A 57,671-nucleotide genomic window follows, 5' to 3' on the forward strand; every position below is an offset into this window, starting at 1 on the left:
TTCTGTTCCTTTTTCGTTTTCGTTTTCGTTTTCTTTTCCTTTTTCGTTTTCTTTTCCGTGTTCTTTTTCGTTTTCTGTTCCGTTTTCGTTTTCTTTTCCGTGTTCTTTTTCGTGTTCTTTTTCGTTTTCTGTTCCGTTTTCGTTTCCGTTGTATTAACGAGAGAATATAATCTTTGTTGCTCAATAATTTGTTTATTGACATCAAATTTTTCTTCAATGACTTTCCGTGCTCTTTCCGTATAGGCGTTCCAAATCTCTGGATGATCTATAAAGAATTGTATGCCTTTCGCTAACTCAATATCATTTTTTTCTGGAGCTAGGTATCCTGTTCTCAGGTGTTCAATTAATTCAGGGATTCCCGCATGTTGAGTGGAAACGACAGGTAAACCGCTAGCCATTGCTTCTTTTAAGGCATTAGGAATGCCTTCGATATCACCAGTTTTAGCAGTCTGACTTGCAAGGCAAAAGATATGAGCTTTTTTCAATTCGTCCGAAACTTGTTTTGAATCCATAGCTCCTCTAAGAATCACAGCATCTTTAAGGTTAAATTCTGTAATGACCGATTTAATTTTATCCTCATCTTCACCTGCTCCAATAATATGCAGTCTAGCCCTTGGATATTGTGTATAAATCCGTTTAAATGCTTTTATAAGAGTAATAAATCCTTTTTTGTCTACAAGTCTACCTACAGATAAAACTCTTATTTCGCCTTCTTTAGGTAGAGTGGGGGTAGAATAGGTGAAAAGATCCAATTCGATACCACCATATAACACATGAATTTTATCGTCCGGAATTCCTAAACTTCTTAATCCTTGTGCAAGATATTGGCAAACAGGAAAAAAGTGTGCACCCTGTTTAATTAATGATGAATATCGCTGAGCATTTTTTTCGAAAATTTCTGGTCTGTCAGAACCATCGCGCCCTCTAATGCTAACAATCAATGGGATATTATATTTTTCACATACAGGCAAAATTTCTTGTCCATGTTTTCCGTGATGAGCATGAATGGCTATGATTTCTTGTTCTTTGAAGAAATTTTCTAGATCTTTAATCTTGTTTAAATTATAGTAGTTTTCAAAGGGGAATTCTGTATGGTTGGTATCGTCGAATGGGCCGATTACGATTGAGCGATAGCTACTTATTTTTACGATTTGATTATATATAAAACGTTGGTGTACTTTAATGTTTTCACTTACAAAATAAGCAATAGTTTTCATCCAGCCTCAGTCCCTTTAACAAGAAATTCATATTTGCTCTTCTCGCGTCCTGCTAAAACTAATAGCTCTTGATAATTGCCTAATTTTTTTATTTTTCCTTGTTCTTCAATTTGTTTCACTTGCTTGTGAAATTCATGAGGGAACATGGAATCAGCTTTATAAATGTCTTTGTATGGTAGGTCTTCAGAACAAACTTTAAGGTAGTTTTCAAACAGAGGATTTAATTTGAATAGAAGATCTTTTGCAGAATTACGTGTAAGGGACGTCATGAGAAAATCTGACAAATTATACTCCTTAAGAACTTCCAATGGAGTTTTCATATTTTTAGGGTTCAAATTACTTTCTCCTTTTATTAACTAACATATTTTTAATTATTCTTTTTGCTTGCATGTAATTTACCTATTTACCTATCTCTTTTTATTTGATTTTAGGCTTTTACTCATTAAATTTTTAATTATATTGATCTGCTGCCATGTACACTTCAAATCTACTAATATCGAATCTTTCTCCATCAATCGTTTTCCCCATAGACATTCTATAATTTTCATCATTTCATCAATTACATCTGTTATTTGACCTTTCATCACCAACTCCAGGATTTATTTTTTCTAAAGTGTCAATGACAGCTAAATTTGACGGTGGATCATTTGATGGTTTTAAACGTTATTGAAACTTCACCTATGCCGAATTATATTTCCTCAAGGCTTGACGCCATTACCTCATCTTTTGTTATCATTATCAAGTTGAGGTGATTGAAATTTTTTAATTTACTGACTGAAGCAGAGATTCCATCATTATTTTTTATCCACTAATATAAATTCACTACTTCTTTTTCCTTATTTATTGTACTTATTGTACCAATTTACAAAATGAGTTAAACCTTCTTCTATTCTTGTTGAAGGATAGAACCCCACATCAGCATGCAAATCGGCAATATCTGCATATGTCTCCTTAACATCTCCCGGTTGCATTGGTAAGAACTCTATTTTTGCCTTTTTGCCAATTAGTTTCTCTAATGTGTTAATGAAATCCATTAATTTTACGGGCTTATTGTTACCGATATTATAAATTTTGTATGGGGCATAACTTGAACTTGAATCAGGATTAGCTCTATCCCATCCAATATTACAAACCGGTGGTTTATCAAGTAATCGGATTATTCCTTCAACAATATCATCAATATAAGTAAAGTCTCTTCTCATATCCCCATTATTAAAAACCTTTATTGTATTCTCTTCAATAATATTTTTAGTAAAAGAGTAATAAGCCATATCAGGTCTCCCCCATGGACCATACACCGTAAAGAAACGGAGTCCAGTGGTTGGAATATTATATAAATGACTATAAGTATGAGCCATTAATTCATTAGACTTTTTAGTGGCAGCATATAAACTTACTGGATGATCCACTTGGTCTTTGGTTGAGAAGGGGATATTAATATTTGCTCCATATACAGAACTTGAGGATGCATAAATTAAGTGCTTTACATTATTTTGTCGACAGACCTCTAAGATATTTACAAACCCAACTAGGTTGGAATTAACATAAGAATCCGGGTTGTCTATGCTATAACGTACTCCAGCCTGAGCTGCTAAGTTGATGACTATATCAATGGTTCTGTCTTTAAATAATTGATTTAATTTTTCTTTATCCAACAAATCCATTTTATGGAATTCGAAATCAGGGTTTTCTTCTAATATCTTGAGTCGATTGTTCTTTAAAGAAACATCATAATAATCATTAATATTGTCTACTCCTATAACATTGATATCTTGGGCTAACAAACGTTTTGTTAAATGGAAACCAATGAAACCTGCAGCCCCTGTTACTATAATGTTCATAGTATTGATTTCAATCCTTTCTATATAATTGGATTTTGACACCTTTCTGGAACACTGAGTAAGCATCCGTATTCATATATATTGATACTTTCGATCCTTTAAATAACAGAACAGTGTTCATTAAGACGGATATAAAGAGGGGGCAAACTCAAAATCTTCATTGGGGAGAGACTTACGTTTTATTCGTAATCCACCAATGACATGATATCCTTTTTCGCTTTAAGCCTTATGAGTTTTCCACTCTTATACCCGCTGTGAACTAGCACCTACGAATGAAGTTTAAGCTAAAACGTTCTCGGAAACCGTTGAATGCAAAATCACCATAGGTTTTGATATGCTCATTTTTTGTGATAACTAAAACTTCAACAATTAGGAGTAATACCTTTTTAATTTTTTCGTTAGGATTCAGTTACATAAGCGTATTTTCATTTTCATCTAATGGGATTGGTGTTTTTGCCCATTCAGCATACGTACCAGGGTCTATCGCCTTCACTTGTTTTAGAAAAGAATCTAAAAAATTTATTTCTCGCAGGTCTTTAAATAACTCGAGAGGTCTTTTTTGTTCACGTGAAAACGAGTACACATGGTCGACTAATTTAAAACCATTCCTGGTTATAATAATATGCCGTAATGGGGCATCAATTTGCTTAAAACCTGATTTTTCCATTGTTTTTAATATATAGAGTAAACGTTTTGTTATGTCCTCAGAAAGTACAGATTGTTTTTTAAGAAACGTATTTAAATCTGGTCCTAATAGATATTCCATTAAAATATAATTTGGTCCTGTTTCAAAGACTTTCGGGATAAAAGGCAAGTCTTGACTTGATAAAAGAACCATTTTTTCCTGATTTGCATGTTCAGTTTTTCCGTAAAGTTTTACGCATGTGTCTTCAGACACTCGATAAACAGCACCTTGATGCCCTTTTCCAATGAGTGTTTGTGTTATAGCGCTATCCACTTTTACACCATTCCCTGACCCTCCTGAGAGGACGGGAATGTTTCTAAAGTCCAAACTATTTTGATTGAAATAATCCTCCCACTCATTGAAGGTGTCCGGTTCGAGCTTTTTCACTTGGGCTAAGAACGAGTCCTTTAAAAGGATTATTTTTAAATCTCTTAATAATTTTAATGGTACAGGATGCATTCTTTTAAAGGAATTTACATGGTCAATCACCTTAAGTTCCTCATTACCAACGACAAAAATATGGCGTAGGGGAGCATCTATCATGGTGAATTTTGCTTGTTTTAATTCCCTTAATATATAGAGAAGTTTCTTTACTATAGAATCAGGGATATACGTATAATTTCTCAGGTAATCTTTTAAGGTTGGAGCATTAAAATATTCCATGACTATATAGTTTGGTCCTGTATCATATAACAAAGGCATAAAGGGTAGATTTTTTCCAGCATTAAGAGCTTCATCCTCCATTTTCGCTTGTACCGGGTCTGAATAGATTTTTACACATTTATCTTCTGAAAGTTTAAATACTGCACCTTGAGCACCCATTCCAATCAGCGAATAGGTTGTGGGATTATGAATTTCCAAAGATTTTTCACCTTTGGTTACAGTAATGGTTTTAAAATTCTCCATGATCTCCTCCTAACTGCTCATCCATCGACTTCTGTTGAAACTGTTGAATTTTATTAAGGGATTTTTTAACTTTTTCGGATTTTTGAGCCTTATTTTTTTTTTTACGAGATGCTATTGTTTCCTCATTACCTTTAGTCTTTTGTTGAATCTTTGCTTTTTTGTCTTTTTTATTAGATGCTACATGTTTATCTTTGACTTTATCTTTAGTCTGCTGATGAAGCTGTTGAAGCTGTTGAAGCTGTTGAAGCTGTTGAAGCTGTTGATGCTGTTGAAGCTGTTGATGCTGTTGATGCTCTTGAAGCTGTTGATGCTGTTGATGCTCTTGAAGCTGTTGCATATAAATAAGGGCTTTTCTGGCTAAACCGGCTTTTTTTCTAGGCGCTATTGTTTCGCCATCATACTTATCTTGCTGTTGAGGCTTTGTAGTCTCCTTAAGGGTTTTTTTATCTATTTGGCGAGGTGTTACTGAATTTTGTTTACTTACTTTATAAGGGGCTAAAAGTTCATCATAAAATTCAGCTTGTTGTTGAAGCTGATGGACGAGGTTAAAGTTTTGTTCGACTTTTTGACGAGCCGATACTGTATATGTTTCCCATATCTCTCTGTTAGTTAGCATGAATTCAAGAGCATCTGCCAGTTCATCTACATTGTTTTCTTGTACTAAAACCCCCTCTTTGTTATGAGTGATTAATTCAGGGATGCCGGCATGATTGGTCGAAATCACTGGTACCCCAATCGCCATAGCTTCTTTTAATGTATTAGGTATACCTTCTACATCTCCATTGGCAGCTTCTAAGCTCGCGGCGCAGAAAATATCCGCATTGGTCATTTGTTCTCGTACTTGATCTTTAGGGAGATGATTCAATAAACGAAAAGAGTCACCTAAATTAAGTTGATTTGCCAATGAAATGAGATATTCTTCAAGCTCCCCCCTTCCGATAATTGACAGGGTTGCATTTGGAAATTTATCTCTGATTTTTTGAAAAGCTTGCATTAAGATGTGATGTCCTTTTTTTTCCACCAACCTACCGATGGATAAAATGTTTTGAGAGCCCCCTTTATGTGGGGTCCGGTAATTGAATTCGTTAAGGTCTACGCCCCCATAGAGCACTCTGATTTTTTCTGAAGGACAACCCCAAGCTATCAACCTATCTGCCAAATACTGACAAACTGGAAAAAAACGCTCACCTCGATCAAATAGCTTTTTCATGTTATCTAGATAGCCAATGGGCTGATTAGCTAGGGTTGCATCCCTGCCTCTTATACTTGTTACCAACGGAAGGTTTGTTTCCTCTTTTAAAGGAAGTAATAACATTCCTAATTGACCATGGTGAGCATGTAAGAGGGAGATATTATTTCTTTTCACATATTCTTTCGGTGAGAAAATTTCATTGAGATAATGAACTTTCTCATTCAAAAGGGAAAGTTCTATCATATCCTTTGGTTGTCGTACCATATGGATATAATCATAATCAGGAACCTCTCGAATCTGTGAGATATATTGGGTCGGGTCGACTCTTAAATTCAAATGCATAACTGTGTGCAAATAAATGATCTCCTTTCATGCATAGTAAGCAAATTTCCTGGACCTTTTCAAGTATATTATGCAGTACTCTTTAGGTACGCATGGACTAATAACATACAGTAAAGCTAAATGGCAGTGAGTATGCGTTTACTTAATATAAAGGTGAGTTAAGTAAGTGCTATGACACAAGAGTATTTGCAAACAATGATACTAATATAACATGCTAATAATTGACGTTTTTCTATGGTTCTAATGGTCGATGAAGATTTTTCTTTTATTTAAAGAAATATAAAAAAAGCACCCAAGAACTATATCAAAGGTGCTGCATTGCCAGTTTGCCCGCCTATAGAATAACAACTCCCTCATTGAATGGTTAAGTTAACCTAATATATGGCAGCTTTAAAAAATCATGTTCTCGTTAATAAAGTGTTAGAAAAAGTTTCGTTTTATGTCATACCAATAACAATTGCTGGCCTTCCTATTGGATAATATTCAATTTTCTTGCAAGCTCTGATTCGATTTTCTTCAAGACAATTTCTACCATCAAAAACAATCTTTTGTTTCATTGTGTTCATCAATGTCTCCAGATCTAAATGTCTAAACTCATTCCATTCGGTAACAATAAATACAGCATCCGCATCCACTGTCGCTTCGTGAACTGAGCTGGCAAATCTAATTGTATCCCCTAATATGTTCTTCGCATTATCTATTGCAACCGGATCATAAGCTACCACTTCTGCTCCAAGTTTGGTTAATGAACGCGCAATTTTTATTGATGGTGCTTCCCTCATATCGTCTGTCTCTGGCTTGAAAGCAAGACCAAGCATTGCAACCTTTTTCCCTTTTAAATCCCCCAAGCGATTTATCGCTTTCGTTACAAGGAGTTCCTGCTGATAATCATTAATCGCTACTGTTTCTTTTAACAGGGAAAAATGTACTCCATTTAACTTGGCAGTATGAAGCAACGCTTTAACATCCTTTGGAAAACAAGATCCTCCATAACCAATACCGGGCTGTAAAAAAGCTTCTCCAATCCTCTTATCTTTTCCCATTCCCTTTGCTACATCTTTAACATCTGCACCTACTACTCCGCATAAATTGGCAACTTCATTGATAAAGCTAATCTTAGTCGCCAAAAAGGCATTAGAAGCATACTTAATCATTTCCGCACTTCTAATACTTGTTAATATAAATGGTACATTTAACGGACGATACATTTCTTGTACTTTCTTAGCCGCCTCGTCATTTTCAGAACCGATGATGATTCGATCTGCTTGCATCGTATCCATAACAGCTGACCCTTGTCTTAAAAATTCAGGATTTGAAACCATATTAAAGGTGATCCTTTTGTTACAAAGTTCTTCCATAATTTTTTTAATAAAATCATTCGTACCAACTGGCACAGTACTCTTTATAACGACTACTGAACTCTGTACTAGGTTCGCAGCAATATCCTTCGCGGCTTGCACAATATACGATAAATCTGCTCCCCCATCCTCCATTTGCGGTGTTCCTACGGCAATGATGATAATCTCGGCACCATTTAGCGCTTCTCGATGAGATGTTGTAAATAGCAGTCTACCCGCTGCAGCATTTTGAGCAAGCAAATTCTCCAGACCCGGTTCATATATTGGAGAAATCCCATGATGTAGACTTTTAATTTTCTTTTCATCTGTATCGATACAAATGACACTATGCCCTATTTCTGACAAACAAACACCAGTGGAAAGCCCGACATAACCTGTACCCAAAACAGCTATTTTCATATTATTCAAGCTCTCTCTTTATAATCTGAAGGTTTTCTTTCTTATTTACATCCCTTAAATAGGAAAGTACCTCGTCTCTTATATCATCCCTGCGCAAAGCAAAGTCTATTGTTGCCTTAATAAATCCAACTTTATCACCAATATCATATCGGTTTCCCTCAAAATTATATGCTAATACTGCCTGCTGCTTATTTAGCTCATTTATGGCATCAGTAAGTTGTAATTCATTACCATGTCCAACCGGAAGCATTGACATTGTTTCAAAAATCTCAGGTCTAAAAACATAACGCCCCATTATCGCATATCTGGAAGGAGCCTCTTCCCTTTTCGGTTTTTCCACCAAAGAATCAATATGAAAAAGGTTAGGCTCAATCATTGTCCCTTTTGGCTTAATAATTCCATATTTACTGACATCCTTTTCCGGTACATTCTGAACAGCTACGACGGAACTGTTGCAATACTCAAAAACACTGATGATTTGTTTCAGACAAGGTGTTTCAGACATAACGATGTCATCCCCTAACAAAACAGCAAAAGGTTCATTTCCAATGAAGCTTTTAGCACAGAGAATTGCATGTCCTAGCCCCATCGGTTCCTTTTGGCGGACATAATAGATATTTGCCAAACTAGATATTTTCTGAACTTCCTCTAAAATATCGAGCTGATTTTTTCTTAAAAGTGCATCTTCCAACTCATAGGATTTATCAAAATGATCCTCTATTGATCTTTTTCCTCTACCGATTATGATAATAATTTCCTCTATACCCGAAGCTACTGCTTCTTCAACAATATATTGAATCGTTGGTTTATCAACAATCGGCAGCATTTCCTTAGCCTGAGCTTTTGTTGCAGGCAAAAATCGGGTTCCGAGGCCTGCGGCCGGAATAATAGCCTTTCGGATTTTCATAAGCTGCCTCCCTTTTGTCATTCATTAATCCTTTATATGCAAAAGGACAACTTTCGGTCTAGTTAGAAGCCCAATTAGTCCTTTTTTATTTAACAGGGACTAGTAGGCTATACATGTAAGAATCCCAATCTGGCTGTGGACGAGCCTCGCAACCTGTCGGTTACGTGCCAAATTAAAAACTCCATTACACTTTTTATGCAATGGAGTTACCTTGGTTTTCGTGTAATGGTCGATAAACGGTTTGATAAACTACTGTGTGAGCTTTTTGGCGGTTCAGTAGCCTAAACGATTTCCTTTTTTTCTTTCTTTGAAAAACTCCAGCTGTCAGAAATGAGAGCAACAATTTCTTTGATTAAAATAATGGGTATCGCAGATCCCGTTTTTAGTGACGAATAATTTATAAGGTTTTTTTTCATAAATACATTTCCGTTCCCTTTTATATCAAAATATATGATGGACTGTATTCATGATTTTGAGGGGGAAATTTTTACTGATAAATTCTTAATCTAATATTTGAGAAGACAATAAAAAAGGGAGGTTTATTAACCCTCTCCATTTTTAATTAGATTGTTATCAGGCGTGATTAATAAGAGTATGATCTATGTTGAAATGGATATTGTTTAGGCATTTTATTAACTAGCTCCTAAAGCAGCAACTCTTCTCATCCTTGTTGAGGTTTAAGGCAACACTACTACTTTCTCCGTACATGAAGAGCAAAACTTGGCATATTGGATACATTTCTAATGAATCATTCCACTCCATTTGCCACCATCGGCTGGGTCCCATGGGCGCCATCGACGCATAGGTTTCGAATTCTGCAGGAAAACTCCCTACACCAACTACTTCGATATATTTGAAGTTGGTTTCTAAACCCTTTGAAGAGGCTCAAATAATTAGGGATGCACATTTGTCGAACAGGAGTGGGGAATACTGTGAAACCGGCCTCCGTATCGGGGACCTTGCTCCGACTAACCACGCAACAGATCCTGGAACTCAAAGGCAAACAAAACAAGATCTCCGGGTCAAGGAAGGCAAAACAGAAAAAATCCGCGATATGTATATCGCGAATTGCTTTCAGGAGGTCTGTTGCTATGCCAAAAACGTCCAGAGTCCCTACTATTTATTCCCATCCAGAAAGGTAGGCCTAACTCAGGCCTACAGGCAGTTAAATTAGGCCGCAGAGTTTGCTGGCGTGTAGTATGTCAGAAATCATACCTTATGAAAGACATTTGGCTATTGGTTTTACAAAGCCACGAAGGATATTACCATGCTGCAACAGATCCTGCATCATTCCTATCCTTCTGTCACCCTACGCTACATGGGTATTACCGAAGAAGAAACAAACAATATACTAAAAACATTTAGCGTTTTCATTATTAAAAAATAAAAATGACGCATTCAAAACGTTCGTACAATGTAAGTTCTTGAAACTAGTTCGTAGTTTACGAATGTTAAAAATGGCTGTCTCAGGAAAAAACGCCACCGTTCGCGAACGTGTATTTTTATGAACGGGAGTAAATTTCGAAAATTTTATAGTCTAAGAGAATTCCAACCTAAAAAGTCGAACTCCTTTACGTGAACTGACCCCATAAAGTTAGACAGGTTATCTCGTTAGGCAGCTTGTTAGTCATGAGCTCGGTATTGTATACCGGGCTCATCCCTTTTAATTTTGCCTTGATTCGATTGTGATTATAGTATTCTATATATTTTGCTAGTTCTTGTTTAAAGTGTTCCACACTTTAAAATTCTTTTAGATAAAGAAGTTCCGATTTCATGATACCAAAGAAATTTTCCATAACAGATTTTATCGTAACAATCCCCTTTGCGAAACATACTTTGCGTAATGCCACGCTCCCTAAGGGCATTACAGTATTGTTTCATTTGATTGATCTGAATGAATAAGGAGAGTATCGTCGTCTGTTAACCGTTCAAAAGCTTGATCTAACATCGTTGATATGAGTGAGTAGGTGTTTGTCATAAACAGATTGTATTCGTAATGATTTCTCCATTAAATAAGTCAATATCCGTGGTAAATATAGCTTTTCTCCAAATAATTTAAACTCTGTAATATCCGTAACCCATTTCTCATTTGGTTTTTCAGCTTTGAAATTACGATCTAAAATATTTCGTGCAATCTTCCCACAGTCCCTTTGTAAGAGCGATATTTTTTCATACGGACAAGTCATTTTAGCCCTACCCTAGTTCTTTCATGATACGCTGTACCTTTTTGTGGTTTACCTTGTGTCCGCGATTTTTAAATTCATCACGAATACACCGGTAACCAAACCGACCCTCATGTTCATCGAAAACAGATAATCAATACTTTCAGTTCTGCATCTGGATCAGGACGACCGAAGTTTTTTACCCAATAGTAATACGTGCTACGAGAAATGTTTGCCAGCTGTATATGTGCTTTCACCGGAAATGCATTCCTTAATTCATAGACTACTTGTTCTTTGTCTTGTTTGGTGGTTTTTCCTTGTTTTGAACTAAGGCATTCAACTTTTTTAAATTGGCATTCTCCAAACGTAAACGATCATTCTCCGCCTGTAAAGCCTCTATTAATCCTTCATCGGTACTTGAGTACTTGATGTCTTATTTTTCATGGATGGACGCCCCGTGTTCGTTCATATAATTGAGTACATCTAGTTTAAACTTTGCGTGGTAGGGTGTATAGCGTTTTTCAAAAGCATCTACACCAAAAAGTTCAAATTGTTTAATCCACTGATGGAGTAAACTCGGATGAACACCAATAGATTTAGCAATTGTTTTTCCTCCCTCATTACCATCTATATATTGTCTTACTGCCTGTGTTTTTTCTCCTGAAGAAAATCTCGCCATAAAAAAACTGCACCTCCAATTGTGATACGCTCCCCAATAAGTAGACAGATTAAAAAATAAAATCTGTTTGCCTATTGGGGAGGTTTTTTTATGAGAAAATATAGCTTTTCAAAAGAAGAAAAATTAGAGATTCTAAATTTCTATGAAAATAGCCAATTCACTCTTAATGAGGTGGCCGAGTTGTATAAAGTTGATTCTAGAACGATCAAAGATTGGCAAAATAATTACTTGTTTTTTGGAGAGGATAGTCTTAATAGAAGTGAGAATCATAATACATATCCGAAAGGATTAAAGCTAGCAGCTGTTCAAGACTATATTTCAGGAAGTTATTCATTAAGAGAAACCGTTAGAAAATATAGACTTTCCGGTACATCCTTTTTGCGAAATTGGATTAAAAAGTATACTAGTCATAGTGAATTAAAAGATTCGGGTAAAGGAATGAGCCAAACTATGACTAAAGGTAGAAAAACAACAGTACAAGAGCGCATTGAAATAGCACAAGCTTGTATTGCCAACGATAAAAGTTATCAAGTAACAGCTGAACAATATGCGGTTTCTTACCAACAAATATATCAATGGGTAAAAAAATTCGAAAAATACGGGGAATTAGGCTTACAAGATCGCCGTGGACGTACAAAGTTAGAAGAAGAGTTAAGCACTGAAGACAAGTTTCGTTTAGAAATTCAACGCATGGAACGTGAAAATGAACGATTACGTGCAGAAAATCTCTTCTTAAAAAAGTTAGAGGAAATCGAAAGGAGGCGTCGTTAAGTAAAAGTTGTATACATAACCGTTATATTGCCATTCAAGAATTAGCAGCGAAGGAAGCACTGCCAATCATTTTATTATGTGAAATTGCCGATGTTGCACGTGCTGCTTATTATAAGTGGTTGAACCGTCAGCCATCAGCACGGGAAATCGAGAATGAACAGCTTCTAGAATCAATTCAGTACCTTTATACACAAGTAGATGGGATTTATGGATATCGTCGCATCACACTTACAATCAATCGTCAGCGTGAAAAAGTAGATTTACCGAAGGTAAATAAAAAACGTATTTATCGTTTGATGAAAATGTGTCGATTAAAATCGGTGATTCGTCGAAAACGAAAAAAATATCCTAAATCGAATCCAGATTATGTAGCAGAAAACATACTCAGTCGCAAGTTCAAAGCAGACCAACCAAATCAAAAATGGTGTACAGATGTCACGGAGTTTAAATATGGGAATGGCAAAAAGGCTTATTTAAGCGCCATTATTGATTTATACGATAATTCGATTGTGAGTTATGTATTAGGGCATTCGAATAACAATAAACTTGTATTTCAAACGATGACACCAGCCATACAAAAATTAAAAGAGGATGAGCATCCACTTATTCATAGCGATCGTGGTTATCAATATACTTCAAAACTTTTCAAACGGATGATAGATGATGCCGAGATGGTACATAGTATGTCTAGAGTGGGACGTTGTATTGATAACGGACCAATCGAGGCTTTTTGGGGTACGCTCAAATGCGAAAAATACTATTTAAATAAATATGATACATATGAAGCGCTAAAAATAGCAATTGTAGGATACATTTCGTTTTATAATTCAGAGCGCTATCAAGAAAAATTAGACGGCTTGAGCCCCTTGGAATTCAGGGATCAAGCCGCGTAAAGCATTTTTATTATTTCCACTGTCTACTTGACAGGGAGCACTTCATTGTAAGTTGTGTCTAACAATTGGGGTGCAGTTCAACGTTAAGCAATCGACTCTTTTAGATTTTCCTGCTTGTACAACATAATTGGTTTTGTGAGGAATTCATCATAAATTTTTTTGAAGTATGCCATACTTGCACCGGTTAGAGCCTTTGCTGAAGCCATCTGCCCATATTGTCATCCTAACGGATAGGTTTCCTATATCGCATTGAAATCAATATTTTTCTGCCAGTCTTCATATGATTCAGGATCGATTTTCTTTGCTTGTTCAAGGAATGAATCCAATAACCCCAATTTCTTTAGATCACGAAACATCTTCGGATTATATGGGTCATTCATTGTGAGGCCATCTGAATGATCGATTGCTTTCAGCACATTTCCCTTTGTTACAACAAAATGTCCGATAGAGGTCTTGATTCTAATAAATCCAACTCTCTTTAGTTCCTTTCGAATCATTATGATTTGTTCTGTAAACGATTCGGGAATATCTTGCTTTCCTTTCAAATAATCTTTTAGATTGGGACCTTTTAAATACTCCATAATAACATAGTTTGGTCCGACTTCGTATAACCTCGGAACAATATGAGTTTCCTTCGCTGCTTCAAGTGCTTTCCCCTCTTTAGTTGCTGCATTTGGATTGACATAAATTTTTACGCAAAGATCTTCATCAAGCTGAAAGACTGCACCTTGACTTCCTTCCCCAATTAGTTTTAATGTGGTTGGATTATGAATAATAAGTTCTTTTTTACCGTTCTTTTCTATTCTCTCAAGCTTTATTGATTTAAATTCATCCATCTAATCTTGCACCTCTTTTCTTCTTTTTAATAACCATAACCTATAATATGAAATCATCGATTAGTTGCTTTAGGTTAATAACACTTTTTCACAAAATTAATTCATACCCTCTTTTACTGGGTTCTTAAGGACGAGAAGGACCTATAAGCAATTGGTGCATAATTCTCTTAAGCAAAGCTTTTCCCAGCATTTCTTCAGTGTCTTATGCTCATACACATTCAATTAAGAACTTTACAAAAAACATACAAATATATGTACTTGTCCGTTTCGAATCTTTTCTATTTTGCATTTACTATAAAAGAGTAAAAACCAGAAAGGAAATGATCTGAAAGGAGACTTGTGATGGGATACATTGAAGTTTTACGTGCTCTCGTTGGGACTAGAGCTTTGTTACTTACGGGGGTCACCGTTTTGGTTATCGATCAGAACAGTCGTTTTCTTATGGTACAATCCGATAAAATGTGGAAATTCCCAGGCGACTTTATTGAATTAGGAGAATCTGCGGAAGAGGCATGCAGACGTGAAATTTTGGAAGAAACAGGGATTAACATTGGCAACCTTCAATTAATTGGCGTTTTTTCAGGGAAGAACTATTTTACGAAGCTTCCTAATGGTGATGAATACTTTCCAGTCAATATTGCTTACGTGACCGAAGAAATACTCAGCGGAGATTTAAAACCTGATGATATAGAAATACAAAAGGTACAATTTTTTAAATGGTCCGCTTTTCCGAAAGATTTAACTGAACGAGATCGACAAATATTTCAAAGTTTTATCGAAAATTTGATTTTAGAGGGAAGGAAGGGATTGAAATAGTGAAGACAATCGCTTTTTACATTAGAGAGCCTATTAAAATAAATCAAGGATTTATGTACAATCAAATCATTATGTTGGATCAATATCGGCCTATTGTAATAGGACCTTATCCAAATAGCGTCAATGTTCAATTTCAGTTTGAACATTATTATAATTTGAACGAAATTCAAGACCTTGGAGCCTTCTTTAAGGAGCAAAATGTCGTCGCGATTCACGCTCATCAAGGGAAACATTCCATTGATATTTTACCAACAGCTATAGAGTATGATATTCCTTTGATTGTACATTTTCGAGGACGTGATTCTTCCACTCAAACATATCAGAGATTTCGCAAAAATGTCCTCCGATATCAAAATTTAGTAAAACATGGAGCTGGTTGTTTTGCAGTTTGCCATTTTCTTGCAGATGAATTAAAAAAATTAGGATTTAAAGAAGATAAGGTACATGTATTATATGGCGGTCTAAATTTAGATTTATACCCATATGTCCAACGTTCCCTACCTAAGGAAGGAGAAATCCGAATCTTGTCTGTAGCCAGACTTGTCGAGAAAAAAGGATTCCTTACGCTTTTGAAGGCCTTTCAACGGATTCATCAGGAATACCCAAGAACGACACTGCACATCATTGGGACAGGTGAAGATGAAGAGAAGATAAGAGTTTTCATTGATGAAAACCAATTAAACGAACACGTTTTTCTTAGGGGGCCAATGGATTCTAACCAAATTTCTAAGGAATTAAGAGATTCCCATCTCTTTTGCCTTGCCAGTGAAACGGGCGAAGATGGCGATGTAGAAGGGATCCCAAATGCATTAAAAGAAGCCATGGCAAGCGGTTTACCAGTCATCTCCACCTTTCATGGAGGGATTCCGGAATTGATTGAGCATAAAAAAACAGGATACCTTGTTCCTGAGAAAGATGATTTAAAATTGGCTCAAGGTATAAAATATTTCCTGAGTCATCCAAGAGTATGGAAGAGATATACCAGAAGTGCAAGACAGGTTATTGATGAAAATTTTGATTTGAATAAACAAATCATCGAACAACAAAGGCTATACAGCTTAATAGAAAAAAATAACGAAGTTAATTGACATAGTCAAAGTAAATGATTATGTGCTCAGTAAATTAGCGATGTTTCTTCCCTCCTTTTGTCCCCCGTACTAGTATATATCCCAGGTGAATTCATAAAAATTACTCCTGAATCACATTCCAAAAAATACAAATTCAGTTCAGAATGCCAATACACGAGATCGGACCATAAGCATTTTCATTGTAGTACAGGAAGGCGGCTATTTTGTCCATTTGATTGATCATGGAACATGTTGGGTGGATATCATTGGTCTGAAAAAACGCTTACCCAGAATCTGAAATACGATATCCCTTACCAAAAAACTAACCGTTGGGGCTTCTCTATGCTAAAAAAATTGTACCCCTTCCCAACGAATCAACTATGAAGTTACCCAAACCATCCCTGTAGAGGGCGGGTTCTCGAAGGAGTAAAGTAAGCGCTGTATAAATTTCTTTTAGAACAAAAGGTCATTTACCGAATCTTATAACCAATTTTATCGATCAATACAAGAGCAATATGGTTAATAAAAAAGACAAGGTAAAAAAGAAATAGAGCTAGACAAATATTTTTAAAGGAGATAAAGTGATATGACAAAATATCCAGTTCGATATGTACAAACATTAAGGGGCGGAACCGCACATGTCATTCTTTTCAGCGATGGTAAAGAATATGTCGTGAAGTGGTTCGATACTAAGAAAGAAAGAGAAAAAGAAGTGGTCAATGAATACCTGATCGGCAAATTGGCAGAGCTCCTTTCACTTCCCGTTATCCCATTTGATCTTGTATATATACCGGAGGAATTTATCAAGAAAACTCCTGAATTACAATCCACTAAACACAACTATAGTTCTGGATACCAATATGGCTGTGTTTTTATTAAAAACAGTACAGTTTTCGAAAATGTTAGAGAGAATCCTCCCACTAAGACGGATGTTAAAAACCGAAATATGCTGGCCGGTATAACGGTATTCGACCAATGGGTAAATAACTCTGATCGAGGTACGATGAATGTCATTTTGGAAAATCTCAGTGATGGTGGCTATTATGTCCATATGATTGATCATGGCAGAGTTTTTCCGGGACGTTACCAATGGTCAGCTCAAACGCTGAGAGAAACACCGGTATATAACTACCATTGGCCTTTTTATAAATGGGCCTTCTCTCTTCTCGATGATCACACAGAGCTTACATCATATATAGAAAAAATAGTGAATTTGCCGAACAAATCGATTTATCAAGTGATTGAATCAATCCCAAAAGAGTGGAATGTGAGTACGAAGGATAGAGATGCTCTCTACAAGTTTCTTTTAGACCAGAAAATTAAGTTGCCAGATATCGTTAATCGTATCATCCAGCATCATAGCAATCCAAAATAACGCTGGTTTTTCCCCAGAAAAAAGTAACTCCTTATTAGCTTTAAAGGAGTTACTTTTTTTATCTGTAAATCTTTCCATTCCATATAGGACTCGGGATCCATTTCTTTTAGCTCTTCCAAGAACAATGGTAATAGACACAACTTTTTAAACCTTTGAATATCGACTCTAGCCTGTTTCGATTCCTTATATAGGAGCTATAATGATTAATTACTTTTAATTCCTCATCTTTAGTTACAATAATGTGGCGCAAATAGGCATCCATTCTGGTAAACTTTAACGCTCCATTTCTTTAAGCACAAAAAGAATTTGCCTCATCAATTTTCCGGATAGGTCCCTCAAAATTCCAAAATATTGGAATAAAGTTGACCCCTCAAGATATTCCATAATAATATAGTTTTGCCCCACCCATAAAGCCGTGGAATAGTGGATGACTCTTGTGCAATTTTCAATACATCCCCCTCTTTAATGGCATATTCTGGTTTTGCACAAATTTTCACACATTTGTCTGAAGAAATTTTTAAAACGGCCCCTTGCGACCCCTTACCATTCAGCGGAAACGAAGTTGGATTTTTTATTACATCACCTTTTTAATCCCTTCAGTAACACTGATAGATTTAAAGTCCTCCGCTTTCGTTCACTTCCTTCACATTTCCTATCATACATTTCTTTTTCTCTTTTTCTCTAAGTTTCTTGAACGGCTTATTACGAAAGGAAATACGTTCCTTTTTTTGAAAAGTCCTTCTATAATTGATGAAGAAGGAATTAAACTCACGTATGAATTTTGGTGAAAATACACACATGAATATCTTTACAAAGTGACTTGGGCAGATTATTTTATGTAAATGATTAGAGTTTGCCATAGTCAAGCGCTAGGTCACCAGTAATTTTTACTGGTCGACCTCATAATCGGAGCACTGTCAGCAAGAACTAAGAAACAGTTATATAAAAAGGTTCATTGTATAATTAACATAGTAAAACGCTTACAGTGGCAATTCAAACTAATTGTTCAGAAAATTCATTCTATTAGGAGTCGATGAAAGTTGACGGTGGAAAATAAAATAAGTAAAGAACAAACTATTTTTAATCATATTGGAAATAAAATCAAAACGGAAGACCGAGACATTAATGTAATTGCTAGATTAGATGAACCGCTAATTGTAATATTAGGGAATGTTTTGAGTGACGAAGAATGTGACGGACTTATTTAATTGTCAAAAGACAGAATGAATCGTTCCAAAATTGGAGTTAAGCACGAAGTAAATGAGATAAGAACGGGCTGTAGTATGTTTTTTGAAGAAAATGAATATAACATCATTACCAAAATTGAAAAACGGATTTCAACAATCATGAATATACCCATTGAACATGGAGATGGTATTCAAATTCTTAAATATACTCCTGGGCAAGAATATAAAGCCCATTTTGATTTTTTTACATCCTCAAGTATAGCAGCAAAAAATAATAGAATTAGCACAATCATCATGTACTTAAATGATGTGGAGCATGGGGGAGAAACTTTTTTTCCTAAACTGAATTTTTCAGTGTCCCCGCGAAAGGGAATGGCTGTGTATTTCGAATACTTCTATAACGACAAAAATCTAAACGAACTAACTCTACACGCTGGAGCACCCGTTATCACTGGTGAAAAATGGGTTGCAACACAATGGATGAGAAGGAAAAAATAGTCTCCAGATGTCAGATGTTTTAAAAATGATAGATTTAATTCACTTCCTGCTCCCACATAACTGTCACCTTAAAACCTTTATATCTGTATTAATAGATGAAGAATGAAGTTCGAGAAAAAAACAGAAAATAGACATCTTTTTTTCTCATCGTGTTCCTTAATGAACTAATACACCTATTAGTTCATAAGGGATTTTCCTGATAAAATATGGACACAAGGTGAAATCAAATAAATGACCAATAACCAAATTAAGACTTGTCCATGGACCTCCAAAACTTCGTCATACCCCTTCTGCTATTAAATGCTTTAAGGCATCTCTAAGTATACTCCATCCAGTGAAATGTTTGTTTGGCAATCCGGATATCCAAGTTCTTATTAACTTAACTTTGCACTTCTTTTCACCATGCAGTTATGTTATGTATTTGCACACCACTTACCCAACGGGCAGTATGTAAAGGTGGAAAAGCATGAGGAACATCCGCTAGAGTTTCCACGCCCTTATACCCCAAACGTCCAAACTCTGATTATTCGTTCAAAAAGATTTTACTCAACTGTTAAGGCAATGCCCGACACAATCTATTCATGAGTATTCTACAAAGTTCCGCGAAGATCCAGCAGTATAGAAAACTCAATATAAATATTATTGCAATAACCTTTGGATCCATAGTTGTATCAACAGTAGGGCCTAGCACTGGAAAACGGAATACATACAGAATCACCATAATACCCGTAAGTAGACATATTGATGAAAAGGAAACAACCACAATTCTCCTCTTCAATTGTAAAAAGGCCACACCCATCGCAAGACCTAATAAACCTGTTGTAAATGGAAAGATAATTAGTTCACTCGGCTGAATAATAAATAAAAGGAAAATCGTAAGGGTATAAGAGAGGATTCCCTGGCGGATAGAAAAACAAGTAGCTAAAAAAATTGGTAATGTCGCCAGAAAACTAATTAGAAAGCCTATACCAGGCATAAAGCCCCCTGCTGATTGAAGCATAGTGGAAAATGTACTTAATAAGGCTGTAATAACTAACTTGGTTGCAAGTGTCATTTTTCTTACAGGAACATAGTTTGCAGCTGTCCCTATCATCAATTGATACCAATAACGAACAAACCGATTGATTAAAACCACCCCCTAAAAACAACCAATTTGTCACTTTCTATACTATTCATACCCTTTCGCTTTATGCTGTATTTCCTGTTATTAATTAATTGCAATGAGGATTGCCCCTCCATGGTTATTTAAAAAAATTAAAGTATTTGCGGAAAAAGTTTACAACTCCAATTAACTTAACGTTTACGAATCGATGGGAAATGCTAATTGCAGATGCTGAAATTTCTTCTTACTCCAAGCGGAACAAGAGTGTGTTATCTTGGTCCCGATAAAAAAATGTATTTTTGGCAAGGAACAGCTACAAATTCCCGTGTTTCAAATGAGCAAGTTTGGACAGGCGCATTCTCTCCCTTTGGTGTTCCTTCCTTTTTTTCATTTGGGGGAACAATGAATTCCTTAAGCTGATGGGCATGGGTGTGCAAGGTATTTTTGAACAAACTTTATTACGAAACTACAAATAGCTCTATTTTGAAATTTTCTACTTTGTCTTTATTGTCACAAATACAGTAAATATATGACAAATATTCCAGCCGTCGAATTTTATAGTTTTAATAAATCATGGAACAATTTCAAAAACAGTACCCTTGTTTAATTCAGTCGCTTTCATAGAGCCATAAACCCCTAAATATAGACTGGTTTGATCCAGATTCGTTCCCAAACTAACATAATAAGCTGATTGCGTCGAAAAGTTATAATCAGTTTCAATAACACTAAAATCGTTTAGTTTACAATCTGTACTTACCCTGGTATAAGCTAAAACCCCTCTAACCGGAGGTCGAGATTCTTCCTTCCGGGCAAGATCGGTAAACACAACGCTTCCCGTTAAATTTGGGATTCTATTCCCCATATACGGCTGCACTCCTGTAAGTGCAGTTCCTCCAAACTTATCGGGGCGAGGATCTTTATGAAAATAACTAATTAAAGGCTGTAGACGCCTCACAGAAGTTTTTACTGTGTCATTGTAATAAGCAATCGTTTTCTCATTCAAAGCCGGGTTTTCAGAACAGCCCTTTATAAACGAAGTAGGAAAAGCACCTTCCCACCCTCGCCAACCAAAGTTAATAAATCCTTCTTGGTCAGGTTTAATTCTCATTAAAGAAGCTTGAATAAGCTGAGTAACCGGTATTGGTTTATAATGAACGAATGAAAAAATTGACTCTACCATATCCTGTCCGACATTCCCCACATATTTGATATACTGATTATAAAACTTTTGAAATGAAATGCCTGTTATATTGCGAACCCCTTTTGCAATTACCGTAAGCGTTTCCTGAATAGGTGAGGGAAGTTCATTAAAACGTGTGACTACGGGTGGATCATCGATAAATGTATCCTTAACTACATCAATTTCAATTATTTTACCAGCTATCTCCATATCATCTTGACTTAAATTAAATGGATCATAGCCTGCTCCACCATCTCCAGTTGTTAAAATAAGTTTTCCGGTTTCAGGTGAAAAGTTTAAGCTATTGACACCATTATGATTAAAAAATGGTCTTCTTATGTTAAGTAATGTCCGTCGTTTTTGAGGTTGACCATTCGATTGTAAAATCCATTCTTCAACTGTATCAATATGATCATATTGAGTTTCTCTATTTATCCACTTTAGGTTTAAAGTTCTGGGATCACACGGGTTAGGCATAAAATGTTCAGTAAGGGCCCCTGGACCTTGTGTTCCAGCTACTGAATAATGAAGATAAAACAAACCGTTATAATAAAATTCTGGATGAAATGCTAGCCCTATTAATCCCCGTTCATCATATCCCCTACCTGAAACACCTTGTTCAGAACTACCTAATTTTAAGATTCGCGAGCGAATATCTAAAAAAATCCTAATAACTCCGTTTCCTATGTAAAAGATTTCTCCTACCTGAGTTGCAATAAATAATCCTTCAATTGAGTCACCCGGAAGTATAGTTGTTTTCAAAACGGTGGGTAAATTTATCTTACTTACAATGGGTCGTAAGCTAACCTTTTCTTTTATCAACTAACTTTACACCCCTTTTTATTGTTTTCTATTATAAGAATATGATTAGGGATGCTCTATTAGTATCAAATTAGGGCCAAGGAATTGGGGAAATTTCCTTTTAATAATGGTCCGTTTTTGGTATGTTCTATGCGGATATTAAAATTGATAAAAAAAAATTTCAAATTGTTTATATTACTAAACGCAGTCATAGATGTTGTTTTTTGCATTTATATTGACTGGTGTTATTAAAAGGGATTTACATTAGTTCGATTAAATAAGTTTCAATTTCCGCTTATTTCTTTTTATAAGGAGTTTTTTACTTTATGGATTTCAACGCACTTCTGGAAGTAAAAGGGAACCCACTTGAAAATATTGTGAATTAATCAAAGTAACAGCGGCTTATCTTCATTGAGATTTTCCATAATCGGGGGCTTTAATTGAATAAGAATCACAAAAATTATTAAACTTTTTTATAAAAGGATGCTTCAATTGAATATAAAAAAGCGTGTTTCGATTAATTTCAAAACACACTTTTTCCATGTACTGTGGATTTGAGTCAATATTTTGGACACAAAAAGTTAAACCTTAAGCTGTATTTCTAATTTTATCTTCAATGGCTTTTATATCCTAAGCTGCTGTGAATTCTTTTTCGGTTATACCAACCTTCAATAAATTGGAACATCACTAATTTAGCTGTTTGATAGTCGAGATATCGCACGTGATTGACTTTGTTTCCATTTGTAAGGATTCAATACAGCCATTATCGTACGGACAGCCTTGTTGACTAAAGAATTGCTTAATAAGGTGGTTTTGGAAAAGAATGAATTTAAACTCACTGCTTGTATATTGTAAGCCAAGGTTCGTATGAAGAACTAAGCAACCAAGGGGAATGACGATCCAATACAGAAGTGGATATGAACGATATTTTTTCTTCGTGATAGAACGAATACTCGCCTTGCTCATTAACCGTTGAACACGTTTTAGAGAAAATCCTTTGGTTAATAAGATTTGATGTATCTGTCAAGACCATGGAACCTCTAAAATAAATACACTATAGAACAAGGATTCTTTATTAAATTCGAATTCAAACTCTTATTAGTTTTTACTTTACAGTCCTTACCTTATTCAGCATTCTTGCTTGAATTTAAACCCTAAATCATTTACCTTTGTTGCTATTTCTAAAACTATCGAAATCAGTCTTAATGTAATGAAAGACCTTTGCGTTGCCGTTATGGTCAGGATGAGTTATTTTTAATAACCCTTTATATTCGGCTAACAATTCTTTATAACTCGCCATTTTTGAAAGCCCTAATTTTTCACTATAATCATTTGATTGGGCAGTGGAGCCGTAATTGTAATTATCTCCTATGTTGGCTTTTACTTTTATCAATTCATTACGTAATTCAATATTTTCTTTTAATAAATCCTTTGTTTCATTTTGCAATTCACTTTTTTCATTCTTTAGAATGACTACTTCCTTTTTATACATATCCCTTTGCTGGATTAATATTTTTTTTGCAGTCTCATTAAGTTCCTCAATGCCTTCTATTTGCTTATCTTGGGCTTGTATTTTTAATTTTAATCGGTGTATGATTTCGTCCTTATTTTGATCTAAAATATCATTTATTGCCAGCCTTGAGGATTTGTCATCGATTATGTATCCAGTATTACTCTTTCCGTTTCCCCCGTATTTAACCTTACCTTCTCGTAACCAACGTCGAACAATTTGAATACTACTGCTTTCTGTTATTCCTGCATCCTTTAACAGGTCGAAAGCTTGGTCTGTATCATCCAGAATATATCCAGTTTTTCTTTTCCCGTTTCCTCCCTCGTATTTAATCTTTCCCTCACGCAGCCATCGTCGAACAGTTTGAATATTACTACTTTCTGTAACACCTGCATCCTTTAACAGGTCGAAAGCTTGATCTGTGTTCACAAAGTTCCCCCTTTTCATCTTATTACGCCAAGCAATGTTAAATTGAGTGATATTACCCTATTAATTGAAAAAAATGAATCATTTTAACTCTGGTAAATAGCAGGTTATGGATGATGTGGCATTTTGGCGGGAAATTAATAGATATAAATATAATAAAAAGGAACGATTCAAACCGACTTCAATTGAAGTGTATATATTTTCTAAACGATCAATGATATGAGTGAGTTATTCAAGACTGCTTTTTCTCGATTTTAATGCCCCTATTTAGGGTATCATGCTGATTAGGAAGAAATTATCTACTTTATTTCTATAGCACTGCCTGTACCATCTGTAATTTGTTACATCCTATTTGGCTTGTATGTATGCTAATGTTTTAAATAATAGCATAGCTAATTCCTATACAAATAACAAACAGTTAAAGAATAGATGACAGATATCACAGAAGGATAACGAAAAGGTATCAAAATTTAAGATGGCAAAGAATAATTAACGATATCTTCCTTCCTTTCTAAGACATGACACAAATGGTGGTCTTCGGTTATTAGGCAGCCTTATATTAGTTGGGTACAAACATTATTAATGAAGAGTGTGTACTGTGAGGGGTATTTTTAAAACTCCCCTTAATTATTGTTGTGAATCCGCGTAATACTTACGGGACTCCATTGTGTGATGCTTCATTAAGAAGGGAGCTTTTAATATGCATCTAAAGTTTCATCCATGCGGTAAGGGATATTCCATATTAAAAACCCCAATCTCTCAGTGATAACAATGAGAAATTGGGATTTGATTTTTCAACTATTGTGCCTTCTGTTGCAACTAAGATTCAAAAAACAGCTAATATAGCTTGTGGATATTTTTTTCCTAGAGAAAATTCATTGATGAGCCTCTGTGTAAATTTGAAAGGTAATACCGAATTTGTCCAATACTATCCCATAAGCAGGGCTAAAAAATGCTTCCTGGAGCGGCATTTTCACTTGTCCGTCTTGCGACAAGGACTCAAAAATTCGCTTTGATTCTTCGATATCGTTAGTTGAAATACAAATCGTAACTTGATCTCCAGTTTGACTGGTTTGACCCGGAAACATATCTGAAAACATGAGGTCCGTTTCTCCAACCTTTAACATTGCGTGTGACACAAGTTCCTTTGCTTCTTCTGGTAAAGGGAATTCCGGGTTTTCTGGCATTTCTCCAAAGGTTTGACTAAAAAGGACTTTCGCATCCAATGCTTTTTCGTAAAATTGGATCGCTTCCTTCGCATTTCCGTTCATCATTAAATAGGGAGACAATCTCATGGTCATAGTTAAATAGCTCCTTTTGTTCTAATTTTTTTACACGGCATGAGTAACTTCCAAGCTTCCTTTTGAAATTATAGTGGCAATACCCACTATACCATTATTACCCATGACTTTATTTTATAACACAGAACGTGTGTTCGTCAATAAAAATCACTCAAAACCAATTGGTTGTCCTATCTCGGTGTATGTATGCTTCAACAATTGTTGGTTTTCATTTTGATTATTTAATAATTCTCTATTACTTGATTCAACAGCAGCTGGAAGTTCCTCAAGAGCTTTCAAGCTAGTAGGTTCCTCGGCCATCTGTTTATCTATGAAAGGTTCAAGAACCATTTGCATTTCTTTAACAATCAAATTAGGAAGAACATATATTCATTATCCCCTGAATCAAATAAAACAAGTGTAATTAAGGAGGAGTCTTCGTATTTTTATCCTTCTGTAGGGAACGTTTGTCACCTTTTTTAATGAGTATAGCTTTATAAAAATAATGGTATTTCTTAATGTGAATAGATTAGGGAGGCTTATATGAAGTATTTGTTAGTAGGTTATCGATTTTATTCAATGGGATGTAGCACGTTATCAATTTCTTTGGATCTTAAAGGAAATTCTCGTCAAAACTACCACGTTCATTGGCAATCCAGTATATACTATGCCTTTTTTACTGCATAATCCAAGGTATCCTCCACAATTGAAGACTGTTCTTTAAACTCCAAAGGTGATTGTTTGACCTTTTCATAATGGATTAGCAAGGGTGTGTTTTGACAATTCGTTTATAAAAGGCATGACCCAAGTAAATTTTCGGATTCATGCCCTCAAGCTCCGCTCCTTGACCAAGTTTTTTGAATCCGTTCAGTAGAAAAGTTTTTTTTGACTTTAATCCATTCGTTTCAATTTGGTAACCTTCCTTATTAACTCGCTATTTTTTCTGAATTTTTCGTTTTTTTAGGGTTTGGTAGCTTAGAGTCTATAGATAGGAATCGGCTTCCATTTAATACTAGGTGAAGTGCAATAATCATAAGAACCAGGTCCAGTTCGAAACCTGTACCTTCTCCATTCCCCATAAAACCTGCTGGAAATTTCACATAAACAATTGCACCAGCCATAATGAATATAAGGAGAGCAGAAATTATTCTTGTTCCAAGACCTAAAATTAAAGCTAATCCTCCAACCAATTCAATTGTACCAACAACATAGGCCAAAAACCCTGGAATGCCTATACTTTGAAACCATCCTGAAGTGTTATCCAATCCACCTTGGAACTTTGACAAACCATGTAACAAAAATGTAATTCCCAACATTACTCTTAATAAAAAGGTACCGACTTCTTGTTTATTCATGACACATCTCCTTTTACTTATTTTACACTACAAAGTGTAGTGTAAACTTGCAAAAAAATCAAGTGAAAGTCACCCGACAATCACTATAGTCATTCCCAATAATATCACCAAAACATATATAGAAACAAAAATCGTGGTACTATCAGCCCTCAAAGGAATTGTTTTATGAGGATCAACTAATTGCTGAAGTCTATAGTTTACCGATTCATTTGAGAAGTGGACTATGACAGGAGTTGATTTATCAGAGCTAAAATGTTTAATTAACTTCAACAAAGCAGCGCTTATGCCTAAATCAGTGCCCATTTTATTAATCGCATATTCATCGGCTAATAATTCACTTATTATTTTGTAATTTTTATAACACCATTTTGTCAGTGGAACAAACCATAACGTATGCGAGATCAACTGTAAAATAAAGATTACCAGTGGATCATATCTTTTTTGGTGAAATGCTTCATGCTCCACTACCGCTTCCAGCTCGTCAAGCTCCAATAATTGAATTAAACCAGTGCTTAAAACAATGAAAGGTCGCCTGAAACCAAGCGTAAACGCAAGTGGTTGATCAGCATTAACAACTAAGATATCTTTGTTGACCTGTTTGAATGTTTCATTTATTGTCCTTGTCTTTTCAACGTTTTTGTAGCTAAAAAGCTTTTGTTTAAACCTTCTGGATAGAAGATATTGCTCTGCAATTTTGAAAAGGGTGCTCAATATACTATAGGATATTACTATATTGAGCAGTGTGATGACTACAAAATAGTAAACTGAACCTTCCTTGAATAGACTAAAGCAAAATTTAAAAAAGTTGGCTTTAATATTTACTCCAAAAAAGATATGTACCAAAAACGCTCCCATTTGGCTCCATACTACACAAGCAATTAAAAGACTCAGGCTTATCACAAAATAAGACTTTTTCTTCCACATTATAATTTATCCTTTTTTAACGATTGAATTTTTTGTTCCAATTTTTCAATTAAACCTTGGTCAGCGTCTTTCATGGCATCAAGCATATGGCTAATGACAGCCCCGCCAAACTCATCCAGCAAATTCTCAGTCAGTTTCTTTGACTGCTCTTCTAAAAACTCGGCTTTAGACTGCACGGGGCGAAATAATGAAAGCCTTCCTTCGGACCTCTTTTCAAGAATGCCCTTTTCAACTAAACGGTTCATGACTGTCATTACAGTATTAAAGTTGATAGGCTTGTCAAGCTCCAAGGATTGCTGGACAGCTTTAATACTCTGTTCATTTTTATCCCATAAATATTCCATGATATTAGCTTCCAAGGGACCAAAGAAACGATTCAGTCCAACTTCATCATATTTAAAATTTTTAATATTCATTTTTATCACTCCCACTACGAATTGTAGTGGAAAACCTTGTTGGAATCAAGTTTCATCCGGAAGATTAGAAATGAAGTAGTATCATGAATTTCTCTATTGATTGACTTTTATTACCTTTCTAGACCCCTTTGGCCTGGACTTTCCAATTTATCCAGGTTCTCACTGTTATACTTCACTTCCTTTTTTCAGCTACAAATGTTCATCCGCTGTCAGATACATCCAAAACGGCTTTAATATTATAAAAAAACGAGCCTATTGGAGGCTCATTTCATGAATTTATGATTAACTCCTTGTTGAAAGTCTCTCTATTTCATCAGAATTATAAAGATGAAATCCCCTTGTCGTCGTTTGGGCAGCAGCATACATTGCAGCAGCTACTTTGTTTGCTTCTATTGCACGATATGGGCGTAAAGGGCCCATAAAGAGAAATTTAGCAAATGGGCTTAGCATACTAGAAATCTTTTCACCTGCCCTAAATTCCTTTCGTTCTCCAAGAAGTAAGGAAGGACGAAAAATATGTACAGAATTCAAATCTAGGTGTTGTAGTGTTCCTTCCACATCGCCCTTAACACGGCTGTAAAAAAACTTTGATTTGGAATCGGCTCCCATGGCTGTTATGACGAGTAATTTTTCAACATTGGATGTTTTCGCCATTTTAGCTGCTTCGATTACATAATCATAATCAACTTTACGAAAAGCTTCCCTGGATTTAGCCTTCTTGATCGTTGTACCTAAACAAATGAAAACATCGGAGACGTTGAACAAATCGGCATACCTGGATAAATTTTCAAAATCCACAATATGCCCTGTGCACTTGGGCTCTGTGAATTCCGTTTCCCTTCTTGTCATAAAATGGATTTCCTTATAGATTTTGCTGCTGCTTAACTCTCTAACCAACTGGGTACCGACCACACCTGTAGCCCCTAAAATCAATGCCGTCTTTTTAGTCATGATTTCCTTCTTTCCTTCATTTGCTCCTGAATATCAACCATACCCATTTTTAACCCCAACCAATATAGGACTAAGATAAATGATTCACTTGATTGAAATCATCAATAATCCAAGAATCGGCATCAAATCTAATCGTACTCAAACATGCATTGAACAACCGCATTTCTTTGGAAACGATTGACTCGTTTGACATCAATCGTAAAATGAAATGAATGACGGCGCCATGTGCAACAAGTATCACTTTCTTGTCAGGATACTCCTTTTGAATTTCCTGGAGCCCGTTCATCAGCCTGTTTCGTAAAGAATCCTGATTTTCCTGACCGGGATATAACTTATCCGTGAATGCTGCTTCCCTTTCAGCTGCTGTCATTCCTTCAGCGACGCCAAAATTCTTTTCAATGAATGCTATTTTTTCAATTACCGGAACTTCGATATAATTTGAAATGATTTCAGCCGTTTCCCTTGCCCTTTTTAGTGGGCTTGATATGATTACATCCCAATCCTCTTCAGACAAAAATTCACCACATTGCCGTGCCTGTATCTTTCCTAGTTCATTTAAAGGGATATCAGTCTGCCCCTGCAGTTTCCCTAGTGCATTCCAATCTGTTTGACCATGCCGCACTAAACAAATAGTAGTAATTGTCCTCAAACCCCTCTATGCAGAATCTTATTTTTTCACTTCTTCAATGATGGAGTGTCCTTCACTATGCTCGAGATCTGACCATTTCCATTTTTCATGCAAACGTATCCTTCCATCAGGCAGCATTTCAGGGGTGGAAAGACAGCTTCCTCCTCTTATTTCACCTTTTTCATTGATATGATTATACCTGAATTCAAGAGATCCATCCATATGGACAAGCCCTATTAACGTACCTTTAACAATCTCTCCACCCTGATAACTTGCTGAAAGAATTGAACCTTCTTGTGAATAGTGAAAGGAAGTATTTCCTGATACTTCCCCATTTTCAGAGTTGACTTTTGCTCTGAATATCCGTCCATCATAATTAATCATGTTCATTCCCCCATATGAATCAATAAGGATAATGATACCAAATTAATAAAAAAAAGAGTATTGAAAAATCTTATAAATACTTAATTCGTTCACAATGGAAATTCAATAAAAAATACTTAATATTTCCCATTGAATTCTTCTATTATAGTGTGGTTAGATTATGGAAGATGTTACATATAGTCTGAACATTCCCGAGGATGAAACATCTAAATTTAACTAGAAGATATTGGTGAGGTGCTCAATTGAAAGAAATACTTCTGATTCTGCTATTGCAACTTATTTATGTTCCGATATACACGCTGCGAACCATTTTCTTAGTAAAAAATATTACCATACTTGCCTCGATACTGGGTATTGCAGAAATGTTAGTATACGTTTTTGGTTTATCCCTTGTATTTGGCGGTGACCAAAGCATACTCGCCATGGTTGTCTATGCAGTCGGTTTTGGAATCGGAATAATTTTTGGTACGAAAATTGAGCAAAAACTTGCCATCGGTTTTATAAATGTAACCGTTAATACCCAAACCAAAAATGAACAGTTAGTTGATACCCTCAGGAACAACGGATTTGGTGTCACTCTTTATACGGGCGAGGGCAGGGATAGCAACCGCTATCGGATGGAAATCTTGACAAAACGAAACCGGGAACAAGAATTAATAGCAACCGTTGAAAAGTTTGAACCTAAGGCTTTCATCATTTCATATGAACCACGCTATTTTAAAGGTGGATTTTTACTGGACCGGTTGAAAAATAAAGCAAGCTGAACGAAATGCAAAAGCCCATCTTTATAAAGATGGGCTTTGCATTATTTGGTTTTTGATTTTCTAATCTTGACTGCCTTGGTAACCATTTGTTTTTTTATCCACTTTAAGTATTTTTTCAATGCTTCATCATCTTTTAGCAATACACCGTTATATAGTCGGATGGCGAGCTCTCGGTTTGAATACAAGGCGTGAATCTGTTTATGACATGATTTACTGAGACAAGCAATTGGTAAATGGCTGCCGCTTAAACTCCCTAAGAGATGGTCAGTTCAATCTCACCCCTGCCACAAAGCCCACAAGTCCCTTTCATCTCATCACCCGGCAGTTAAGGCTTTACGGATTTTCCTTCTTCAACTATATGAAACATCAAATGGGCAAGATGATGGATTGGTCCATACTCTTCGTTGTCCTCATCATCTTCTACATCTTCCACTTCATCCATGCCTTGCAAATAAAGTGCCATGAATTCATAAAAGTCATTTTTAGAAAAGGAATAACAATCACTTGGATCCTGATTATCTTCTTCATACTGCAAAACAAGATGAGATAAATCACCCTCATCATCTTCTGCATCAAAAAAAACGAAATACCCGATATTTGTATCCAGTTCAAATAATCTGCGAAAACCGCGTGATGTTGTTTTTTCAAATTCAGCCGCCGTCAGTTTTTGCACTTGCATGCTATCTACATTATCTTCTTGATGAAAGCCCACGATAAATGTGTTCATAATCCTAACCTCCTGTTAAATATGGATAACCAATAGTATCCCCATTTAAACGAAATTATTCGATTTAGAGGTTCGTTTCCAAGACGACCGGGCAATGATCACTACCCATGACATCGCAGTGAATGTTAGCCTCCATTAAAGAATCCGCCATCCGTTTTGAAACAATGAAATAATCGATTCTCCACCCAATATTCCGCTCTCTTACTTTACTCATATATGACCACCAAGTATAGGCACTTTCCTGGTTCGGATAAAAATGGCGAAATGTATCGATAAACCCTGCATCAAGTAATTCAGTCATCTTCCCACGTTCTTCATTAGTGAAACCCGAATTCCCAATATTAGGTTTTGGGTTTTTCAAGTCGATTTCCTGATGTGCGACATTCAGGTCACCACAAAAGATTACCGGTTTCACCAAATCAAGTTTTTTAAGATAATCAATCATCCCATCTTCCCATTCGAGACGGTAATCCAGCCTAGATAAATCCCTTTTGGCATTGGGTGTATAAACATTCACCATATAGAATTTCTCGAATTCCAGTGTTATGATCCTGCCTTCCGGCTCCTCGTCCATCTCCCCTACACCATATTTCACGGAAAGCGGTTTTTCCTTCGTGAAAATGGCTGTTCCGGAATATCCTTTTTTCAGTGCATAATTCCAATATTGATGGTACCCTTCCAACTCAAGTGAAATCTGCCCTTCTTGTAGCTTAGTTTCTTGAAGACAAAAAATATCTGCATCCACATTTTTAAAGTAATCTAAAAATCCTTTTTTAACACAAGCCCTAATACCATTCACATTCCAGGAAACCAATTTCATATTCTTTTTAATTCTCCTTATGGCCAACTAATTTCATTACATTTCAACTATACTATTTATCTTCATTTTTTCCCATTAGAGTACATTCGAAAACAATCTGGCAAATGATTCTTTTGAACGTTCCAAGAAGCCACGATCGTTATACCTGATTGAATCTAGTTTGTCACTATCTTTCATATCTTCTTTGTAATGAGTGACAAGATCATCAATGGTACGGCTGCCCATAAGAAAGACATTGACTTCGAAATTCAGATGAAAACTCCTCATATCCATATTTGCGGTCCCTATAGAGGCCATATCACCATCTACGATAATAAGTTTTTGATGTAAAAAGCCCTTTTTATACGAGTATACCTCTACACCGAATTGAAGCAGCTCCCCGAAATAGGAGCGACTGCCATATTGGGTTAAAAACCCATCATTTACTGCCGGAACCATAAGCCTAACTTGTAACCCCTTAATGGCTGCATGTTTAATTGCTGCTTTAATGGCTTGATTAGGTACGAAGTATGGGCTTGCAATCCAGATTGATTCAGTGGCGCTAGTAATAAGCGAATAGTAAAAATCACTCATTATTCCCTGTTGTGTATCAGGTCCGCTCGCTACAACCTGGACAGCTCCATCCCCATGTTCAACTTTATTTTTGAATGCTGGACGTTCTTGCAATACATCTTCCCCACTAACATATTCCCAATCCAAAAGGAAAACGGTATGAAGCATATTTACCGCTTCCCCTTTCAGGACCATGTGTGTATCTCTCCAAAAACCAATGTTTTTATTTCGTCCCAAATATTCCTCACCTACGTTTAAACCGCCTACAAAACCAATTTCCCCATCAATGATGATGATTTTGCGGTGATTCCTAAAATTGAACTTTTGATTGAAAAAACCATGTTTCAATGGCGAAAATGGATAAGCTTTTATCCCTGCATTTTTCATCCGCTTAACTTCATTATTTGAAAGGCTTAAACTACCCGCCGCATCAAAAATGAATAAAACTTCAACACCAACTTTTGCTTTTTCAATAAGGATATCTATAATTTCGGTACCAAGCCTGTCTGAACGAAAAATATAATATTCAATATGAATGAATTTTTCAGCCTTTTTTAATTGTTTAATGATTTCCGTAAACGTTTCGTTTCCATTTTTCAAAACTTCCGTTTGCGAAGATGTACTTATAGTTGTCTCAGAAGCATTTTTGGCAAAAGCTGCGAATGATTGCTGATGATTATTCAAGAACGAAAGATCTGGCGGTGATACATGAGTGACAAGACTCTTCCATTCTTCCCGATCTCTTTTCCTTTTACTTCGAAACAAATACCCCTTTAAATAGAGCTGACCTGAAAATAGATAAAATACATATCCAAATACCGGGAAAAACAAAAGTACATACATCCATAAAAGGGTCTCGTGAGCAAATCTATTTTCCAGCATGAGTGAAAACATGGTAACAACCATGACAAAAATATATAATCCAATAAAAAATAGCTTCACGTTGAAGCTTACATGAGTGAAAAGGATCATATAAACTGCGGCAATTAAAATAAATAAAAATACAAATTCCATTCTTCTTCTTCTCATCTTTTCATTCTCCTACACAACAATATTTTATATATATCAAACATATACCCATATTTGATGGTAAAAGAAACAAAACACTTACGAAGACTTATTTTCGCAAGTGTTTTATGTATTACCTATCCAATTATCACTTCATGACAGGGATGAGACTTTCATACAGCTCAATATACTTTATGGAAGATGATGTCCAACTGAAGTCTAACTTCATTGCACTTTCGACCATCTTCCTCCATCTTTTGGGCTGGAATTTGTAAAGCCCAACTGATTGTTCAATTGTATGAAGCATATCGTGTGCATTATAATTCGTAAAACTGAAACCATTCCCCTCACCAGTAAATTGATTATACGGAATGACTGTATCACGAAGTCCGCCTGTCTCCCTCACTAACGGCAGAGTACCATAACGAAGCGCCAATAGTTGGCCAATTCCACATGGTTCGAATTGGGACGGCATTAGAAATAAATCAGAACCTGCATATATTCGTCTTGCTAAACCCTCATCAAAATATGTATTTACTGAAACCTGATTTGGATATTGGTCAGCTAAATGGCGAAATGCAGATTCATATTGCTCATCACCCGTACCTAAAAGAATGAATTGAATTCCTTGGTTCATCATTTCATGAAAAACATGGAGAATAAGATCCATTCCTTTTTGATCAACAAGCCTGGTCACCATTGATATGACCGGGACACCATCATTGACTGGAAGCTCCAACGATTTCTGTAACTCACGTTTATTCTCCATCTTACCCTCGTAGGAATCGAATGGAACAGGAAGATGTTCATCTTCCGCAGGATTATATTCGTCATAATCCACTCCATTGATAATCCCTTTAAGGTCACCATTTCTTTTCCTTAAAAACCCATCCAGGTTTTCCCCAAAATAGGGACTCTGAATTTCTTCGGAATAACTTGGACTTACAGTTGTGACTATGTTGGAGAAAGCTAAGCCAGCTTTCAAATAACTGACATTTCCATGGAATTCAAGACCATCGATATTAAAATATAATTCACTTAAATCCAGTAATTCTGCTAAAACAGCTTTAGGATAAACTCCTTGATAGCGTAAATTATGTATTGTAAATATCGTTTTAATATCCTGATAGAAAGGATGGTTATGATAATGGGCTTTCAGCAAAGCACTGACAAGGCCCGTTTGCCAATCATGACAGTGTATGACATCCGGCTTTTTTTCTAAATAGGGTAAAACCTCTAATATTGCACGAGAAAAGAAGGCGAACCTTTCGCCATCATCAAAAAAACCATAACTCCCATGCCGTTTAAAATAATATTCATTATCTAAGAAATAATATGTAATTCCATTTGCAACAAGTTTTTCGATACCACAAAATTGCTGGCGCCAACCAACAGGAACTTCAATACTCGTCATATGTTTCATTTCCTGTTTAAATCGGTTAGGCAGATCCCCGTATTTAGGAAGGATGACACTTACATGGACTCCCTGTTTTTTTAGCGCTTTAGGGAGCGCACCTATAACGTCTCCGAGCCCTCCCGTTTTTATAAAAGGGGCGCATTCTGAAGCAGCAAATACAACATTCATTGCCGCACCTCCTCTTTTAAATGACTTCCGCTTTTTTTATTACAACTGGCTGTTTTAAACCAATAACTGATTTTTCACTAGTAATTTTCACTTCTTTATCGGTTATGATATTTTCCACGATAGCACCTTCTTCAATCACGCCTTTTTGCATGATGATGCTATTTCTTATAACCGCTCCCTTTTTTACCTTTACTCCACGGAAGAGTATACTGTTTTCGACAGTCCCTTCAATATCACAACCGTTGGCTATCAATGAATTGGTAACCTTCGAAGATCGTGAATATTTGGTCGGTGCCTCATGTTTGATTTTTGTATAAACATCCCAAGTGTCTCCGAAGAAAGAACGGATAACAGAAGGGTTCAGGAAATTCATATTACTGGAATGAAAACTTTCAATGGAATGGATGAATGGCATATCTCCAGTAAAATTGTAGCCTTTGACAGTAAAACGGTGAAGATTGGCTTTCACAGCATCTTTCAAAAAATCATATTCTCCACTGGCAACACAGCTTTTGATCAAGTTCACCAATAAGGTTTTACTTATGATGAAGGTTTCGAGACAAACATGGTCACCAGGTCTAGGGATGGTATAAAAGCTTATGTCCGTGATGTCATCATCAGAATCTACTGAGCAGGTGTGATAGATTGGCTTTTCTATCAATTCCCCTACATAATCCTTATAAACGACCGTGATATCCGCTTTATGTTTTTTATGATAATCAAGCACATCATTGAAATCCAATTTACATACATGGCTTCCAGGTGAAATGATGACAGTATCTGCCGCTGCACGTTCAAAAAAGCTGAGGTGATCATAGAATTGCTTCATATCGCCTGTTACCGTTTCGTCCGGATGGATAGGGGGCAAGATGTATAATCCTCCTGAACGCCGATCCAAGTTCCATTCTTTTCCTGAGCCAAGATGATCCATGACTGAGAGATATTTTTCTTTTGGGAAAACGGCCACCTTTGATACATCCGCATTTATGAAGTTCGACATCGTAAAGTCAATCAAACGGTAGCGTCCACCAAATGGTACTGATGCTACATTACGGTGAGCGGTCAGCTCTTTTAAATGTTGTCTTTCATTGATTAAGTTAATAATACCCAACACATTTTCCATAGGATCTTCCCCTTTTTCTAGTTAAGAGTGATCTTCTTTTTGTTTGGATTGACAATGGTCTGATTTTCGCCAATTAAGGTGATATCGGATGTAACCGCTGAATTGCCAACTACTGCACCATCTTCTATAACACAATTGCTGGCTATGATGCTTCTTTCTATATGAACGTTTTCACCAATCGTAACATTAGGCATGATGACGGAATCTTTTATGGTTGACCCATAGCCCACCTGTACATTATATGATAAAACCGAATGTTCAATATTTCCATGTATCATGCACCCTTCATTTATAAGCGACTGACTGACCTCGGCATCTGATGAGATATATTGCGGAGGGTGGTTTGCATTTCGCGCAAAAATCTTCCACTGCTGATCATCCAACTGGAAATTTGGCGTTTCCTCCAATAAATCCATATGGGCCTGCCAAAGGCTTTCGACCGTTCCAACATCTTTCCAATAATCATTAAAACGATAAGCATACAGTTTTTTTCGATCTTCTAGCATCTTGGGAATGATGTTGCTACCGAAATCATTAGAAGAGTTTGCATCTTTTTCATCGTTTATTAAATACCGTCTTAGGTTCTTCCAATTGAACAGGTATACTCCCATGGATGCGAGATTACTCTTTGGATACTTTGGTTTTTCATCGAATTGGGTGACTTTATCATCATCATTGGTATTCATAATCCCAAAACGGCTTGCTTCCTGCCATGGCACTTGAATGACAGCTATGGTTGCCTCTGAATTTTTTTCGATATGATAATCCAGCATCTTACTGTAATCCATCTTATAAATATGGTCACCGGAGAGAATCAGTACATGTTCCGGATTATAGTTATCAATGTATTGGATATTTTGATAAACGGCGTTTGCCGTACCTTTATACCACTCACCGCCTTCTTTCCCTTGATAAGGAGGAAGAACTGAAACTCCGCCAACATCCAGATCCAGATCCCAAGCTTTGCCATTACCCACATAATCATTTAGAATCAATGGCTGGTATTGGGTCAGTACCCCAACCGTATCAATACCAGAATGAGTGCAGTTACTTAATGGAAAATCGATGATCCTATACTTACCGCCAAAGGGAACCGCTGGTTTTGCCAAACCGATTGTCAATTCACCTAACCTAGAACCCTGGCCTCCTGCCAATAACATTGCTATCCATTTTTTCGCTCCCATTATTCGTTCACTCTCCCCCGTCTTTTTTTTGTTTGCTTCATAAAAATTGATATGCCTAAAGGAGGTACGGTTATTTCCATGCTGTATGGTTGATTATGACATGATTCTTTTTTGACATTAATGGGTTTTTCATTGACCTGACCAGATCCTCCGAAAGCTGCTGAATCACTGCTGAAGACCTCTATATATTTCCCCTGGGAAGGCACACCTATTTGATAATGAGCATGGGACTGTGCAGAGAAATTACAGACAACAATACAATAATCACCTTTGCGTTTACCTTTTCTTATATAGGTTATGATACTCTGACTACTATTGTTTGGTTCTATCCATTCAAATCCCTCCTGGACATGATCCAATCTCCATAGAGAGGAAGTTTGCCTATAAAATTCCTGAAGGGTACGGAAGTAATATGCCAGCTTTTCGTGAGATTCATATTTCAAAAGCAGCCAATCCAATTGTTCCTCATCTTTCCATTCTATGAACTGGCCAAATTCACCGCCCATAAAGAGAAGTTTCTTTCCAGGATGTGTCATGAAATACCCAAAGAGCAACCGTAAGTTTGCGAATTTCTGCCAATAGTCACCTGGCATCTTATTCAATAAAGACTTCTTGCCATGAACTACTTCATCATGTGAAAAGGGCAAGACAAAATTTTCTGAAAAAGCATAGAACAATGAAAATGTTAAGAGGCTATGGTGATTTGGCCTTTCATTCGTTTCAAGTTTCATGTAACGAAGAATATCGTTAGTCCATCCCATATTCCATTTGTAATTAAAACCCAGGCCTCCGATATCGGTAGGTGATGTTATAAGCGGCCTGTCTGTTGCTTCTTCAGCCATCATTAGTGCATTTGGATATTTTTTGAAAACCACCTCATTAAGTTTTTGCAAAAATTGTATGGCTTCTATATTTTCCTCACCGCCAAACTGGTTTTTCAGCTTAACCGGCAAGGGATTATCATGATTTAAATAAACCATTGACGATACCGCATCGACTCGAACCCCATCAATATGGTATACATCCATCCAAAACATCACATTTGATATAAGAAAACTGATTACTTCCGGTTTAGTAAAATCAAAATTGTATGTTCCCCATAACGGACGCTCTGCCCTAGTATGATCAATTGGTTCATAGAGAGGCGTACCATCAAAACGGGAAAGTCCATGTGCATCTTTACAAAAATGGGCGGGAACCCAGTCAAGGATGACGCCAATGCCCTTTTGGTGGCAAAGGTTAATCAAATACTTAAAATCTTCCGGTGAACCGTAACGACTGGTAACGGAATAATAGCCCGTGACCTGGTATCCCCACGATTTATCAAATGGGTGTTCCATTATGGCCATGATTTCAATATGTGTAAAACTATTATCAATCACATAATCAACTAATCTATCAGCCAATTCACGGTACGAATAAAATTCACCATCTTCTGTCTGTTTCCATGTTCCAGGGTGTACTTCATATATGGACATGGGTTTATGATAGATATTTTCCTTTTTCCTATCGGCTATCCACTTCGAATCTTGCCATTCAAAATTATCCAGCCTTTTAATGACCGAGGCTGTTTTTGGTCTGACTTCCGAATAGAAGGCATATGGATCGGCTTTTAGGATACGTTTATTTCCAGGTGTATGTATTTCGTATTTATAAAGTTCCCCTTCTTGAAGTCCTGGTACGAACAACACCCAGACGCCTGAACGCTCGATCCGTTTCATCGCATGATCATTTCCGTCCCAATTATTAAAATTTCCGACTACTGAAACTTGCTTGGCATGGGGGGCCCAAACGGCGAAGCGTACTCCTTCATTACCTAATGATGTTACAATGTGTGCCCCAAGCATTTTATAGCTTTCATAAAGGGTGCCTTCATGAAATAAATATAAATCGAAATCGCTTGGATAGTTCTCTTGTAGCTGGTCCATAATTGTACTCAATAAAACCCCTCCATCAGTATTAACTCGATAGTATTTTACCCATCGTTCCCCAGTTATTATATATATTCGGTGGAAATGATATTAATCCTTCAAATGGAGGTGAACTTATTATAATTAAATGCCCTTTTTTTGAAAATTAAAACATTTTTATGTAGAAAAAGACCATTTAATGTAAAAATATTGTTATTCCAATAAAAGCCCTCCCCATTTTATAGGAAAGAGCTTTAAGGAATCATGTATGAATGCTTCATGTTACTTGTTCAGTTCGGATCATGTGAGTTTTCTTTAAGAATAAATAGGATAATGAGACTGACCATGCCAGGGGAGTATTCCTGTTTGGAATATTACTGCCTCCAATATATAACTCAGGGACTTCCCAATTTTCTGGAATGATCATTTTCGTTTTATCTGTATATTCCTTTACTTTGTTCATCATGCCAAGTTCAAGGTAGCATAAGCCCAGCCAAGGAAGACCGAAACACCATTCCGCTTCCTGGCCTTCATTATAATAAAGGTCCTTTTCATATCGTATACAACCTTTTGTTCTTTCAAGGCGCCCTGTGACATTCTTCAATATTTTAAGGGCTATTTCACGATCTACCAGTCGATAAGGATAAATTAAGGATAAAAGGGCTAGATCCGTCTCTTTTGAATAACTTTCCCTCGGGAGTAGGAAACGAAGTGTTTCTTCTCCCTTCATTATCAGTTCCTCCTTAACGTTGACCAGCATCTTGACTGAATTCAAACCAGCAACACATGCACCGATGCTTGAAGCATGAATTTCGATATTTTCTTCCCACATCCCGTTATCTTCCGACTGCCAATATTGCAGGCATTCCAAGTAATTGACCAACTTTTGTACGATTTGTAAATCACGTTGATTTCTTATCACCTTTTTTCCATGCCTATATCCTTCTCCGACACCCCATAAAAAGGCACCTATCGCATCATTTTGGGCATGCCCCCACTCATCAGTCAGTTCTTCCAATTCAGTGGAATACCGTGCATGGATATGTTCATAAAGATACTGGGGTTTCTGTTCAGTATGAATATCTATCTTCCACTCATAGGATTGAAATAAGTCGAATAAAGCATGATATGCTTTCTCATAACGATTGGATGGATCATTTATAAATGGCAGTACTGTATAAACGACATCCCTTATCCATACATAATTATAATCATCGGAAACGCTTGCAGTATACGCGCCATTAGGAAGCCGCATACGATCAAGAACCTCTAGGGCACCATTAACATTCATTAATTGAACACCTCCATAGTTATTTACTTATTCCCATTGTTGACAGACTCCCATTTTCTAAACGTTGGATCATTCATTTTGGCTCTTTTCGTAAAGATTGTTGTTTTTAAAACGAAACTATTTAAGGTTGATGGGAGCGGAAGTGCGAGACTCCTGCGGGAGCAGCGGGACAGGTGAGACCCCACAGGCGTTTACGCCGAGGAGGCTCACCGCCCGCCCCGCGGAAAGCGAGCATCTGGAGGGGAAATCAACCACAACTCACTACCTGGTAAATAGCAACATAGTATGTGAAAACAGCCTTCATTTTAAATTAGAAGCGCTTTCATTCCAGTTAACCAAAACGACTCTTCAGAAGTTATCACCCTAGTTTATGTAATCACTGCCTTATTTGATAATCAAGCTGACAATGTTCATTGAAAATCGTTATTTGCCTAACCGAAATGGACGAATTCAAATAGTTGCTTATAGTAAATTATGTTATGTGAAATGAAAAACCAGTAATGGAAAATCCATTACTGGTTATATCGGCCTATCCTTAGTACTTATTAAAAGAAAAATCGTAATATCATCAAGGAAAGCACTCCAATCATAACCGTACCCAAGAGACTCCTCGTAAAAATGGCAACCAGGAAAGCAGGTAAAGCTGCGGATAAATTCAATGCATTATCCTTAATTGAAAAGACCTGTTCCGATAATAGTAGCTCTTGAGCCAACAACGCCGCCATTACAGCCACTGGCACATGCTTCAGCCAGTCAATGCCCCACTCAGGAATCTGCATTTTACTAAGCAGCATCAATGGAACGACTCTAGGTATGAAAGTTACAATCGAAGTCCCTATGATGACAACAAGGATATATCCGCTTATTTCCATCTGCCAATCACCATCCCTATCGTTGAAGCTACAATCGTTGCTACTATGACGCCAGTACTGCCAGGAAAGAAGAAACTTACTGCAACAACGATTAATATGCTGCTAATAGCGACTGCAAGATCTATAAAAAAGGCTTTTTTACTTAAAATTTGCAAAACTAAAAGGCCGATAAACATCGCTGGCAAGGCGAAGTCCATCCCGTATTTTTCGGGATCAGGAATCCATTGTCCAAAGAAACCGCCGGCCATATTTGCAATGAACCAATTTAAATAGGCTGCAAGATTCAAACCAAGCATCCATTTAAAATCGAGTTGTTTCTTTTTCTGTGCTGATGTGACGGCCACTCCAAACGTTTCATCCGTTAATAGGGCTCCCGTTATCATGTTTTGTTTCAAACTTTGATGCCTGAAATATGGTGCCAATGCAGCACTAAGTAAAAGATGACGACTGTTAACAAAAAAAATCGTAAAAATAATGGCCGATACTGGATGACTTGCAGCTATCATCCCTGCCGCTATGAATTGTCCTGACCCTGCATAGAGTAAAAGCGACATAAGTGCCACTTCAATCATACTTAATCCTGATGTTTTTTCGACGACCCCTGCAGCAAAACCGATACTTAAATATCCCAATAATGTAGGTATACAATCCTTAACTCCTTGCCAAAATCCTTCCCCTTCTTTAACTTCGGAAAAGCCACCACTTTTCCATTCAGCACTATCCTGACTCATATGAATTCCACCCTTTTTTTACTAAGTTCCTTCAATTTTTCCCCAGCTTGCCGAGCAGAATTGGCAACTCACTATATATTTCAATGATTTCTTCTATCCGCATTCTCACTAAACCGCTCGAAGAAGGGGCAACGAATTCCATTGTCCGCTTCGATGAAGGATCTCCTTGCAGCCCCCAAGAGATTTTTCGTAATTGACGATATTCCTGATAGACACCCTTGCCAACAAAACAGACAAGTTTAGGTTTATACTTTTCAATTTTCCTTTTTAGCTGCTTCCTTCCTTTTATGTACTCCTCTTTTGTGATTTCGTCAGCACCTTTTGTAGGCCTGGAAACGATATTGGTAAAACCATAACCTAAATCCATCAATGACGAGTCTTCAGTTGGGTGATATTTCCTTGGTGTCAGCCCGGACTCGAAGAGGATTTTCCAAAAACGATTGTTTGGATTCGCATAATGATGGCCAGTCTCTCCTGACCGAATGCTTGGATTGAAACCAACAAACAATATATCCAGATTTTCCTTCAAATGATCAGTGATGCCTTCCATTGTAAAACTCCTTTTCAAATCTCTTATATAATTATTGTACAAAACTGAAAAATATTTAACTACCTTTTCCGCCATTTTTACAAACTTATATCCAAAAACTTAACAACGATTTAAGTAGAATGAAAGATGATAGCTCCATAATTTAGTGCCAATCTGTCAAATGGAATATTGAAGACCTATTGCTCCTCTTGAATTCAGTATTCCTTTTTCACAGGAAAGATACATGCTATAAAACTTGGAAAACTACACTCAAGTCTTAATCGAATAGGGTAGTTTAAGGAATCAAATGACCCCGACCAATTAACACAGCTCCTTTCATTTATTTTACCTAATGAATAGAATGACTGATTATTATGATATACCTTGTTTAATAATCCAGTCGGTAATTGGACGAATACGAGGGCATTTCAAACGCAAAAAAGAAACAGCACCTGATAGATGGCTGCTTCTTCATATAACTTATTGTGCGTTATCTACGCGAACATACTTAATCTGATCCAGTGGTATTGTAATGATATCTAAGTTACTTTCATAACCCAGAGCCGTTTCTGTTAATCGAATTATTTCATCGGTTACTTCATGTAACACTCCCACGAATAAATCACTGCTCGTAGCCACTTCAACCGTGTTCCCAATGTAATGTCTTAATTGTCTATAAAAAATACTATCTAACAATGCATTCTCCTCCTTAAATAGGCTCTCTAACTGAATTTTGAGCGTAAAGCGGAACAAATACAACAGATCCAGCTGCTTCAGTAATTACGACATAATCTTCTTCAATAGCACTTAATATTCCCGTCACCGGGGCAAAATCAGTGGATACCGTTACCGTTTTTCCTAGTAGTCTTCTTAAAACCTTTTTCAAATCATGGTACGAATCTCCTGATGCACCTGGGGCTCCAGGTCTCCCCGGAGTTGTTTGACCATTTTCAATAAGCCATTTATAGTAGAGATAGTCGCAGGAATTCTTTTTACATTGCTTCTCTTGCTTCTCACTGCTCATTTTTTTACCACCTTTTTTATTGTCTATTTTATTCCTTCATCATTGTTCACTTCTTTATTTCCTTCATCCCCAATGCTCGGATTTCTTTTTTCCTCTTCCTTTTTGCAACGGTCCCCCTTCCATTCCTTAATACAGCACTTAACTCGTTGTCGATCGAGAATGTGTATCCTTGTATGGTTCCAACCGAAAATGAATTTCGATCTGGATTTTTGCTACTATTTTACCTAGATTCGATCTCCTTGAATTCCGAACCATCAGAGTCAATTGGATTACTTTGAGGATCTTGACATTTTGCTGCGCCTTTCTTATATCGCTTCAAAAGTAGTATATTGATGACTGGTCTTTCGGCTTGGACTAAACAACCTTTTTTTAAATTACTTGAATTATTTTTTGAAGGTTTTACAAATCCATGTCCATTTCTTTAAAGGCTGAATATGATACAGTTGAGGTGATAACTATGAAATATAGACAAATAAGGGATTACATAAGCTTAATTCCTTCATGCTACAAAACATCTGAACTAATCGAAGAATGTCCGGATACAGGGTCAAGTCAAGCAACTTACCCATTTTTCAAATGTTCACTTCCTATTAATATTGTTTTTTCAGAAGCATTAAATAATGGTTATTATGTTAGATGGGGGCAAATTGATGTTGACGATATTATTTGTTGTACCGTAACTGGGACGGATCAAGAGCCCCTCTCATTCTTAAGACAAGAAATAAACACCGTTATTTCCCCATTTTCTTCAAATCAAATTAAACTTCTTTCATTTCCTGAATCGTGTAAAGTTTCCACAAGAAGGAAAATATCATGAAATCAATAAGAGTTCTGATGGTGTTAGATACGATGGATGTAAGTGGAACGGAAACGCATGTTTTGAGTCTTGTGAAGGAATTACAGTCTAGAGGAATTTATACAGCAGTTGTTACAGGAAACGGGAGGATGATAAGTCGATTACGAGAAACGGGATGTAAAATTCATCAAATGAATTTTCCTGAAACATTAACAATCAATTCCGAGGCAGAATCTCTATTATTAAACAGTTTGGTAGATTTGTTACGAAAAGAACAGATTTCACTAGTGCATGGTCACCAGATTACATCGGGCAACATCGCTGCCAAGGCTGCGAAACTCTCAAACATTCCGTTCATATTCACTCTTCACGGGACATACTTCCCTGAATCCGATATAAAAAGTGTCTTACGGATTACAGATGCCGCAGTTGCGGTTAGTGAACCGGTAAAAAAACATATTCAGCCATTTTTCCCTAAGAATATTTCAATAATTGCAAATGGTATTGATACAACCGATTTTTCCCCTTCCCCTTCATTGGAATTAAGGGAAAAAATGAATATTCCTCCGAAAGCTAAAGTAATTCTATACTGCAGCAGGATAACTCGACATAAAGCAAGAATCTGCATGCTTTTAATCAAAGCCTGCAGGGATTTGAAATTAAAGGATATTCCCAACCTTCATGTGATCATCGTAGGCAACGGAAGCCAACTAAAGGATATTAAGAATATGGCAGCAAGTATCCATTCTTCGTGTAAGGAAGAGTTCATTCATTTCACCGGGGAACAACAAAATGTGAAGGACTATTATGCGCTTGCAGACTATGTTGTTGGTACTGGCAGGGTTGCTTTGGAAGCAATGGCATGCGAGAGACCCGTTATTTCGTGTGGAAATCTCGGATACTTTGGGGAAGTGAATAGTAATAACTTTCAACAAGCGTGGGAATGCTACTTTGGGGATCATGCTGCAAAACAGGCCAGCAGCCAGGCCATTATTTATCGGGACTTACGAAACCTCCATCAATCAAGTATTGGGGTTCAAACAGGCAGAGAGTTAAGAAAATTGGTATTGGAACATTTCGATAGTAAAAAAAATATATTACCGCTTATTGAATTATATGAAAGCACAATTCAATCATTTGAACAGCAGCAGGCCATCAATTAATGGTTCTGCTGCTGTTTTGAAATATAAAACTCTCACAATGATAAAGATGGTCTTGGATAGGGGTGCTCTTGATTCTTTGCTAGGAGAATAAAACTACATAGATATTGGAGGCATAAGTCTCTCGATTTTTAAGATAACTTAAAAGCGTATACTTAATAGACACAGCTATGGGGCTGGGAACTGATTAAGTCTATAAATAGGATCTAGTTTTCATTGAATGACTTTAATGACTTTTCTCGTAGGTATTTATGTACCTACGAGTTTTCATAGTAGGTAACTGAATTTCCTTTTGTATACATCAACCTCTGCCTAACTCGGGAATTAGGAAACATTCTGCTGTTGTTGTTCGATATGATCAACTTTTCTTGCTGTGGACATCTTATTGATGGTAAAAAGAATTCCTGAAAGCCATATAATCACGATGCCTGTATAGATATATATATGGGCTTCAATCGGAATCCATGCGGCTAATAGGGTTCGTACATTGATTAAGATAATGAAACCACCTACTAAAACACCCATTAATTGAGCAGGTAGCATTCTGACGAGCCAGGCTGCAATTGGTGCCGCAACCACTCCGCCAATAATCAACGCGGCCACCCAAAGCCAATTGACCGCTTCCCATCCAAGAGAAAGGATAAAACCAAGACTTCCGAAGAAAGCGATGGCAAATTCACTCGTATCTACAGTTCCTACGGCTTTTCTCGCAGTCATCCCTTTTTTTGACAATAAAACAGGCGTTGCAATCGGGCCCCATCCACCTCCGCCAGTTGCATCACAAAAGCCGGCAAAAAGACCCAACGGAATGGATTGTTTTGCGGTTAATGGGTTTACCGTTTCGTTTTCCTTTGACGGTTTAAAAATAAATAAAAAGCGGAATAAAACGTACACACCAAGGCCAAATAAAAATATGGCAATATACGGTTTAGCTAATTCGGCAGGAAGGTTGCTCAGGAAACATGCACCAACAAATGCGCCCACCGAACCTGGAATGATCAAGCGATAGACCATATTTTTATCCACGTTCCCAAACTTTATATGTGAAGCTCCGGACACTGCTGTGGTCACTACTTCCGATAAATGAACGGATGCCGATGCTACTGCAGGGGCAATCCCGAATGTCAACAATAAGGAAGTGGAACTCACCCCATACCCCATTCCAAGTGAACCATCTATTAATTGGGCTAAAAACCCGATAAAGGCTAAAACAATTAACTTTTTCATGACCTTCCCCTTTTTCAATAAAATAGAACCTTGATAACATCGACTCGACAGACGGTTACAGTTGCCTGAATAGATCATTCAAATTTCTTTTAAGACACGAAGAGGCACCTAACCAAAATGAAATGACATGTTGGTTAGGTGCCTTCAGTTTTTCTGATCAGCCCAATGATTTACTTATTCAGCTTCTACTGGCAAAAGCCTAGCTAAAAAACGATATCTTTCTTTTAGGGAATATTTATAAACATCCTCTATTGACTCTTTCAACAACTTAGATTTTGCCTCTTTTGAAAATGAACTCTTCTTAATAATCATCCTTGCTTCAAAAAGGTATTCAAGATACTCTTCAAATGACTCATCATATACTTCCCCTAAGTCATTCCGGATTTTTTTTGCCAGTGTAGGACTTGCTCCATTGGTAGAAACACTTATGGAAAGCATGCCTCTATTCAATGTAGCCGGAATATGAAAATTACCCAGCTCATGATTACTAATTACGTTTACTAACTGACTTTGGGATGTATTCTCATAAACTCGTTCATTAACTAATGTAGAGTTTGTTGCAACTATGATTAAAAAGGCATCTTTATAGTCGGTTTCTTCCACTTCTTTTAGTAAAACTCGAACCTTGCCTTCTTTTTCCAATAGTTGAAATCCCTCGCATATCTCAGGGCTTACGACGGTCACTTCAGCACCAGCTTCCAACAAGGGGCCGGCTTTAAAGTAACCTATTTTTCCACCGCCGATAATGACACACTTCTTGTTCGCGATATTAAGCGTAATTGGATACATAAGCTCCCTCTCCACTCACTTCATGAATTCGTTCCGATATTGCATGTTCAATCTTTGGATGATAACCTAAGTAACGGCAAAGTATGATTTTTTGCCTTCCCTTTTTTTGGATCTTTCTCAGCCTATTTTCGATTGACTTCATTAAGATACCAGTAAACAATAGGTAAGGAATGATAAAAACTTGGTTTGGTCGGGATTCCTCAGCAAAATCCAATGCTTCTTCAAAGCTTGGTGTGGCAGCTGTCAAATAACATTCCTGGACCCGGCTTTTTGGAAACCTGTTCCTAAGCAAATCCGCTATTCGGCCTAAATCCCTTTTCACATCGGGATCACTGCTGCCCCTTCCGACCAATAAAACCAAAGAATCCTCAGTAACCCGCTCTTTTGTTTCTTCCAACCGTTCCACTAAAATGTCAACCATTTTATCACTGACACCAATCGGTCTTCCGTATCTCAAGTCAACTGCAGGGAACCGTTTTTTCATTTTGTTCAATATGACTGGTATATCATATTTTGCATGTACAGCAGTCAGCAATAGAACGGGAATAGCGATGATTTTCGTCGCTCCTTTTTGTACACACCGTTCGTAGGCGTCTTCTATCGTTGGAGTTTCCAATTCTAAGAAGCAATACTCCTGAATGGAATTTGGCTGTGCTGCCATACAAACTTTAATAAAGTCAATGGCTTGGGCTGAAGCTTCTTTAACGCGGCTTCCATGGCAAATGTATAAAATGGCTTCCATTAAAATGCCTCATTTGCCAACAATTTTTCGGCTTGTTTTGCTTCAAACCATTTAATTTTTTCACGCAAATTAACGACATCGCCCACGACTATCATGCAAGGGTTCGAAATCTGTTCGTTTTTGGCCGTATCCACTACATTAGCCAAGGTACTGACAGCTGTCCTTTGTGTTTTTAAAGTCCCCCAATGGATGAGAGCTACCGGAGTCTCTGGACTTTTTCCATGCTCCATAAGTTTTCCTTGAATATATGGCAGGTTTTTAACACCCATGTAAATGGCTAATGTATCGATTCCTTTTGCAAGGGCTTCCCACTTGATATTATCCTCTTCATCCTTTTTCCGATGACCGGTGACGATCGCGAAAGATGAAGCGTGGTCCCTATGTGTAACTGGAATTCCTGCATAGGCTGTAGCGGCAATTCCAGCTGTAATTCCTGGTACAATTTCAAAGCTCACTCCACTTGTGGCAAGGGCTTCCGCTTCCTCTCCGCCTCTACCGAAGACGAATGGATCGCCACCTTTCAATCGGGTGACGACTTTTCCCTTTTTTGCATATTTGATCAGGAAACGATTGATAGTATCTTGCTGCAATAAATGGTAATCCGGAAGTTTACCGCAATTAATCAACTCTACATCGGCTTTTGCATAATTTAATAGATCTTTATTGACAAGTCGATCATATAAAATGACATCAGCTTCTTGAATACATTTTAATCCTTTTAATGTAATTAAATCTGGATCTCCGGGACCGGCTCCTACTAGATATACTTTCCCCATTTATGCAACCTGCCTTCCCTTAGAGAATCGTTTCGAATTCCGATAAAATGAAACCAGCTCCATTTTTAATTTTCTTTTTTTCGTATAATGAGATGTCGTCCACCTCAGGCATTTTCAAATAATGCTTTTCCAGCTCGATATCAACAAGTTCAAACGCCTTTTCATCTGAATCGGCAACAATGATGACATGGATTGGCTCTTCCTTGATAGTGACTTCAAATCTGTATAGATTCATGAATTGCTTACCTTCCCCTATTAAACGGCCACTTCGGCCATTATATCATCAAGCTTACTTTGTAACTCTGCTATTCCTACCCTTTCCACAAAATCAAGGAAGGTTTCGGATAGAAGCTTTGTTTCTTTGAAAAATAGGATAAGTTCTTTCAGAACATGATAGAGCTGTTCAGCTTCCACTTTTCCTTTAAGTTTTTCATTGAACTTCCCGCCTTCATTCAGCGTTCCTCCGATGTATATCTCAAAAGCTTCGACCATCTTTTTGTCCTGATTTTTCATTTTTATGCCTTGAAGCCCTATTTCGGCGATTGCTCTTTGACCGCAATTATTCGGACAACCGACCATATGCATTCTTACAGGCACATCGAGATCTATTTCCTTGTCCAGTGTTTCAGAAATGGTCCTCATTCGTTTTTTTGTTTCAACGAGTGCCAGGTTACAATACTCGATGCCTGTACAAGAAACGGAATAACCAATGAATTTTTTTGGGTGATATGGAAATCTTTCAAAGATGGATTCCTGTTTTAATTCCTCAAGTTTTGCATCCGGCACATTTGGAATGATTAAATTTTGAGAATTACAGTTGCGGATTTCACCATTTCCATATTTCTTCGCAAGTTCGGCAAACTCGATCACTTCGTCTGGATTTAGACGACCAACTGGTATATTGACTCCAACATAGTTCAGACCATCTTGTTTTTGTTTATGGATGCCATAGAAATAACCTGCATTCCATCCCTTCACTGCACTTTCTCCCTTTTCAGGAAGCGGCCCCGTGTATTCCAGCAATTTTTCCTTGAATTGTTCAGGACCCCAGTCAGCCACAAGGAATTTCAATCGGGAGCGATGACGCTTTTCACGGTAGCCAAAGTCACGGAATATGGTCGTGATGGCTGCTGCTACTTCGACTGTTTTTTCAGGTAAAATGAATAAGTCAAGTTCTTCTGCCAGCATCGGAACGGAGGAAAGCCCCCCGCCCACTTTTACGTGAAAGCCAACTTCCATTACTCCATCAATTTCTTTTGTAGCTGGATTGAATGAAACACAGTTGATTTCAGCATTCGAAGCATTATGGATATTAGCACTAATGGACATTTTATATTTCCTTGGAAGGTTCGAATAGTCTTCGTTAAGGCGGAAATACTCAAATACATCATTAAGGACTTCACGTGTATCAAAAATTTCGTCAGGGTCGATGCCAGCTAATGCATTCCCGATGATATTACGTGTGATATCACCGCATGCACCGGCCGTAGTCAGTCCAACCTGTTCTAAACGGCTTAAGATATCCGGGACTTGTTCGATGGTCAACCAGTGAAATTGAATGGCTTGACGGGTTGTAATATCATATACATCCCTCCCATAATCTTTAGCGATGTTAGCTAGTGCCATTTGTTGATCATAAGTCAGGATACCTCCGGGAATAACGACACGCATCATCCAGTAACCAGCTTCTTTTGGCCGTTGCAGGTATAGGCCTGCCCATTTGAACATATCCCAATTCTCTTTAGGGATGGAATCAAAACCATTTGCAGCGTAATGTGGAATATCATCGAATATTTTCAATCCGTCTTTTTCCAATTTCCAGATTTCCGTTTTATTTTTAGCGATTAGTGGATTTTCCGACCAAAATTTCTCGTAAACCATTACATTTCCTCCTTGATTAGATCGCTTTCTTTGCTGTCAAATAGCCGATTACCTGTTCAACGCATTCTTCAATGCTGTATTGGTCGGATTCTAAAATGATTTCCGGTTGTTCAGGTTCTTCGTATGGAGAGTCGATTCCGGTAAAGTCTTTAATGATTCCCTTACGCGCCTTGTCATACAGACCTTTTGGATCACGCACTTCGCACTCTTCGATCGGACATTTTATGTATACTTCAATAAACTCGCCTTCTTCGAGTAAATCACGTACAATCTGCCGATCAGCTCTAAAAGGTGATATGAAGGCGGTCAATACGAACTGCCCACTATCCACGAAGAGCTTGGAAACCTCACCTATCCGCCTGATATTCTCGGTTCGATCCTCTTCAGAAAAACCTAAATCTTTATTTAAACCATGGCGGATATTATCACCATCCAAAACATAACTTCGAATATTCCGATTATATAACTCTTTAGCGACCGCGTTAGCAATCGTTGATTTTCCGGAACCCGAGAGTCCTGTAAACCAAAGAACTGTGCTTTCATGCCCGTTCTGCTTCCGGCGGAGCTCCTTGGTCAATGACGTTTCATGCCAAGTGACATTCGTACTTTTACTCATATAATAATCCCCCTCATCATGTGATCCTTCAATTTATGTCCAATCAGTTATAAACTTCATTCTTTTTTAGACCTTCGATCAACACCTCGATGACTTCTTTACGGCTAAAGGTAGCTGGAGGAATTTCTCCATTTCGCAACATTTCCCTTACCTTCGTTCCGGACAGGATGACATGGTCTTCCTTTCCATGCGGACAAGTTTTAGCTGAAGCCATATTGCCACATGCTTTACAGTAAAAACTATGTTCAAAGAATAATAGTGTGATCCCTAATTCATCCGCGTTAAAATTCCCAAAGATTTTTTGAGCATCATATGTGCCGTAATAATCGCCCACACCCGCATGATCACGTCCGACGATAAAATGAGTGCAACCATAATTTTTACGGACCATCGCATGGAAAATGGCTTCTCTTGGTCCTGCATAACGCATTGCAGCAGGGAAAACGGCAAGAGAGACACGATCCTTGGGATAATATTTATCAAGCAGCACTTTATAGCTCTCCATTCGTACATCTGCCGGAATGTCATCGGATTTAGTGGCCCCTACAAGAGGGTTTAAGAATAAGCCATCGACAATCTCCAAAGCTGTCTTTTGAATGTATTCATGCGCACGGTGAACAGGGTTCCTCGTTTGGAATCCGACAACGGTTTCCCAGCCTTTTTCAGCAAAGGCTTTCCTTGTCTCAACTGGGTCCAAATAATGGGCTTGAAATAGCGGACGCTCTATTCTCTTGACTAACTTTATTTCTCCGCCGACATATACATCCCCGCGGTTATATAAATTTCTCACTCCAGGATGCTCCCCATCATCCGTTTGATATACTAAAGTCGCTTCCAATTGTTTATCGGGAGTGAAAATATCAGAAACGGATAGGACCCCATATGTTTCACCCTCATGAGTCAGCTTCACTTCTTCACCTATAATAAGAGATTCTGCAGCTTTTTCAGTCAAAGGCAGCGTAATCGGGATGCTCCAAACATGGCCGCTGCTAAGTCTCATATCCTTGACAACTGTCTCATAATCACTTTTCGTAAAGAATCCTTTAATCGGACTGTAGGCACCAGTGCCTATCAATTCAAGGTCACTTAATGCTATTTCATCAATTTCGATTGACTTTGTTATTTTGCTAAAATCATATTTTGGTTCCCAAAGATCGATTAATGTTCCTCCGTGCGGTAGACTGATTGTCATGCTAATTTCCCCCTATGGTTTCTATTTATTTTAAGATAAATGCAAGCCGCATTCTGTTTTTTGCGCACCTTGCCAACGGCCTGAGCGTAAGTCATCGGCATTGATGGCAGGTGCCGTACACGTTTTACAGCCAATGCTCGGATATCCATTATCATGCAGGATATTATACGGAAGTCCATTTTTGTGGGCGTAACGCCAAACATCTTTCCATGTCCAATGAATGAGTGGACATATTTTAATCGATTTGAACTTATTATCCTTGTTGATATACTCGGTCAGCGCCCTTGTTTCGGATTGCTCCCTCCGCAGTCCAGAAAGCCAGGCTGTTGCCGTTGAAAGCACATCAGTAAGCGGAGTGATTTTCCGGATGTTACAACACTTATTGGAATCACTAACCCATAATTCATCTCCATATTCCGCTGCTTGTTCCTCAAGCGTCAAGGCAGGTTTCTTCATTTCGATCGAAAGCTTTGGATATCTCTTTTTCACTTGATCGATCAGTTGGTAAGTTTCCTCGAAATGTACATCTGTATCCAGGAAAACAATTTTTGCCGATGGGTTGACCTTAGCCAATAAATCCGTAAGCACGATGCCTTCAATACCAAAACTACAGGCATAAATGAGTTTGTTTCCATATTGTTCATTCGCCCATTGCAGAACTTCCAAAGCACCTTTTGTCTCACTATCTTCAGGAAATGCAGGTAAATCCCCGGTGTTGAAATTTTCATAATTTATTAATGCAGCCAACTTTATTACCCCCTCTAAGAACTTGCTCTATGTTTCACAGGTTAGAGTAACTGTAGATCAATTCCCGTTGTAATCTTCTCGAGTTATATGATCCTAGGAAAAAGAGACGAATCTAACCAATACTCTCTTTATATCAGTTAAACCCGCCTCTAGTTTTTCTAGTCAGCAGATACCTTATTTAATTCTTAGTTTTTCATTTCTTTCCATTTGAATGATTTTACCATCTTGGACAATAAGTGTAATGGATCCATATTTCATTGAATTAAGCATTTCTTGAAGTCGTTCAAATATTTCTGCAAGCTGATTCTCTTTATCCAAACCTGTTCCCCCTTTAAGGAATTCCGGAATATCTTTTTTTAGAGGCTGATTAAACGAATTTCTTAAATTTATATAATGCCTAACAACCTTACATTGCTATGGTTTGCCAATAATTTTTTCGAAAAACAAAAATCTTTCCATGATGGAAAGATTCCAAGGTAAATATTCATTACCTTATCTTCCAAAATGATCAACATTTTGTTGGATGTAGCACCTTGCATATCATGCAGGTTGCTGGACTTCAAAGGGCCAATTCCCTCCGTCGCTCTGGATAAGTTTTATTATTTTAAATATTAACATAAATTTAATCCTTGTCAATGGAGTTTTCTTATAAATTAACTTGGTTTAATATACTGGATGAACTGTTATTTTTATACACACTATTCCATTAATGATTTTATGTTCATTTAAATACGAAAATAGACTCATTTTTTTAGTTAAAGTCTCCAAAAAAATGCGCCTATTTTCATTAATTAGCCTATTATTGACGTCTGGCATTATTTTAAAAAAAATTATTCGAATACCAGTCCTTTTGTTGAAGTCGATAGCTTGCCCATTAATTCCTTAATTGAATCGCTTCTACAAATTCCTGAACCTGACTCTGAACCCGATCCACTAAATTCAAATCATTAATCGGGTTTTCTGAATTCTGTTTATCTATTTCCTTATCCACAAAATATATGCCCTGCAACGGCTCGCCTTTCAATATTGAAATTAATGGTTTAAGCGCGTAGTCTATCGCCAATAAATGCCTGTTACTTCCGCCAATCATAATTGGCAGCACTGGCTTTCCCTTAAAAGCTCCTTCTGGCAGCATATCAATCAAGGCTTTCAATATGCCTGTGTAAGAGGCCTTATATACAGGTGAACCAATAATAATTCCTCTAGCTTCATGAATTTTTTCTGAAAGCTTTAAAATTTCTTCACTATTATATTTCCCCTGGAATAAATCATCTGCTGAGAATTCCGTAATTGAGTAATAAGTTGTGGTAAATCCTTCTTTTTCAACTAAAGATTGAATATGTTTTAGTGATATGTCCGTTCTTGATGGAACCGCTGGACTTCCTGATAAAATTACGATTTCGCTCATTATAAATCCCCTCCATGTTACATGATTTCCAGATAAAATCCTCATAATGTCATATCGTGCAGCATGCATTTATCGTAATAGTCTGAAAAATATAAGTCAAATCTTACACACCTGTTTATTTAATTCACGAATTGACTTCGTCAATAAGAATGATCGCTTCCCATTCAAAAATAAAACGGTCATATTTACGGCTTGATGCTCATGCCTTTAAATATGACCGTTTTATTATGTATGATTGTTTTTCCCATGAATACCATAAACCAAAAGTTGAGCAATGCTCTTAATTCGCTCAGCAGTAAAATATGGTTCCTTTTTCTGTTGATGAATCTCATAATGAGTGGATAACGCCAATGTGAAGGAAATGATCCCTACATTAAATAGAATAATATCAGAAATATAATGTATCTCTCCGCTATCTATTCTTTTTTGTATTTCTACATGTTTGGCATTCGTCTTGAAAATCTGATCCACATATTGCTTTGAAATATCTTGATCGAATTGCGTTTCCCGAAATAATATCGAAAATTGTTCTTTATTTTCCAGAATTTTGTTTATCATGGTGCAAACGTGATTCTCCACAAGATCATCCGTAGATAGATGGCTAGTCCCGTCTTCAGACTCCTCTTTTTCATTAGGAGTAATTGTAGCCAGAAGCAAATCTTTTTTGCTTTCAAAGTATTTATAAATAGTAGCTTCGGAAACATTGCATGCAGAGGCAATTTCATTCGTTCTTGTCATGTCAAAACCTTTGGTGGCAAAAAGCGTCCGGGCTACATTTATGATTCGTTCTTTAGTTTGCTGCCCTTTTTTCAAAAATATCAACCTTCTTTTATAAAGATAAGACCGGTTTCACCAATCTATTTCCCATGATATCTCGATGGTGCTAATCGGTCAATATTACCTTTGATCTATAGAAATCAATATTCCCAAATATCATATATAGAAAACATCGTCTGAATGCGACGATGTTTTCTTTTTCAGAAAATCATTTAAAAGATGCATAGCCATCATCAACCATGACTACACTTCCATTGATTGCATCCGCTTCTTCCAAAGATAATAGATAGACAGCATTTGCGATTGCTTCTGGCTTAATTAATTTACCGCGCATTTGACTTGCATGCAATTTATCGATGATTCCCATATCCTTATAGCCTTGTATGATTGGAGTGTCAACACCCCCTGGTGCAATGCCCACTACGCGTATTCCGTAAGCACCCAATTCCAAAGCAGCTGTCTGTGTCATCATCCTTACGGCGCCTTTAGACGCTTGATAGGCGAAAGTCCCGTGGGAAGCTAAGTAGCCAAACACAGAGGCTGTATTTATAATGACACCATTGTTACCTAGTTCCTTCATTTTTCGTCCCGCTGCCATGATTCCAAAGGCCACTCCATGCTGGTTCACACCAATCGTTTTGAAGTACCCTTCCATATCTTGATCGAGGATCATCCCACCGCCCCCGATGCCGGCATTATTAAACATGATATCGATCCTTCCGTATGCTTCCACCGCTTTATTGATTAACGCTTCAACCTCTTCAAGCTTAGAAACATCCGTTTTTACATAAATGGCCTCTCCGCCATCCGCTTGAATCCGTTCAACGGTTTCCTGTCCCATTTCATCATTAAAATCCGCAACAACGACCTTGTCCCCTTTTTTTGCGAATTTCAAGCATGCTGCTCGGCCAATTCCGCTTGCTCCTCCTGTAATAACTGCAACTCTTGCTGTCATATACATTCCCCTTTCAAAGGCAAAATAAAAATGTAAGTGAATACTTACTTTTTTATTATAGAACTATAGAATAGTAAATTCAAGCAATATATTATTTTAATGACTTTCAGTCAATAATGCATAAAAGTAAAAGCTGTCCTAATGATAGGACAGCTTTTACTTTGGTTAACAGGTTTTCAATTCTTCTTTAAATATGGATGTCTTCACCATTTCTATGAAAAGCTGCATGAAACGATCATCCCCTGTTAATTCTGGATGAAAAGCACTGACAAGGACATGTTCTTGTCTCGCAGCCACAACATTCTCTTCATAAACAGCCAATATCTCCACATCTTCTCCAATTCCATCCGCGAATGGCGCCCGGATGAAAACTGCCTTAAAAGGTTCTTCCAGTCCT

General features: G+C 37.1%; 53 protein-coding genes, 2 pseudogenes and 1 riboswitch (2 of these 56 cut by a window edge). Of the genes and pseudogenes, 8 read left to right on the top strand and 47 right to left on the bottom strand.

The genetic code is table 11. The annotated features are described in order from the left end of the window. The 8 genes and pseudogenes from UP17_RS12700 to UP17_RS12740 form a co-directional block, all read right to left on the bottom strand. On the bottom strand, positions 1–1,217 hold the 5' portion of the coding sequence (locus UP17_RS12700; RefSeq protein WP_208857020.1) for a glycosyltransferase. 7 nt of this gene lie to the left of the window's left edge; the window shows 1,217 of its 1,224 coding nt (coding positions 1–1,217); the start codon lies at positions 1,215–1,217; its stop codon lies off the left edge, out of view. Further along, the gene (locus UP17_RS12705) at positions 1,214–1,552 is read right to left on the bottom strand and encodes a hypothetical protein (RefSeq protein WP_061463337.1); all 339 of its coding nucleotides are present in this window, start codon (positions 1,550–1,552) and stop codon (positions 1,214–1,216) included. The genes UP17_RS12700 and UP17_RS12705 overlap by 4 nt, the downstream gene beginning before the upstream one ends. A gap of 501 nt (positions 1,553–2,053) precedes the next feature. Continuing rightward, positions 2,054–3,058, bottom strand: a complete 1,005-nt coding sequence (locus UP17_RS12710) for an NAD-dependent epimerase (RefSeq protein WP_061463338.1) — start codon at positions 3,056–3,058, stop codon at positions 2,054–2,056. A gap of 409 nt (positions 3,059–3,467) precedes the next feature. Next, positions 3,468–4,649 carry a hypothetical protein gene (locus UP17_RS12715; protein WP_061463339.1) on the bottom strand — a complete coding sequence of 394 codons (1,182 nt, stop codon included), beginning with the start codon at positions 4,647–4,649 and terminating at the stop codon, positions 3,468–3,470. Continuing rightward, positions 4,636–6,195 carry a glycosyltransferase gene (locus UP17_RS12720; RefSeq protein WP_061463340.1) on the bottom strand — a complete coding sequence of 520 codons (1,560 nt, stop codon included), beginning with the start codon at positions 6,193–6,195 and terminating at the stop codon, positions 4,636–4,638. The genes UP17_RS12715 and UP17_RS12720 overlap by 14 nt, the downstream gene beginning before the upstream one ends. Positions 6,196–6,620: 425 nt before the next feature. After that, positions 6,621–7,940, bottom strand: a complete 1,320-nt coding sequence (locus tag UP17_RS12725; protein ID WP_061466089.1) for a UDP-glucose dehydrogenase family protein — start codon at positions 7,938–7,940, stop codon at positions 6,621–6,623. 1 nt (position 7,941) lies between these two features. Next, positions 7,942–8,847 (bottom strand): UTP--glucose-1-phosphate uridylyltransferase GalU, encoded by a 906-nt coding sequence (gene galU / locus UP17_RS12730; RefSeq protein ID WP_061463341.1) that lies wholly within the window; start codon positions 8,845–8,847, stop codon positions 7,942–7,944. A 1,623-nt stretch (positions 8,848–10,470) separates the two neighbouring features. Further along, positions 10,471–11,688, bottom strand: a pseudogene (locus tag UP17_RS12740) (IS3 family transposase). A gap of 90 nt (positions 11,689–11,778) precedes the next feature. On the opposite strand from UP17_RS12740, the gene UP17_RS26555 reads away from it, so the two are divergent. Beyond that, a protein-coding gene (locus UP17_RS26555; protein WP_155727321.1) for an IS3 family transposase occupies positions 11,779–13,352 on the top strand; the annotation gives its coding sequence in 2 pieces (ribosomal slippage) (positions 11,779–12,421 and positions 12,421–13,352; 1,575 coding nt in all). 239 nt (positions 13,353–13,591) lie between these two features. Here UP17_RS26555 and UP17_RS12760 read toward each other — a convergent pair. Continuing rightward, entirely contained in the window at positions 13,592–14,188 is a 597-nt protein-coding gene (locus UP17_RS12760; protein ID WP_061463344.1) for a hypothetical protein, read from the bottom strand. Positions 14,189–14,530: 342 nt separating this feature from the next. Here UP17_RS12760 and UP17_RS12765 point away from each other — a divergent pair, with 342 nt between their 5' ends. From UP17_RS12765 to UP17_RS12785, 4 genes and pseudogenes are all read left to right on the top strand, one after another. Further along, positions 14,531–15,004 carry an NUDIX hydrolase gene (locus tag UP17_RS12765; protein ID WP_061463345.1) on the top strand — a complete coding sequence of 158 codons (474 nt, stop codon included), beginning with the start codon at positions 14,531–14,533 and terminating at the stop codon, positions 15,002–15,004. Beyond that, a complete protein-coding gene (locus UP17_RS12770; RefSeq protein WP_250211664.1) occupies positions 15,004–16,092 on the top strand; it encodes a glycosyltransferase in 1,089 nt (362 codons plus the stop codon). Before UP17_RS12765 ends, UP17_RS12770 begins: the two co-directional genes overlap by 1 nt. 565 nt (positions 16,093–16,657) lie before the next feature. Further along, positions 16,658–17,446: a HipA family kinase gene (locus UP17_RS12775; RefSeq protein ID WP_061463347.1), complete on the top strand. Its 789-nt coding sequence runs from the start codon at positions 16,658–16,660 to the stop codon at positions 17,444–17,446. 1,040 nt (positions 17,447–18,486) lie between these two features. Next, a pseudogene (locus UP17_RS12785) lies at positions 18,487–19,131 on the top strand (2OG-Fe(II) oxygenase). A 553-nt stretch (positions 19,132–19,684) separates the two neighbouring features. Here UP17_RS12785 and UP17_RS12790 read toward each other — a convergent pair. The 11 genes from UP17_RS12790 to UP17_RS12845 all read right to left on the bottom strand — a co-directional run bounded on the left by UP17_RS12790 (position 19,685) and on the right by UP17_RS12845 (position 30,088). Beyond that, a complete protein-coding gene (locus UP17_RS12790) occupies positions 19,685–20,257 on the bottom strand; it encodes a hypothetical protein (protein ID WP_061466090.1) in 573 nt (190 codons plus the stop codon). 547 nt (positions 20,258–20,804) lie between these two features. Continuing rightward, entirely contained in the window at positions 20,805–22,235 is a 1,431-nt protein-coding gene (locus tag UP17_RS12800; RefSeq protein WP_061463350.1) for a PQQ-dependent sugar dehydrogenase, read from the bottom strand. 1,138 nt (positions 22,236–23,373) lie between these two features. Next, positions 23,374–24,153: a hypothetical protein gene (locus UP17_RS12805; RefSeq protein ID WP_061463351.1), complete on the bottom strand. Its 780-nt coding sequence runs from the start codon at positions 24,151–24,153 to the stop codon at positions 23,374–23,376. A gap of 872 nt (positions 24,154–25,025) precedes the next feature. Beyond that, positions 25,026–25,451, bottom strand: a complete 426-nt coding sequence (locus UP17_RS12810) for a VOC family protein (RefSeq protein ID WP_061463352.1) — start codon at positions 25,449–25,451, stop codon at positions 25,026–25,028. 147 nt (positions 25,452–25,598) lie between these two features. Beyond that, on the bottom strand, positions 25,599–25,802 hold the full coding sequence (locus tag UP17_RS12815) for a hypothetical protein (RefSeq protein WP_061463353.1): 204 nt from the start codon (positions 25,800–25,802) through the stop codon (positions 25,599–25,601). Between the two features lie 554 nt (positions 25,803–26,356). Further along, positions 26,357–26,785: a DoxX family protein gene (locus tag UP17_RS12820; protein ID WP_061463354.1), complete on the bottom strand. Its 429-nt coding sequence runs from the start codon at positions 26,783–26,785 to the stop codon at positions 26,357–26,359. A 69-nt stretch (positions 26,786–26,854) separates the two neighbouring features. Continuing rightward, on the bottom strand, positions 26,855–27,709 hold the full coding sequence (locus tag UP17_RS12825; RefSeq protein WP_061463355.1) for a M56 family metallopeptidase: 855 nt from the start codon (positions 27,707–27,709) through the stop codon (positions 26,855–26,857). Continuing rightward, positions 27,709–28,125 carry a BlaI/MecI/CopY family transcriptional regulator gene (locus tag UP17_RS12830; RefSeq protein ID WP_061463356.1) on the bottom strand — a complete coding sequence of 139 codons (417 nt, stop codon included), beginning with the start codon at positions 28,123–28,125 and terminating at the stop codon, positions 27,709–27,711. Before UP17_RS12830 ends, UP17_RS12825 begins: the two co-directional genes overlap by 1 nt. A 282-nt stretch (positions 28,126–28,407) precedes the next feature. Next, positions 28,408–29,076 (bottom strand): NAD(P)H-binding protein, encoded by a 669-nt coding sequence (locus UP17_RS12835; RefSeq protein ID WP_250211665.1) that lies wholly within the window; start codon positions 29,074–29,076, stop codon positions 28,408–28,410. 70 nt (positions 29,077–29,146) lie between these two features. After that, the gene (locus tag UP17_RS12840) at positions 29,147–29,716 is read right to left on the bottom strand and encodes a histidine phosphatase family protein (RefSeq protein ID WP_061466091.1); all 570 of its coding nucleotides are present in this window, start codon (positions 29,714–29,716) and stop codon (positions 29,147–29,149) included. A gap of 27 nt (positions 29,717–29,743) precedes the next feature. Next, entirely contained in the window at positions 29,744–30,088 is a 345-nt protein-coding gene (locus UP17_RS12845; protein WP_176432046.1) for an avidin-fold protein, read from the bottom strand. Between the two features lie 242 nt (positions 30,089–30,330). Here UP17_RS12845 and UP17_RS12850 point away from each other — a divergent pair, with 242 nt between their 5' ends. Then, positions 30,331–30,852 (top strand): DUF2179 domain-containing protein, encoded by a 522-nt coding sequence (locus UP17_RS12850; RefSeq protein WP_061463358.1) that lies wholly within the window; start codon positions 30,331–30,333, stop codon positions 30,850–30,852. A 325-nt stretch (positions 30,853–31,177) separates the two neighbouring features. Here the strand turns inward: UP17_RS12850 and UP17_RS12855 are convergent, their stop codons facing one another. The 13 genes from UP17_RS12855 to UP17_RS12915 form a co-directional block, all read right to left on the bottom strand. Continuing rightward, a complete protein-coding gene (locus UP17_RS12855) occupies positions 31,178–31,579 on the bottom strand; it encodes a hypothetical protein (RefSeq protein ID WP_061463359.1) in 402 nt (133 codons plus the stop codon). A gap of 64 nt (positions 31,580–31,643) precedes the next feature. Further along, complete coding sequence (locus UP17_RS12860) at positions 31,644–32,399, bottom strand: exodeoxyribonuclease III (protein ID WP_061463360.1); 756 nt, start codon at positions 32,397–32,399, stop codon at positions 31,644–31,646. Between the two features lie 75 nt (positions 32,400–32,474). After that, complete coding sequence (gene cls / locus UP17_RS12865) at positions 32,475–33,980, bottom strand: cardiolipin synthase (RefSeq protein ID WP_061463361.1); 1,506 nt, start codon at positions 33,978–33,980, stop codon at positions 32,475–32,477. 127 nt (positions 33,981–34,107) lie between these two features. After that, entirely contained in the window at positions 34,108–35,544 is a 1,437-nt protein-coding gene (gene glgA, locus UP17_RS12870; RefSeq protein ID WP_061463362.1) for a glycogen synthase GlgA, read from the bottom strand. Positions 35,545–35,560: 16 nt separating this feature from the next. Next, positions 35,561–36,667: a glucose-1-phosphate adenylyltransferase subunit GlgD gene (glgD, locus tag UP17_RS12875; RefSeq protein ID WP_061463363.1), complete on the bottom strand. Its 1,107-nt coding sequence runs from the start codon at positions 36,665–36,667 to the stop codon at positions 35,561–35,563. 17 nt (positions 36,668–36,684) lie between these two features. Further along, positions 36,685–37,851: a glucose-1-phosphate adenylyltransferase gene (locus tag UP17_RS12880; RefSeq protein ID WP_061463364.1), complete on the bottom strand. Its 1,167-nt coding sequence runs from the start codon at positions 37,849–37,851 to the stop codon at positions 36,685–36,687. Then, positions 37,851–39,779, bottom strand: a complete 1,929-nt coding sequence (gene glgB / locus UP17_RS12885; RefSeq protein WP_167556011.1) for a 1,4-alpha-glucan branching protein GlgB — start codon at positions 39,777–39,779, stop codon at positions 37,851–37,853. Before glgB ends, UP17_RS12880 begins: the two co-directional genes overlap by 1 nt. Positions 39,780–40,038: 259 nt before the next feature. Then, on the bottom strand, positions 40,039–41,052 hold the full coding sequence (locus tag UP17_RS12890; protein ID WP_061463366.1) for a glycoside hydrolase family 15 protein: 1,014 nt from the start codon (positions 41,050–41,052) through the stop codon (positions 40,039–40,041). Positions 41,053–41,597: 545 nt separating this feature from the next. After that, positions 41,598–41,924 carry an AzlD domain-containing protein gene (locus tag UP17_RS12895; protein ID WP_061463367.1) on the bottom strand — a complete coding sequence of 109 codons (327 nt, stop codon included), beginning with the start codon at positions 41,922–41,924 and terminating at the stop codon, positions 41,598–41,600. Further along, positions 41,915–42,655: an AzlC family ABC transporter permease gene (locus tag UP17_RS12900; protein WP_061463368.1), complete on the bottom strand. Its 741-nt coding sequence runs from the start codon at positions 42,653–42,655 to the stop codon at positions 41,915–41,917. Before UP17_RS12900 ends, UP17_RS12895 begins: the two co-directional genes overlap by 10 nt. Positions 42,656–42,686: 31 nt before the next feature. Further along, positions 42,687–43,205, bottom strand: coding sequence for a mismatch-specific DNA-glycosylase (locus UP17_RS12905; protein WP_061463369.1), 519 nt, complete (start codon positions 43,203–43,205; stop codon positions 42,687–42,689). Positions 43,206–43,664: 459 nt separating this feature from the next. After that, on the bottom strand, positions 43,665–43,880 hold the full coding sequence (locus UP17_RS12910) for an LSm family protein (protein ID WP_061463370.1): 216 nt from the start codon (positions 43,878–43,880) through the stop codon (positions 43,665–43,667). Between the two features lie 13 nt (positions 43,881–43,893). Next, entirely contained in the window at positions 43,894–44,208 is a 315-nt protein-coding gene (locus UP17_RS12915) for a DUF2642 domain-containing protein (RefSeq protein ID WP_061463371.1), read from the bottom strand. A gap of 457 nt (positions 44,209–44,665) precedes the next feature. Here UP17_RS12915 and UP17_RS12920 point away from each other — a divergent pair, with 457 nt between their 5' ends. Continuing rightward, positions 44,666–45,025, top strand: a complete 360-nt coding sequence (locus tag UP17_RS12920; RefSeq protein ID WP_155727322.1) for a hypothetical protein — start codon at positions 44,666–44,668, stop codon at positions 45,023–45,025. Beyond that, positions 45,022–46,167, top strand: coding sequence for a glycosyltransferase (locus UP17_RS12925; protein ID WP_061463373.1), 1,146 nt, complete (start codon positions 45,022–45,024; stop codon positions 46,165–46,167). The genes UP17_RS12920 and UP17_RS12925 overlap by 4 nt, the downstream gene beginning before the upstream one ends. A gap of 321 nt (positions 46,168–46,488) precedes the next feature. On the opposite strand, the gene UP17_RS12930 is transcribed toward UP17_RS12925, so the two are convergent. The 14 genes from UP17_RS12930 to pdxT form a co-directional block, all read right to left on the bottom strand. After that, positions 46,489–47,391, bottom strand: coding sequence for a sulfite exporter TauE/SafE family protein (locus UP17_RS12930; RefSeq protein ID WP_061463374.1), 903 nt, complete (start codon positions 47,389–47,391; stop codon positions 46,489–46,491). Positions 47,392–47,565: 174 nt separating this feature from the next. Then, complete coding sequence (locus tag UP17_RS12935; RefSeq protein ID WP_061463375.1) at positions 47,566–48,180, bottom strand: NAD(P)-binding protein; 615 nt, start codon at positions 48,178–48,180, stop codon at positions 47,566–47,568. Beyond that, the gene (locus UP17_RS12940) at positions 48,161–48,922 is read right to left on the bottom strand and encodes a sirohydrochlorin chelatase (RefSeq protein WP_061463376.1); all 762 of its coding nucleotides are present in this window, start codon (positions 48,920–48,922) and stop codon (positions 48,161–48,163) included. The genes UP17_RS12935 and UP17_RS12940 overlap by 20 nt, the downstream gene beginning before the upstream one ends. Continuing rightward, positions 48,922–49,698: a uroporphyrinogen-III C-methyltransferase gene (gene cobA, locus UP17_RS12945; RefSeq protein WP_061463377.1), complete on the bottom strand. Its 777-nt coding sequence runs from the start codon at positions 49,696–49,698 to the stop codon at positions 48,922–48,924. Before cobA ends, UP17_RS12940 begins: the two co-directional genes overlap by 1 nt. A gap of 19 nt (positions 49,699–49,717) precedes the next feature. Beyond that, positions 49,718–49,933 carry a DUF3906 family protein gene (locus UP17_RS12950; RefSeq protein WP_061463378.1) on the bottom strand — a complete coding sequence of 72 codons (216 nt, stop codon included), beginning with the start codon at positions 49,931–49,933 and terminating at the stop codon, positions 49,718–49,720. Between the two features lie 20 nt (positions 49,934–49,953). Then, positions 49,954–51,579, bottom strand: coding sequence for a nitrite/sulfite reductase (locus UP17_RS12955; protein WP_061463379.1), 1,626 nt, complete (start codon positions 51,577–51,579; stop codon positions 49,954–49,956). A 16-nt stretch (positions 51,580–51,595) separates the two neighbouring features. Then, positions 51,596–52,195 carry an adenylyl-sulfate kinase gene (cysC, locus tag UP17_RS12960; protein WP_061463380.1) on the bottom strand — a complete coding sequence of 200 codons (600 nt, stop codon included), beginning with the start codon at positions 52,193–52,195 and terminating at the stop codon, positions 51,596–51,598. Positions 52,196–52,238: 43 nt separating this feature from the next. Next, positions 52,239–53,387 carry a sulfate adenylyltransferase gene (gene sat, locus UP17_RS12965; RefSeq protein ID WP_061463381.1) on the bottom strand — a complete coding sequence of 383 codons (1,149 nt, stop codon included), beginning with the start codon at positions 53,385–53,387 and terminating at the stop codon, positions 52,239–52,241. Between the two features lie 30 nt (positions 53,388–53,417). Then, entirely contained in the window at positions 53,418–54,122 is a 705-nt protein-coding gene (locus UP17_RS12970; protein WP_250211839.1) for a phosphoadenylyl-sulfate reductase, read from the bottom strand. A gap of 186 nt (positions 54,123–54,308) precedes the next feature. After that, positions 54,309–54,425 carry a YezD family protein gene (locus UP17_RS26570; RefSeq protein WP_375166291.1) on the bottom strand — a complete coding sequence of 39 codons (117 nt, stop codon included), beginning with the start codon at positions 54,423–54,425 and terminating at the stop codon, positions 54,309–54,311. 198 nt (positions 54,426–54,623) lie between these two features. Beyond that, a riboswitch (SAM riboswitch) is annotated at positions 54,624–54,730 on the bottom strand. Between the two features lie 278 nt (positions 54,731–55,008). Continuing rightward, positions 55,009–55,542 (bottom strand): NADPH-dependent FMN reductase, encoded by a 534-nt coding sequence (gene ssuE, locus UP17_RS12975; RefSeq protein WP_061463383.1) that lies wholly within the window; start codon positions 55,540–55,542, stop codon positions 55,009–55,011. A gap of 225 nt (positions 55,543–55,767) precedes the next feature. Continuing rightward, positions 55,768–56,355, bottom strand: coding sequence for a TetR/AcrR family transcriptional regulator (locus tag UP17_RS12980; protein ID WP_061463384.1), 588 nt, complete (start codon positions 56,353–56,355; stop codon positions 55,768–55,770). Positions 56,356–56,527: 172 nt separating this feature from the next. Then, the gene (locus UP17_RS12985) at positions 56,528–57,274 is read right to left on the bottom strand and encodes an SDR family NAD(P)-dependent oxidoreductase (RefSeq protein ID WP_208857021.1); all 747 of its coding nucleotides are present in this window, start codon (positions 57,272–57,274) and stop codon (positions 56,528–56,530) included. 165 nt (positions 57,275–57,439) lie between these two features. Further along, positions 57,440–57,671, bottom strand: partial view of a pyridoxal 5'-phosphate synthase glutaminase subunit PdxT gene (gene pdxT, locus UP17_RS12990; RefSeq protein ID WP_061463386.1) — the 3' end only. The gene runs 368 nt beyond the window's last position; only the last 232 of its 600 coding nucleotides appear in the window; its start codon lies beyond the right edge, outside the window; its stop codon occupies positions 57,440–57,442.

It is taken from the genome of Peribacillus simplex, assembly GCF_001578185.1.
GTDB lineage: Bacteria > Bacillota > Bacilli > Bacillales > DSM-1321 > Peribacillus > Peribacillus simplex_A.

What these genes read in the sequence shown, in the direction of transcription:
- sat (WP_061463381.1), bottom strand. Translation starts at nt 53,387, where the DNA reads ATGACAATCAGTCTACCGCACGGAGGAACATTAATCGATCTTTGGGAA.
- UP17_RS12860 (WP_061463360.1), bottom strand. Translation starts at nt 32,399, where the DNA reads ATGAAATTGGTTTCCTGGAATGTGAATGGTATTAGGGCTTGTGTTAAA.
- glgB (WP_167556011.1), bottom strand. Translation starts at nt 39,779, where the DNA reads ATGGACCAGCTACAAGAGAACTATCCAAGCGATTTCGATTTATATTTA.
- UP17_RS12890 (WP_061463366.1), bottom strand. Translation starts at nt 41,052, where the DNA reads ATGAATGTTAATGGTGCCCTAGAGGTTCTTGATCGTATGCGGCTTCCT.
- ssuE (WP_061463383.1), bottom strand. Translation starts at nt 55,542, where the DNA reads ATGAGCGAAATCGTAATTTTATCAGGAAGTCCAGCGGTTCCATCAAGA.
- UP17_RS12810 (WP_061463352.1), bottom strand. Translation starts at nt 25,451, where the DNA reads ATGACCATGAGATTGTCTCCCTATTTAATGATGAACGGAAATGCGAAG.
- UP17_RS12845 (WP_176432046.1), bottom strand. Translation starts at nt 30,088, where the DNA reads ATGATTAATTATGATGGACGGATATTCAGAGCAAAAGTCAACTCTGAA.
- UP17_RS12760 (WP_061463344.1), bottom strand. Translation starts at nt 14,188, where the DNA reads ATGGATGAATTTAAATCAATAAAGCTTGAGAGAATAGAAAAGAACGGT.
- UP17_RS12915 (WP_061463371.1), bottom strand. Translation starts at nt 44,208, where the DNA reads ATGAGCAGTGAGAAGCAAGAGAAGCAATGTAAAAAGAATTCCTGCGAC.
- galU (WP_061463341.1), bottom strand. Translation starts at nt 8,847, where the DNA reads ATGAAAATCCGAAAGGCTATTATTCCGGCCGCAGGCCTCGGAACCCGA.
- UP17_RS12925 (WP_061463373.1), top strand. Translation starts at nt 45,022, where the DNA reads ATGAAATCAATAAGAGTTCTGATGGTGTTAGATACGATGGATGTAAGT.
- UP17_RS12900 (WP_061463368.1), bottom strand. Translation starts at nt 42,655, where the DNA reads ATGAGTCAGGATAGTGCTGAATGGAAAAGTGGTGGCTTTTCCGAAGTT.
- glgD (WP_061463363.1), bottom strand. Translation starts at nt 36,667, where the DNA reads ATGGAAAATGTGTTGGGTATTATTAACTTAATCAATGAAAGACAACAT.
- cysC (WP_061463380.1), bottom strand. Translation starts at nt 52,195, where the DNA reads ATGAGTAAAAGTACGAATGTCACTTGGCATGAAACGTCATTGACCAAG.
- UP17_RS12830 (WP_061463356.1), bottom strand. Translation starts at nt 28,125, where the DNA reads ATGAATATTAAAAATTTTAAATATGATGAAGTTGGACTGAATCGTTTC.
- UP17_RS12905 (WP_061463369.1), bottom strand. Translation starts at nt 43,205, where the DNA reads ATGGAAGGCATCACTGATCATTTGAAGGAAAATCTGGATATATTGTTT.
- UP17_RS12895 (WP_061463367.1), bottom strand. Translation starts at nt 41,924, where the DNA reads ATGGAAATAAGCGGATATATCCTTGTTGTCATCATAGGGACTTCGATT.
- cobA (WP_061463377.1), bottom strand. Translation starts at nt 49,698, where the DNA reads ATGGGGAAAGTATATCTAGTAGGAGCCGGTCCCGGAGATCCAGATTTA.
- UP17_RS12835 (WP_250211665.1), bottom strand. Translation starts at nt 29,076, where the DNA reads ATGACTAAAAAGACGGCATTGATTTTAGGGGCTACAGGTGTGGTCGGT.
- UP17_RS12710 (WP_061463338.1), bottom strand. Translation starts at nt 3,058, where the DNA reads ATGAACATTATAGTAACAGGGGCTGCAGGTTTCATTGGTTTCCATTTA.
- UP17_RS12985 (WP_208857021.1), bottom strand. Translation starts at nt 57,274, where the DNA reads ATGACAGCAAGAGTTGCAGTTATTACAGGAGGAGCAAGCGGAATTGGC.
- UP17_RS12955 (WP_061463379.1), bottom strand. Translation starts at nt 51,579, where the DNA reads ATGGTTTACGAGAAATTTTGGTCGGAAAATCCACTAATCGCTAAAAAT.
- UP17_RS12775 (WP_061463347.1), top strand. Translation starts at nt 16,658, where the DNA reads ATGACAAAATATCCAGTTCGATATGTACAAACATTAAGGGGCGGAACC.
- cls (WP_061463361.1), bottom strand. Translation starts at nt 33,980, where the DNA reads ATGAGAAGAAGAAGAATGGAATTTGTATTTTTATTTATTTTAATTGCC.
- UP17_RS12935 (WP_061463375.1), bottom strand. Translation starts at nt 48,180, where the DNA reads ATGTATCCAATTACGCTTAATATCGCGAACAAGAAGTGTGTCATTATC.
- UP17_RS12940 (WP_061463376.1), bottom strand. Translation starts at nt 48,922, where the DNA reads ATGGAAGCCATTTTATACATTTGCCATGGAAGCCGCGTTAAAGAAGCT.
- UP17_RS12920 (WP_155727322.1), top strand. Translation starts at nt 44,666, where the DNA reads ATGAAATATAGACAAATAAGGGATTACATAAGCTTAATTCCTTCATGC.
- UP17_RS12825 (WP_061463355.1), bottom strand. Translation starts at nt 27,709, where the DNA reads ATGTGGAAGAAAAAGTCTTATTTTGTGATAAGCCTGAGTCTTTTAATT.
- UP17_RS12820 (WP_061463354.1), bottom strand. Translation starts at nt 26,785, where the DNA reads ATGAATAAACAAGAAGTCGGTACCTTTTTATTAAGAGTAATGTTGGGA.
- UP17_RS12880 (WP_061463364.1), bottom strand. Translation starts at nt 37,851, where the DNA reads ATGGGAGCGAAAAAATGGATAGCAATGTTATTGGCAGGAGGCCAGGGT.
- UP17_RS12930 (WP_061463374.1), bottom strand. Translation starts at nt 47,391, where the DNA reads ATGAAAAAGTTAATTGTTTTAGCCTTTATCGGGTTTTTAGCCCAATTA.
- glgA (WP_061463362.1), bottom strand. Translation starts at nt 35,544, where the DNA reads ATGAATGTTGTATTTGCTGCTTCAGAATGCGCCCCTTTTATAAAAACG.
- UP17_RS12725 (WP_061466089.1), bottom strand. Translation starts at nt 7,940, where the DNA reads ATGAAAATAGCTGTTTTGGGTACAGGTTATGTCGGGCTTTCCACTGGT.
- UP17_RS12765 (WP_061463345.1), top strand. Translation starts at nt 14,531, where the DNA reads ATGGGATACATTGAAGTTTTACGTGCTCTCGTTGGGACTAGAGCTTTG.
- UP17_RS12715 (WP_061463339.1), bottom strand. Translation starts at nt 4,649, where the DNA reads ATGGAGAATTTTAAAACCATTACTGTAACCAAAGGTGAAAAATCTTTG.
- UP17_RS12855 (WP_061463359.1), bottom strand. Translation starts at nt 31,579, where the DNA reads ATGAACACATTTATCGTGGGCTTTCATCAAGAAGATAATGTAGATAGC.
- UP17_RS12950 (WP_061463378.1), bottom strand. Translation starts at nt 49,933, where the DNA reads ATGAATCTATACAGATTTGAAGTCACTATCAAGGAAGAGCCAATCCAT.